The sequence below is a fragment of the Sphingobacterium sp. LRF_L2 genome, from assembly GCF_965644235.1.
Classification (GTDB): Bacteria; Bacteroidota; Bacteroidia; order Sphingobacteriales; family Sphingobacteriaceae; genus Sphingobacterium.
The window spans coordinates 173,015-230,685 of record NZ_CBFFRI010000003.1 but is presented as its reverse complement, the minus strand read 5'-3'; the positions used below and the strand labels follow the sequence as shown (position 1 = coordinate 230,685).

At 41.0% G+C, this 57,671-nt stretch carries 44 protein-coding genes (2 of these 44 running past the window's edge); 14 read left to right on the top strand and 30 right to left on the bottom strand.

Features of this window, described 5'->3' with window-relative positions; genetic code table 11:
* Positions 1 to 2,369, bottom strand: the 5' portion of a protein-coding gene (gene uvrA / locus ACSZOX_RS06960; RefSeq protein ID WP_437919505.1) for an excinuclease ABC subunit UvrA. The gene continues 481 nt to the left of window position 1, outside the view; the window shows 2,369 of its 2,850 coding nt (coding positions 1-2,369); the start codon lies at positions 2,367 to 2,369; the stop codon falls past the left edge of the window.
* Positions 2,370 to 2,524: 155 nt separating this feature from the next.
* Here uvrA and ACSZOX_RS06955 point away from each other — a divergent pair, with 155 nt between their 5' ends.
* Positions 2,525 to 3,571: a DUF2157 domain-containing protein gene (locus tag ACSZOX_RS06955; protein WP_437919135.1), complete on the top strand. Its 1,047-nt coding sequence runs from the start codon at positions 2,525 to 2,527 to the stop codon at positions 3,569 to 3,571.
* On the opposite strand, the gene ACSZOX_RS06950 is transcribed toward ACSZOX_RS06955, so the two are convergent.
* The 3 genes from ACSZOX_RS06950 to ACSZOX_RS06940 form a co-directional block, all read right to left on the bottom strand.
* Positions 3,564 to 3,980, bottom strand: a complete 417-nt coding sequence (locus tag ACSZOX_RS06950) for an OsmC family protein (RefSeq protein ID WP_437919134.1) — start codon at positions 3,978 to 3,980, stop codon at positions 3,564 to 3,566. The genes ACSZOX_RS06955 and ACSZOX_RS06950 overlap by 8 nt on opposite strands.
* 325 nt (positions 3,981 to 4,305) lie before the next feature.
* Positions 4,306 to 5,598: an SGNH/GDSL hydrolase family protein gene (locus ACSZOX_RS06945; RefSeq protein ID WP_437919133.1), complete on the bottom strand. Its 1,293-nt coding sequence runs from the start codon at positions 5,596 to 5,598 to the stop codon at positions 4,306 to 4,308.
* A 5-nt stretch (positions 5,599 to 5,603) separates the two neighbouring features.
* On the bottom strand, positions 5,604 to 6,824 hold the full coding sequence (locus ACSZOX_RS06940; protein WP_437919132.1) for an OmpP1/FadL family transporter: 1,221 nt from the start codon (positions 6,822 to 6,824) through the stop codon (positions 5,604 to 5,606).
* A 180-nt stretch (positions 6,825 to 7,004) separates the two neighbouring features.
* Here ACSZOX_RS06940 and ACSZOX_RS06935 point away from each other — a divergent pair, with 180 nt between their 5' ends.
* The gene (locus tag ACSZOX_RS06935; protein WP_437919131.1) at positions 7,005 to 8,180 is read left to right on the top strand and encodes a trans-sulfuration enzyme family protein; all 1,176 of its coding nucleotides are present in this window, start codon (positions 7,005 to 7,007) and stop codon (positions 8,178 to 8,180) included.
* 95 nt (positions 8,181 to 8,275) lie between these two features.
* On the opposite strand, the gene tpx is transcribed toward ACSZOX_RS06935, so the two are convergent.
* Complete coding sequence (tpx, locus tag ACSZOX_RS06930) at positions 8,276 to 8,773, bottom strand: thiol peroxidase (RefSeq protein ID WP_437919130.1); 498 nt, start codon at positions 8,771 to 8,773, stop codon at positions 8,276 to 8,278.
* A gap of 247 nt (positions 8,774 to 9,020) precedes the next feature.
* Between tpx and ACSZOX_RS06925 the strand changes: the two genes are divergently transcribed.
* Positions 9,021 to 10,907 carry an alpha-L-fucosidase gene (locus tag ACSZOX_RS06925; RefSeq protein ID WP_437919129.1) on the top strand — a complete coding sequence of 629 codons (1,887 nt, stop codon included), beginning with the start codon at positions 9,021 to 9,023 and terminating at the stop codon, positions 10,905 to 10,907.
* Positions 10,908 to 11,142: 235 nt separating this feature from the next.
* Positions 11,143 to 12,624: a hypothetical protein gene (locus ACSZOX_RS06920; RefSeq protein ID WP_437919128.1), complete on the top strand. Its 1,482-nt coding sequence runs from the start codon at positions 11,143 to 11,145 to the stop codon at positions 12,622 to 12,624.
* Positions 12,625 to 12,685: 61 nt separating this feature from the next.
* Here ACSZOX_RS06920 and ACSZOX_RS06915 read toward each other — a convergent pair whose 3' ends face one another.
* The 4 genes from ACSZOX_RS06915 to ACSZOX_RS06900 form a co-directional block, all read right to left on the bottom strand.
* Complete coding sequence (locus ACSZOX_RS06915) at positions 12,686 to 14,155, bottom strand: glycine--tRNA ligase (RefSeq protein WP_437919127.1); 1,470 nt, start codon at positions 14,153 to 14,155, stop codon at positions 12,686 to 12,688.
* 121 nt (positions 14,156 to 14,276) lie between these two features.
* Positions 14,277 to 14,738, bottom strand: a complete 462-nt coding sequence (gene bcp, locus ACSZOX_RS06910; protein WP_437919126.1) for a thioredoxin-dependent thiol peroxidase — start codon at positions 14,736 to 14,738, stop codon at positions 14,277 to 14,279.
* Between the two features lie 78 nt (positions 14,739 to 14,816).
* A complete protein-coding gene (locus tag ACSZOX_RS06905; protein WP_437919125.1) occupies positions 14,817 to 16,559 on the bottom strand; it encodes a M23 family metallopeptidase in 1,743 nt (580 codons plus the stop codon).
* Positions 16,560 to 16,608: 49 nt separating this feature from the next.
* Positions 16,609 to 17,220, bottom strand: a complete 612-nt coding sequence (locus ACSZOX_RS06900; RefSeq protein WP_437919124.1) for a fumarylacetoacetate hydrolase family protein — start codon at positions 17,218 to 17,220, stop codon at positions 16,609 to 16,611.
* A 234-nt stretch (positions 17,221 to 17,454) separates the two neighbouring features.
* On the opposite strand from ACSZOX_RS06900, the gene ACSZOX_RS06895 reads away from it, so the two are divergent.
* From ACSZOX_RS06895 to ACSZOX_RS06870, 6 genes are all read left to right on the top strand, one after another.
* A complete protein-coding gene (locus tag ACSZOX_RS06895; protein WP_437919123.1) occupies positions 17,455 to 18,090 on the top strand; it encodes a hypothetical protein in 636 nt (211 codons plus the stop codon).
* Between the two features lie 158 nt (positions 18,091 to 18,248).
* Positions 18,249 to 18,728 (top strand): gluconate 2-dehydrogenase subunit 3 family protein, encoded by a 480-nt coding sequence (locus ACSZOX_RS06890; protein ID WP_437919122.1) that lies wholly within the window; start codon positions 18,249 to 18,251, stop codon positions 18,726 to 18,728.
* 3 nt (positions 18,729 to 18,731) lie between these two features.
* Positions 18,732 to 20,447, top strand: a complete 1,716-nt coding sequence (locus ACSZOX_RS06885) for a GMC oxidoreductase (protein WP_437919121.1) — start codon at positions 18,732 to 18,734, stop codon at positions 20,445 to 20,447.
* A 312-nt stretch (positions 20,448 to 20,759) separates the two neighbouring features.
* Positions 20,760 to 23,813 carry a SusC/RagA family TonB-linked outer membrane protein gene (locus tag ACSZOX_RS06880; RefSeq protein WP_437919120.1) on the top strand — a complete coding sequence of 1,018 codons (3,054 nt, stop codon included), beginning with the start codon at positions 20,760 to 20,762 and terminating at the stop codon, positions 23,811 to 23,813.
* A gap of 11 nt (positions 23,814 to 23,824) precedes the next feature.
* Positions 23,825 to 25,468, top strand: coding sequence for a RagB/SusD family nutrient uptake outer membrane protein (locus ACSZOX_RS06875; protein WP_437919119.1), 1,644 nt, complete (start codon positions 23,825 to 23,827; stop codon positions 25,466 to 25,468).
* Positions 25,469 to 25,583: 115 nt separating this feature from the next.
* Positions 25,584 to 26,756: a glycoside hydrolase family 76 protein gene (locus ACSZOX_RS06870; protein WP_437919118.1), complete on the top strand. Its 1,173-nt coding sequence runs from the start codon at positions 25,584 to 25,586 to the stop codon at positions 26,754 to 26,756.
* 128 nt (positions 26,757 to 26,884) lie between these two features.
* On the opposite strand, the gene nrdF is transcribed toward ACSZOX_RS06870, so the two are convergent.
* The 4 genes from nrdF to ACSZOX_RS06850 all read right to left on the bottom strand — a co-directional run bounded on the left by nrdF (position 26,885) and on the right by ACSZOX_RS06850 (position 30,766).
* The gene (nrdF, locus tag ACSZOX_RS06865) at positions 26,885 to 27,871 is read right to left on the bottom strand and encodes a class 1b ribonucleoside-diphosphate reductase subunit beta (RefSeq protein ID WP_437919117.1); all 987 of its coding nucleotides are present in this window, start codon (positions 27,869 to 27,871) and stop codon (positions 26,885 to 26,887) included.
* A 165-nt stretch (positions 27,872 to 28,036) separates the two neighbouring features.
* On the bottom strand, positions 28,037 to 30,142 hold the full coding sequence (gene nrdE / locus ACSZOX_RS06860) for a class 1b ribonucleoside-diphosphate reductase subunit alpha (RefSeq protein ID WP_437919116.1): 2,106 nt from the start codon (positions 30,140 to 30,142) through the stop codon (positions 28,037 to 28,039).
* Entirely contained in the window at positions 30,102 to 30,509 is a 408-nt protein-coding gene (gene nrdI / locus ACSZOX_RS06855; protein WP_437919115.1) for a class Ib ribonucleoside-diphosphate reductase assembly flavoprotein NrdI, read from the bottom strand. Before nrdI ends, nrdE begins: the two co-directional genes overlap by 41 nt.
* Positions 30,510 to 30,532: 23 nt before the next feature.
* Positions 30,533 to 30,766, bottom strand: coding sequence for a thioredoxin family protein (locus tag ACSZOX_RS06850; RefSeq protein WP_437919114.1), 234 nt, complete (start codon positions 30,764 to 30,766; stop codon positions 30,533 to 30,535).
* Between the two features lie 485 nt (positions 30,767 to 31,251).
* Between ACSZOX_RS06850 and ACSZOX_RS06845 the strand changes: the two genes are divergently transcribed.
* Complete coding sequence (locus ACSZOX_RS06845) at positions 31,252 to 33,654, top strand: prolyl oligopeptidase family serine peptidase (protein ID WP_437919113.1); 2,403 nt, start codon at positions 31,252 to 31,254, stop codon at positions 33,652 to 33,654.
* 68 nt (positions 33,655 to 33,722) lie between these two features.
* On the opposite strand, the gene ACSZOX_RS06840 is transcribed toward ACSZOX_RS06845, so the two are convergent.
* A complete protein-coding gene (locus ACSZOX_RS06840) occupies positions 33,723 to 34,241 on the bottom strand; it encodes a DUF2911 domain-containing protein (protein ID WP_437919112.1) in 519 nt (172 codons plus the stop codon).
* A 158-nt stretch (positions 34,242 to 34,399) separates the two neighbouring features.
* Between ACSZOX_RS06840 and ACSZOX_RS06835 the strand changes: the two genes are divergently transcribed.
* Positions 34,400 to 35,941, top strand: coding sequence for a S41 family peptidase (locus tag ACSZOX_RS06835; RefSeq protein WP_437919111.1), 1,542 nt, complete (start codon positions 34,400 to 34,402; stop codon positions 35,939 to 35,941).
* Between the two features lie 71 nt (positions 35,942 to 36,012).
* Here ACSZOX_RS06835 and ilvA read toward each other — a convergent pair whose 3' ends face one another.
* The 16 genes from ilvA to ACSZOX_RS06755 form a co-directional block, all read right to left on the bottom strand.
* Positions 36,013 to 37,260 carry a threonine ammonia-lyase IlvA gene (ilvA, locus tag ACSZOX_RS06830; protein ID WP_437919110.1) on the bottom strand — a complete coding sequence of 416 codons (1,248 nt, stop codon included), beginning with the start codon at positions 37,258 to 37,260 and terminating at the stop codon, positions 36,013 to 36,015.
* Between the two features lie 143 nt (positions 37,261 to 37,403).
* A complete protein-coding gene (locus ACSZOX_RS06825) occupies positions 37,404 to 38,561 on the bottom strand; it encodes a 2-isopropylmalate synthase (RefSeq protein WP_437919109.1) in 1,158 nt (385 codons plus the stop codon).
* Positions 38,562 to 38,656: 95 nt separating this feature from the next.
* Positions 38,657 to 39,733: a 3-isopropylmalate dehydrogenase gene (gene leuB, locus ACSZOX_RS06820; protein ID WP_437919108.1), complete on the bottom strand. Its 1,077-nt coding sequence runs from the start codon at positions 39,731 to 39,733 to the stop codon at positions 38,657 to 38,659.
* A 193-nt stretch (positions 39,734 to 39,926) separates the two neighbouring features.
* Entirely contained in the window at positions 39,927 to 41,399 is a 1,473-nt protein-coding gene (locus ACSZOX_RS06815; RefSeq protein WP_437919107.1) for an ATP-binding cassette domain-containing protein, read from the bottom strand.
* Positions 41,399 to 41,983 (bottom strand): 3-isopropylmalate dehydratase small subunit, encoded by a 585-nt coding sequence (leuD, locus tag ACSZOX_RS06810; RefSeq protein WP_437919106.1) that lies wholly within the window; start codon positions 41,981 to 41,983, stop codon positions 41,399 to 41,401. The genes ACSZOX_RS06815 and leuD overlap by 1 nt, the downstream gene beginning before the upstream one ends.
* A 109-nt stretch (positions 41,984 to 42,092) precedes the next feature.
* Positions 42,093 to 42,374 carry an antibiotic biosynthesis monooxygenase family protein gene (locus tag ACSZOX_RS06805; protein WP_437919105.1) on the bottom strand — a complete coding sequence of 94 codons (282 nt, stop codon included), beginning with the start codon at positions 42,372 to 42,374 and terminating at the stop codon, positions 42,093 to 42,095.
* Between the two features lie 31 nt (positions 42,375 to 42,405).
* The gene (gene leuC, locus ACSZOX_RS06800) at positions 42,406 to 43,803 is read right to left on the bottom strand and encodes a 3-isopropylmalate dehydratase large subunit (RefSeq protein WP_437919104.1); all 1,398 of its coding nucleotides are present in this window, start codon (positions 43,801 to 43,803) and stop codon (positions 42,406 to 42,408) included.
* Positions 43,804 to 43,957: 154 nt separating this feature from the next.
* Entirely contained in the window at positions 43,958 to 45,439 is a 1,482-nt protein-coding gene (ilvC, locus tag ACSZOX_RS06795; RefSeq protein ID WP_437919103.1) for a ketol-acid reductoisomerase, read from the bottom strand.
* Positions 45,440 to 45,482: 43 nt separating this feature from the next.
* Positions 45,483 to 45,950: a DinB family protein gene (locus ACSZOX_RS06790; protein ID WP_437919102.1), complete on the bottom strand. Its 468-nt coding sequence runs from the start codon at positions 45,948 to 45,950 to the stop codon at positions 45,483 to 45,485.
* A gap of 5 nt (positions 45,951 to 45,955) precedes the next feature.
* Entirely contained in the window at positions 45,956 to 46,546 is a 591-nt protein-coding gene (ilvN, locus tag ACSZOX_RS06785) for an acetolactate synthase small subunit (RefSeq protein WP_437919101.1), read from the bottom strand.
* Positions 46,547 to 46,552: 6 nt separating this feature from the next.
* On the bottom strand, positions 46,553 to 48,295 hold the full coding sequence (gene ilvB / locus ACSZOX_RS06780; RefSeq protein ID WP_437919100.1) for a biosynthetic-type acetolactate synthase large subunit: 1,743 nt from the start codon (positions 48,293 to 48,295) through the stop codon (positions 46,553 to 46,555).
* 105 nt (positions 48,296 to 48,400) lie between these two features.
* Positions 48,401 to 50,101 carry a dihydroxy-acid dehydratase gene (gene ilvD / locus ACSZOX_RS06775; protein ID WP_437919099.1) on the bottom strand — a complete coding sequence of 567 codons (1,701 nt, stop codon included), beginning with the start codon at positions 50,099 to 50,101 and terminating at the stop codon, positions 48,401 to 48,403.
* Positions 50,085 to 50,975: a branched-chain amino acid transaminase gene (locus ACSZOX_RS06770; protein WP_437919098.1), complete on the bottom strand. Its 891-nt coding sequence runs from the start codon at positions 50,973 to 50,975 to the stop codon at positions 50,085 to 50,087. The genes ilvD and ACSZOX_RS06770 overlap by 17 nt, the downstream gene beginning before the upstream one ends.
* 367 nt (positions 50,976 to 51,342) lie before the next feature.
* The gene (gene atpC / locus ACSZOX_RS06765) at positions 51,343 to 51,591 is read right to left on the bottom strand and encodes an ATP synthase F1 subunit epsilon (protein ID WP_437919097.1); all 249 of its coding nucleotides are present in this window, start codon (positions 51,589 to 51,591) and stop codon (positions 51,343 to 51,345) included.
* 103 nt (positions 51,592 to 51,694) lie between these two features.
* Complete coding sequence (atpD, locus tag ACSZOX_RS06760; protein WP_437919096.1) at positions 51,695 to 53,197, bottom strand: F0F1 ATP synthase subunit beta; 1,503 nt, start codon at positions 53,195 to 53,197, stop codon at positions 51,695 to 51,697.
* A 329-nt stretch (positions 53,198 to 53,526) separates the two neighbouring features.
* Positions 53,527 to 54,123 carry a hypothetical protein gene (locus ACSZOX_RS06755; RefSeq protein ID WP_437919095.1) on the bottom strand — a complete coding sequence of 199 codons (597 nt, stop codon included), beginning with the start codon at positions 54,121 to 54,123 and terminating at the stop codon, positions 53,527 to 53,529.
* A 358-nt stretch (positions 54,124 to 54,481) separates the two neighbouring features.
* Between ACSZOX_RS06755 and ACSZOX_RS06750 the strand changes: the two genes are divergently transcribed.
* On the top strand, positions 54,482 to 57,229 hold the full coding sequence (locus ACSZOX_RS06750; protein ID WP_437919094.1) for an alpha-d-galacturonidase: 2,748 nt from the start codon (positions 54,482 to 54,484) through the stop codon (positions 57,227 to 57,229).
* 39 nt (positions 57,230 to 57,268) lie between these two features.
* Positions 57,269 to 57,671 carry the 5' end (the start) of an MGH1-like glycoside hydrolase domain-containing protein gene (locus ACSZOX_RS06745; RefSeq protein WP_437919093.1) on the top strand. The gene runs 1,130 nt beyond the window's last position, so only the first 403 of its 1,533 coding nucleotides appear in the window; the start codon lies at positions 57,269 to 57,271; its stop codon lies off the right edge, out of view.

Sequence of the window (57,671 nt, the reverse complement as noted above, 5' to 3'; positions counted from 1 at the left end):
CCTCGGTAGCGAACTTCTAAGGTTTCCCGATTGTAGCGCTTGCCTTGACAGGTCTCGCAGGGAACCTGCACATCTGGTAAGAAATTCATTTCGATAATTTTCATTCCCCCGCCTTGGCAAGTCTCACAACGCCCTCCTTTGACATTAAAAGAGAAGCGTCCAGGTTTATATCCTCTGATTTTTGCTTCCGGTAGTTGAACAAAAAGCGTACGGACATCTGAAAAAACACCCGTATAGGTTGATGGGTTTGATCGGGGAGTTCGACCGATAGGACTTTGGTCTATCTCGATTATCTTATCAATGTGTTCCAAACCTTCAATCTTTTTATAGGGCATTGGTGTCGTTTTTGCCCGGAAGAAATGTTTGTTTAATATCGGGTATAATGTACCGGTGATTAAACTAGACTTTCCGGAACCTGAAACTCCTGTTACCAGGATCAATTTGCCTAATGGAAAGTCTACACTGACATTCTTCAAATTATTGCCTGTGGCTCCTTGAAGCGAAAGGGTTTTACCACTGCCACTACGGCGCTCTTGTGGAATAGCTACCTCTTTTTTTCCGTTTAGGTAACTTGCAGTAAGGCTATTGGATTTCATGATCTCTTTCGGCGAACCCTGAGCAACCACTTGTCCACCATGTATACCTGCTTCGGGGCCCATATCAATGACATAATCAGCGTGTAAGATCATGTCTTTGTCGTGCTCCACGACCAAGACGGAGTTTCCGATATCCCGTAAGTTTTTTAAAGAACTGATGAGTCGTTCATTGTCCCGTTGATGTAGACCGATGCTCGGTTCATCAAGGATGTATAGTACATTCACCAATTGGGATCCGATCTGTGTCGCCAGACGTATGCGTTGCGCCTCTCCGCCGGATAGCGTCTTCGAAGAACGATCTAACGTGAGGTAGCTTAAGCCAACATCCAAAAGGAAGCCAATACGGGCGCGTATTTCTTTGAGGATCTCTGCAGCAATAGTGTTTTGTCGTTCGTTTAAACGTGTTTCAATTCCTTCAAACCATTCTTGTAAACTACTAATGTCCATTCCTGCTAATTCCGAAATGTTTTTATGGTCTACTTTAAAATGTAGAGATTCTTCCTTAAGCCTCGCCCCGGCACAGCTTGGACAGGTCACCCGTGTGCGGAAGTCATCTAGCGCAGGCGCATCGTCGGAGCTTTTTCCATTAATTTCCTCCAACATCTTAAAAATGCCAGAGAACTGTACTTTATATTCTCGAGAGCCGTAGCTTCCGTAGGAAACGGTAAGATGCATTGGCTCCTCGCCCCCAAAAAGGAGTGAGTCTATCTGCTCTTCGGTTAATTTCTCGATAGGTGTTGTTAGCGAGAAGTCTAGTTTTTTAGCAACGGCTTTGATGACTTCGAAAGTCCATGATTCGCGTACTGGACCTATAGGTAAGATCGCCCCTTTCTGTATACTTAGCTTCCGGTCGGGAATAACGATATCTTTATCAATTTCGAAGATATAGCCTAAGCCATCGCACTTTGTACAGGCCCCATAGGGAGAATTAAAAGAAAAGGTGTTTGGCTGCGGTTCGTCATAAGAAATGCCCGATTCTGCATCCATTAAATACCGGCTGAAAAAATGCTCTCGCCCTTCTTTGTTCGCTATTTTGATGATTCCCTTTGCGGTTTTCATCGCTTGCATAACAGAAGTGTATAGGCGCTTTTTATCACCCTCTGATGCATATAGGCGGTCTACAACGATTTCTATATCGTGAATTTTATAACGATCTACCTGCATTTTCGGTGCCAAATCCAATATTTCGCTATCAACTCTGACTTTAGTATAGCCTTGTTTTCTGATTTGCTCAAAAAGTTCACGATAATGTCCTTTTCGCCCTTTTACTACGGGAGCTAGGATATAAATGGCTTCGTCTTTAAACTCCTCCATAATACGCTCTACAATCTGCTCTTCCGACATGCGTTGCATTAATTTGCCCGTCACGTAAGAATACGCATCACTCGCTCGCGCATACAACAAACGTAGAAAATCATAAATCTCTGTGATGGTTCCTACCGTAGAGCGTGGATTCTTGTTCGTTGTTTTCTGCTCGATCGAGATAACAGGGCTTAGCCCGGCTATTTTATCTACATCCGGACGTTCCATTCCTCCTAAGAATTGACGGCTATAGGCCGAAAATGTTTCCATATAGCGACGTTGCCCTTCGGCATAGATCGTGTCGAAAGCCAATGAAGATTTGCCGCTTCCACTTAAACCCGTTATAACCACTAGTTCATTGCGGGGAAAGCTGACGTCAATATTTTTGAGGTTGTGCACACGTGCGCCAAAAACCTCAATTTCATGTTGTTCGCCTAAGTCTATATGCTTGTCTTGATTGGAGGAATTCATGCTACTTTGTTCTGAATTTTGCAAGTTACAAAGGTACAGATTTTTAAACGGACTCGTAGGCTAGGTTTCTCCGTAAATAATAAATTTTGATTTTTATTACACAGGATGAACGATTTGGCTGTTAATTTGTATTTTGGATAGATAAACAGGAGACCTTGAAAAAGCTGGACTTAACAAAACAAGAAAAGGAAGTCGTTGAACATGCGCTGCAGCATTGGAAAGATCAACAGCTTTTGGATGGAGCCAAGGCAGATGAGCTGCGTCAGAATATCGATGAAAAGAGTTTTGAGTGGAAAACGTTGGCTCGTTACGCATTTTGGGTGGCGCTGGTTTCACTCGTTTTTTCTGTTTTTTCATTGTTTGCGGATAATGTACTGGTTCGTTTTGTAGAGCGCTTTTATGAAACGCCAAACATCGTTTTTTGTGTGTTTTTCGCGGGATTAGCAGGCTTGTTTTATGCGCTAGGATTCCGAAATAAAAAGCGACATCCAGAAAATACCTTTTCAAATGAAACCATGATGTTGGCAGGTTCCTTTTCAACTGCCGCCTGTATCGGTTTCCTAGGACAGGTGCTTGATCGAAATACCAGTCAGTATACGTTGCTGTTTCTTTTATCGATTATCATCTATGCGGTCTTATCGGTTAAGTTGCAATCTAAACTGATTTGGGTGTTTACATTAGTCGCTCTAGGTATTTGGTTTGCGACGGAAACCGCGTCACATAGCAATTGGGGCTTTAAATTTTGGGGAATGAATTATCCCTTGCGCTTTACGCTCTTTGGGTTATTACTGACCTCTTTTTCTATTTGGGCACAGCCTCGTTTCAAGCCATTGCAACCTTTTCAGTCTACAAGTTATGTCGTCGGGTTACTGTATACGATGATCGCCCTTTGGTGTCTCTCGATATTTGGAAATTATGCAAGTTTCGATGCGTGGACCCAGGTACGTCAATATCATATTCTTTACTGGGGACTTTTAGCGCTGGTATTGTCATTATCCCTCGCGCTATACGGGATGAAAGCGAAAGATTACGTATCGCGGGATATAGGATTCGTCTTCTTTATTCTCAATTTGTACACCCGTTTTGTGGAATATTTGTGGGACAACATCAATCGGACCATCTTCTTCCTTATTCTAGCGGTTTCGTTTTGGTTCGTCGGAAGATGGGCCGAAAAAATTTGGAGTAAAGGACAATCTAATTGAACTTTAAACTATATGTAATGTCTACTCCACCGGCAGAAAGCATATCGTGAACGGAGCAATATTTTTTTACGGCTAGTTCAGCTGCTTTTTGTGCTTTCTCTTCGTCAATTTGCCCATGTAGACTAAATGTGATATGGATATGTGTAAAGATATTGGGGATTTCTTCACGGCGCTGCCCCTCGACCTCGACTTGAATATCCGTTACATGTTGTCGCTGTTTTTTTAAAATACTGTGTAAGTCAAAGACACTGCAAGAACCTAGTGCCATCAATACCAACTCCATCGGGCGTACACCTTTGCCTTCTCCGCCAATGCTCTCGGAGCCATCTATGTTTATTTTTACATTGGAAAGTTCGCTGGAGCCTTCGAAATGTACGGCTTCGTTCTTCCGGTTTAAGTGAATTTTCATATCTGCGTAATTATTTTATTGGTATGCGTGTTCATTACCATAAACACGTTGTTGTTCTACGAATATCCAAATTATCTTCCTTTGTAATTGCCCTTGATGGCCTGAAAGAGCACATGATGTTTAGGGGCATTCAGAAATAGGATATGGGATACTTCCTACTCTCAAAGTTACGCTTTCTTTTCAAGAAAAGGAAGGCGACTGCATATGGCTTGTTGTTCGATGTGGATTTGATGGAAAACACGAAGCGGAATAGAGGTCATGTTTTGATCTATATGGCCTTTATTCCGCTTTGTTCATTCATCCAAATTTCGATACATCGAAGTCCTTAAGGAAGTTTTACCCCACGGTATTGGGATACGTCAACTTTTGGAATTTTACTTCCGTATTGTGCATTGATTGCATTGATGAAGAGGTTTGCAATCAGTGCGTTACCTATTGGTGTTAAGTGTACGCCATCCAAAGAGAAGGCATTTCCCGTTATGTAGGATGCATTGATTTCTATACCGTTGTACATGATGCCGGGATTGGCAACCTGATTAAGGTAGGTATTTGCATCTGCAAGTGCTAGATTATGATCTTTCGCTACTGTTTTAATAATTGTATTAAAGCTGTTTATGCGTTCGGTTACTTCTACAATTTCATCCTTATCCAAAACCAATTTATCGACGAGGGGATTCTGTATAATTAACCCGTAACCAGGAATGCCGCTGCGTGTAGTTCCTAGGGTGTCGGTAGGGAAGTTTAATGGGAAAAGATCCTCACTTGTTGCTTCTCTTGGACCCGATGCCGTTTGGATATAGATTTTAGTGTACTGCCCTCCGGTAGCAGCCGTTACGCCAGCAATCAGTCTTGCATAGGTCACCGTATTAAAGAAGGGAATCGCTGTTACATTCGGAATTGTGGCGACAACACCTTTTTGCTGGTTTTTGGTTAGTTCGGCAATAAAACTGCTATATGCTGTGGCGAATGTCGCTTCGCTTGTCAACACAGTCGTTAGATCGGTTGGGTCGGTGTATGCTCCATTGGTTGCATAACCAAGTACATCATTGTTTCCAAGCCAGAAGCTGAAAAAAGTATGGTTTTTTCGGGTGGCAAAGGAAAAATAAGAAGTAGAGCCGACCTCTGCATCTGGCAATAAGCGCTCGAAATACATGTTTAATGCGCCAAAAAGACCAACACTGGAAAGATCAAGGCGCATGCCGGGTACTCCTAAGTTTTCGATCTCATCGGTATATTTTGTCAATTTGCCAGCCGCTCGGTAAGCGAGGTTAGTTTCTACCGTGTCCAAAACAGGCTGCCCATCGACTAAGCCGATCAACTCCATATAGCCTGATCCGTTGCGCTGGTCTTCAGAGAAAAAGGGGCTACGGAACTCCCCACCGCCAACATGCTTTAATTGTTGAGCAATAAGGTTCGGATAAGCGACCTGTTGGCCCTCTAAATAGAGTCCTCCATCGGCAAACCCCGCGGTTAGAGAATTGCCTACAGCGATATATTTTGAGAAGTCCGCTTGCCCTGCGGAAGCTTCAAAACTCTCGATTTCTGGCTTACAAGATGATACGAATGTAACAGCCGCTGCCGCAATAAAAAAACAGGTGTGTTTGAATATCGTTTTCATAATGATTACCATTTATAAGTTAATGATAGACCTGGTGCATGTATGTTCGTTTTATAAGTTCCTGAAAGCCCTGTCTGAGCACTCGTAACGGTACGTTCTAAAAGCCTTTGGAAAACATAGGCCGCTGTGAGGTCCCACTTTTCGCCAATGTCGTAGGTGAATCCTACCGATCCCATGATGCGGTTGTTATCTGGGGTCTCTGGCGAAACATAAGGCCCCTTGACAGGTGAATATACATAGCCCGTTCCTGCGCGGAGGGTAAGTGCATCCGTCGTCTTATAGTTTACCCCTACCTTGGCAGAAAGGGCATTTTCATATCTTTTTTCCTGTCGCGTATCCTCTAGAGCAGATGTATTATCTTTGTAGTCGAACACGAGCTCCTTATATATATCATAACCGATAAATGTCGCATCGGCAGCAATGTCTACTTTATCGCTAGCAGGGAAGCTTAAGCCAATGTTGAAAGATGCGGGAAGTGGAAGCTCAGCATCAAATGTGGTGTTTGGAAATAAATTGCTAACCGCGGATGGAACTGTAAACTTTGCATCGCCATCCTTGAGCTTAGTGACAACCTTAGAGCGATAGCTTAAGGATAGGGCGAAATTATCTTCTAAATGGTAGTGGACGCCTATATTAAAACCAATCCCAGTTCCAACACCTGATAGTTCTGCTTTTCCTGCCTGTCCATCTGATGACGCGAGCGGAATGGAGCGCGAAAGATCTACGAGTCCCACATTGTATACAAAACCACCACCTATACCAAAATTCTCTGTCAATTTAAAACTCAAAGTCGGCTGTATATAGATTGCGCGCATCTGCAGATGATTTAGTTCGTAACGGCCAGGCCATTGATCGCCCCAGTCAACCGATCCACCAAAGGGAGTATATACGCCTAAGCCTGCTTTCCACCAGCTATCTTTGGGCCCGAAAGTGGCAAAAACAGAAAAGGGAGGCGTAATTTTAAATTTCGTATTGTACACATCCGGGCTGTTCAATTCTCGAAATGCTGAACGATACATCACTGCGCTGGCTCCTACAGAAATGGCATTGTGACTCATTTTGGAAAGCGCTCCTGGACTGTAAAAAATAGAAGATTCATCAACAAATAATGCCGATCCGGCTCCTGACATCCCTACAGCTTTTTGGCTTTGTGTGTTTACTTGAGAACCCTGAGCCCAGATTAAGGAGGGGCTGGCAAGCATCAATCCGAGTAGTAATCTTTTCATACAAATGCTTTTTGGTTAGCGGATTATAACAAATATTATGCTAACATAGTATTTTTTTATTAGCAAAACAAATTTATGGCTGAAATAAATAAATGTTGAGTTAACACGTCTTGAAGCCGTGCTATAGCGCAGCGGGCACAAATTTGCAGTAGTAGACTAAATAAATTAAATTTGCTCATCATGGAAAAAGATCAATCTAAAATCATTCGCGAACAGGCACCTCGATCAGCGACACGAGAACATTCTGTTCCACTATACCTTACTTCAAGTTTTATTTTTGATAGTGCTGAACAAGGAAGGGCTATCTTTGCGGAAGAAGAAGAAGGGATGGTTTATTCGCGTTATGCTAATCCCAATACAACAGAGTTTATTAATAAGGTGTGTATTTTGGAAGAAGCAGAGGCCGGGCTTGCTTTCTCCTCTGGTATGGCTGCAGTATTTGCGTCATTTGCGGGGCTTTTGCGAAACGGCGATCATATTGTTTCCTCCCGTGCAATCTTCGGGTCTACCCATCAGCTTTTTACACAACTTTTTCCACGTTGGGGTGTCACACATACGTATGTGGATGCTGTTGATACAGCGGCTTGGGAAAAAGCGATCCAACCGAATACAAAAGTTGTATTTCTTGAATCGCCTTCCAATCCAGGGCTGGAATTAGCCGATCTTGAATTCCTCGGCAGTTTGAAGCAGAAATACCCAGACGTGATATTTGCTATCGATAATTGTTTTGCTACACCTTATCTTCAGAAGCCGTTAACGTTTGGTTTTGATCTTTCTATACATTCGGCAACGAAATATATGGATGGCCAAGGCCGTGTTCTGGGAGGCGTGATCGTCGGCCGTCAAGAGCTTATCGACCAATTGATGTTCTTTATTCGGCATACCGGTCCGGCGATGTCTCCATTCAATGCTTGGGTGTTATCGAAGAGCTTGGATACATTGGGTTTACGTATGGATAGGCACTGTAGCAATGCACTTGCTTTGGCGGAAACGTTGGAAATACATGAGGAGATTGAAGATGTAAAATATCCATTTTTACCTTCCCATCCGCAGTACGAGCTTGCTAAAAAGCAAATGAAAGCTGGTGGAGGAATTGTAACATTTGAGGTGAAGGGAGGAAAGGAAAGAGCTTATCGGTTTTTAGATGCATTAAATATGATTTTATATACGTCTAATTTAGGTGATGCACGCTCTATCGCTACGCATCCTGGCTCTACGACGCATTCGAAGCTAAGTGAAGATGAGCGTTTGGCCTTAGGGATCAAGCCGGGAAGCATTCGCTTGTCGGTAGGTATTGAAGATAAAGAAGATATTATCGGAGATATCCTGCAGGCGCTAGCTGCAACAAAAGGATAAGCGTCTTGGAAGAAGAATAAGATTTCAAGCATATTCATAAGAAAGGGGAAACATAACGATGTTTCCCCTTTCTTATGAATAAAAAATAGTCACTATTACAGTGCTGCTAAAGCACCTTCGTAATTTGGTTCTTCTGTTGTTTCCGCAACCTGTTCCGTGTAGACTACTGTTCCTTCTTCGTCAACAACAACGACGGAACGGCTTAATAAGCCAGCTAAAGGGCCATCTACAATGCGTAATTGATAAGCATCTGCGAAATTGCTGTCTTTGTATTCGGATAGTGTAATCACATTTTCTATTCCTTCAGCCGCGCAAAAACGTCCTTGTGCGAAAGGAAGATCTTTAGAAATGCATAATACAACTGTGTTTTCTAAACCAGCAGCCTTCTCATTGAATTTTCTTACCGAAGCTGCACAAGTCCCTGTGTCAACACTTGGAAAGATATTAAGAATAACTTTTTTGCCTTTGAAATCGCTTAAGCTTTTGTCTGATAGATCGCCTGCGGTTAATTTAAAATCTGGAGCAGCAGAACCTACCGAAGGTAAATTTCCTTCAGTGTTTATTTCCGTTCCTTTAAATGTAATTTTAGCCATTTTTTACAAGTTTGAATAATGAGCATTAAGGTACAAATATTATTTAAAAGTAGGAGAGAAAGATTCGTGGAATGCATAAGCCTTTTCGTTAAGGCTTTCATTTTGCTTTCGTAAGAACAGAGAAAGTCGTTGCTTTCGTTACGGTAAATCTCTTTGTCCTGTATACTATATATCGGTGATAATTGCTAATTTCACTTCCAATATATGACTGGTATGAAATGTCCATGCTTATAAAGCACAAACACGCATGAAAATAACTAAATCGTTTTTACTTACACTTCTTTTTCCATCTGTACTACTGGCGCAGGATGGGCCGAAGCCCTACGGTGTATTGCCTTCAGAGCGGCAATTGCTTTGGCACGAGATGGAGACCTATTGTTTGATTCATTATACACCTACAACATTTCAGAATAAAGAATGGGGGTATGGCGATGCAGATCCAAGTATCTTTAATCCTAAGCAATTTAATGCAGAACAGATTGCAGCCGCAGCCGCAGCTGGTGGTTTTAAGGGGCTGGTTTCTGTGGCAAAACATCATGATGGATTTTGCTTGTGGCCAACGGCGACTACATCGTATGGCGTTAAAAGTTCTCCGTGGAAGAATGGGAAGGGCGATATGGTCAAGGAATTTATGGAGGCGGCACATCAGCAAGGATTAAAATTTGGTGTATATCTGTCGGCTTGGGATAGAAACGACACCCGTTATGGGACATCTGCCTACCCCGAAGCATATCGGGCGCAGTTAACAGAGCTCATGACGCAGTATGGGGAATTGTTCACCTCATGGCACGATGGCGCTAATGGTGGGGACGGTTATTATGGAGGTAAAAATGAAAAAAGAATTATCGATCGTACAACATACTATGCTTGGCATGAAAAAACCTGGCCTATTGTTCGTAAAAATCAACCTCTAGCGGTTATTTTCTCTGATGTAGGTCCGGATATGCGTTGGGTGGGAAATGAGCATGGATTTGCAGATGAAACCAGTTGGGCGACTTACACGCCGAAGGGTATCGATGGCCGAGTGCCTGTACCCGGTGATTCAGATTACAGCGAATCTCCATCTGGTACACGCAATGGAGATTTCTGGATTCCTGCGGAATGTGATGTGCCGCAACGACCAGGTTGGTTTTACCATCCCGATCAGGATGCAAAAGTTAAAACACCGAACCAATTGTTTGAGATTTACTTGAAGTCCGTAGGGCGAGGGGCCAATATGAACTTAGGCTTAGCACCGATGCCTGAAGGTTACCTTCATGCAAATGATGTCAAATCATTGGAGGCCTTTGGACAGAAATTGGAAAAGACCTTTGCTAAAAATTTGGCGGAGGGAGCAACGATTAAAGCTTCTAACATTCGGGCAAATGCCGATAAATTCGGGCCGAAGTGGATTCTTGATCATGATCGTTATAGCTATTACGCTTCGGATGACGCTATTCATGAACCCATATTGGAGCTTACGTTACCTACAGCACAAACCTTTGATCTGATCCGTTTGCGGGAGAACATAAAGTTGGGGCAACGCTTGGACAGTGTGCTTATAGAGTATATGGAAAAAGGAGAATGGAAGCAGCTTGCTAAAGCAACGAGTATTGGTGCCAACCGTATTGTCAAGCTTGATAAACCTGTTACAGCAAGTCAATTGCGGATTAGCCTCTTTGCGCCAGTGGCACCAACCTTAAGTGATTTTGGTTTATACCGTGAGTTTGACGAGCCTTTTGCTTTTGACGAATCAGGAAAAGAATATGTGAAATTGAGCCCGTCGGACTATAGCATTAAAACAGCTAAAGGTTTGACGAAAAGCAATGATAATAACCCGGCAACATTTGAAAGTTTGACGGCCTTTCAAGAAGGTGTGATTTTCCAAGTAGGAACAACGGTATCTGCGATTGCTTATCTTCCTCGTCAGGATGGAATAAAGGAAGGCACTGCGCTTACTTATGAAGTAGCGACAAGCAGTGATGGTAAAGTTTGGAAGGTGATTAAAGCCGGTGAGTTTTCGAATATATCGGCCAATCCGATAGAGCAAGTAATCCACTTTGACACGCCGGTAAAAACGAAATTCATTCGCTTTACGCCAAAAGAAACTATTGGTAAAACGTTTTCTGTAGCTTCATTTACCTTGTTCAAATAGAGCGCAGTACCTTTTTGTTTCTTTTGCTTCACTCCATACTGCAAATGCGCTGTATTTACATGTGATTGGAAAAACGGAAACTAGAAGATGAGGAAAGGTCTTGGTGTCAGTTTATGGGGTTGGACTGTAACTTATTCGATTACAATCGTTTAATGTCGGATAAGTTTGTGCAGTCGCTTGTTTTTTATGTGGATAAATTCTACTTTCGGATTACCAATTAAAACTTGGAAGAATAATGAAAAATTTATCCAACATCGTTTGGTGTAGCTTTTCTATTTTATTCATCGTAATCCATGCTAGTTCCTGTAAAAAAGATGCCGATTCACAACATGATGGTAAAGAAAGTTACACCGTAGCCTTCAAATTCAAGGAATTTGAACAAGCTACCCTCCCGTTAAAGGGAAACACCGCTGCGAGGTCCGCTTTCCAACTGCGCTCCGCGACAACGACAACAACATCATCCACAGAAGAAGGTTACCTCTACTTTTGGTCCTTCAATCAAGGGACATTGGAGCCTGATATTGCTTTGGGCAATGGTTGGGAGATCACATACAACCAAGGACTGATTCCTACAGATTTTGCAACGGGTTGGAAGTACGATACCTATGCGGAAGGGCAGGCATTATCGATCAAAGGTGTTCAGGAGTTAATCATTAAGATCCCCCTAACACAGGTTTCTACGGTGAGTTCTTTAGGGTTTGACATCAGCTCTTCTGGTACGGGGCCAAAAAGTTTTGCACTTTCCTATTCGCAAGACGGAGTGAATTATACTTCGATTAGTGATGATAATCAATTTTCCAATACGAATACAGCGCAAGCAAAAAACACATTCACCTTTCAATTGGGTGCTTTAGGTATCGACCTCGCGAAAAATTTATATGTTAAGTTGATTCCCAAAGCTGGCGAACGTGGGGAAAGTAGCGCATTTAATGAAGCAACGGGTATCATGCGCCTAGATAACCTGCGCTTGATTGGTATGGCTGCTGAAGTAAGTCAAACCACCTTACAACAGTTACATTATCACATCTTTGATAAGGATTCTAAAAAGTTGGTCTCTTCGGGATTGCAAGATTATAGTGATGGATTGCTGGTCGATTTGAATATATCCTTGCCGCTTGGAGAATATCTGGTCTCTTTTGTAACGAACGATTCTGAAAAATACCTGCTATTACCCAACGATCCCGACGCTTTAGCATACTTCATCGGGAATACTTTTTCAAATTACAACGCGAAAATCTTTGGTGTTCTGGATACTTTTGTTGTTGCGGAAGATATGGAGGTAGATGTAGCGTTGAGGCGCTACTACAGCCAAGTGAAATTCGAGTTGACAGATACCAAGGATTTGTCAACAGTAGCTAAGATTGTGGTTAGAAGAAACCATGAGCCTGAATTTTATGCGCCGTTTAATACAGCTTTATCGAATCCTATCCTTGATCCGTCGGAAATCGTAATTTATCCTGCTTTTACAGCTTCGCTGAAAGAATTTTCTTTTAATCAGTTTATTGGAGATCGAACGCAAGCTCTTCCATTGTCTTATACGATTGATGTATATGATACGTTGAACAATGTAATTCGAAGTTTTCAGGTAGAAACTGCTATAAAAAATAATGTACAGTTGGTTTTTACCGGGCAACTACTCGTTAACACCGCTCCTGATGCAGCATTTTCGATCCGTTTTTATGAAGAATGGGACGATAATATCTCCATTCAATTTTAAAACAAAACAGCCGGGAACATATTGAACCCGGCTGTTTCTATGCCATATCAGCAAAAAAAAATTATGCAAGCTTCTCTAATAAATTGTTGAAACTTACAAGGTCGCCAATGATTCTTGTAAGATCGGCCGCAGAAACGCGTTCTTGTTCCATGCTATCACGGTGACGGATCGTGACCGTATTGTCTTCTAACGTTTGGTAATCTACTGTGATACAAAATGGTGTTCCGATCGCATCTTGGCGACGGTAACGTTTGCCGATTGCATCTTTCTCGTCATATTGAAGATTAAAATCTAGTTTTAACTTCGCCATGATTTCACGTGCTTTTTCAGGAAGCCCGTCTTTTTTCGTCAATGGCAGCACTGCTGCTTTAACTGGCGCAATAGCAGGGTGAAACTTCAATACAACACGAGAATCTTGCTTTTCCGCTGTGGATAGGTCTTCTTCTTCAAGTGAGTTGGCAAGAACGGTCAAGAAGAGACGATCCAATCCAATCGATGTTTCAATAACGTATGGAATGTAATTTTGATTGATCTCTGGGTCGAAATACTGTAACTTCTTCTTCGAGTATTCTTGGTGTTGTTTTAAATCAAAGTCAGTACGGGAATGTATACCTTCAACCTCTTTGAAACCGAATGGGAACTCATACTCAATATCCACTGCGGCATTGGCATAGTGAGCCAACTTGACGTGATCGTGGTATCTGTATTTTGTAGAATCAACGCCTAAAGCAAGATGCCATTTAAGACGAGTTTCTTTCCATTTTGCGTACCACTCTAATTCCGAACCTGGACGAACAAAAAACTGCATTTCCATCTGTTCAAATTCGCGCATGCGGATGATAAATTGACGTGCAATCACCTCGTTCCGGAATGCTTTTCCTATTTGCGCGATACCGAAAGGAATTTTCATGCGACCGGTTTTTTGGACATTAAGGAAGTTAACAAAAATTCCCTGTGCGGTTTCCGGACGAAGATAAACCTGTTCAGCGCCGTCTGCCATAGCCCCCATTTGGGTAGCAAACATAAGATTGAACTGCCGTACATCCGTCCAGTTTTTTGTTCCGGAAATTGGACACACGATGTTATGCTCTTCTATTATGGTTTTCAATCGGGCAAGATCATCTGCGTTTAGAGCAGCATCAAGATCCTGTTGTAAAGCCGCAGCTTTATCCGTTTTTCCATCTTTTTCGTAACGGTCGATTTTATCCTCGATCAATTGATCAGCACGGTAACGCTTTTTTGAATCTTTATTGTCAATCATTGGATCGTTAAAGCCGTCAACATGTCCTGACGCTTTCCATATCGTCGGATGCATGAAAATAGCGGAATCAATACCGACAATATTTTCGTTCAATTGAACCATCGACTTCCACCAATAGCTTTTTAAGTTGTTTTTTAACTCAGAACCCAATTGACCGTAATCATAAACGGCACTAAGTCCATCATAAATTTCACTGGATGGGAACACAAAACCGTATTCCTTGGCATGTGATATAATGTTTTTGAAAAAATCGTCTGTTTGCTTACTCATAAGCGGCAAATATAAAAATTAGATATTAGATTTGATATATGGACATGCTATCTTCCTTAGCTGCTCACATAGTGGAGCTAAGGAAAGAGAAATAGCCGTCTTGTATTATTTTTGAAAACGGTTATGCAAACAGATCTTTGATTTGTTGCGATGCATTTTTATTGTCTACCTTCTTTATAATATGGATAATAGTACCTTGTTCATCAATAATGAAGGTCGTTCGTGCTGTACCCATATATTTCTTTCCGTACATGTTTTTCTCGACCCAAACGCCATAGTCATTAACAATTTTTTGATCTTCATCGGCTAATAAATGAAAAGGAAGATCAAACTTGCTGATAAACTTTTGGTGCGACTGCTCGCTATCGATGCTTACGCCCAGAACTTCAAAGCCATCTTGAACTAAAGATTGATAGTTGTCCCTAAAGTTACAGGCTTCGGTGGTACAACCCGGTGTATTATCCTTGGGATAAAAGTAAAGAATAACTCTTTTGCCTAGAAAATCGGAGAGCTTAATAGCATCCCCGGACTGGTTTTTTGCAACGATCTCCGGCGCCTTGTCGCCTACTGCTAGTTCTGCCATATTATTTTTTGTTAATGCTTTCGTTCAAAACCATAGGACATTTGCGTGCGCTTTGGTTTTAACCGTAAATGTAATGAATTATCGGATGAATGTGGCCTCGTAAATTTTTTCATTGTCCTTCCAATCTTTTACGATAAGCTTAAACTGATGTTCTCCTTTGGCTAAAGAAGAGTCGAAGCGATGCCAAACATGTCGATTTTTAGAGTCGTACTCCATGAGTACCCATTCTCCATCAATGTAGGCGTTAAACGATTGAATGCCCGAGAAGTTATCACTAATAGTGAAATCTATTTTCGGTTGAGCGGCTACATTTTTTCTGTTGCTTAGATTTCTTGGGGTAATGGTTGGCGCTATCGTGTCGACAACAACATAAAAGCTGCCGAAGTTACGCGTATTTACCGTAACCCAGCCATCTTCAAATTTACCTCCTTCAGCCCCGTTTTCAGCAGAGGCAATAAGTGCCTTTGATTGAAGGGACGGTGGTAGATTGGTTGGCTTGATGCTTAGCGAGTAACTGGAAAATAGCGGTGTCATGCTGTTATGCACACGATGGGTTAAGGAGTAAGCCGAACTCGGTTGAGGTGCGGTTCCGTATTCGAAATCCACATCGTCATATAGCACTCCTGTTGGAATTTTTATGCGTACATCATTCGTATTATATTGATTTTCTTTGTTGTAGGAAAATCGCTGAATGCCCTGCCGTTGTAAATGCGTTGGTTCGGCAGTGGTCGAATTTTTCACCTGAAAATTTAATTCACTGCAATTACCTTGAACGTCTTTAACAACATATTTTACGTCATACAGTTTATCTTCGGAAAGGGATAACACACCTCCGTTTTCAAGCACTTTAAACATCTCGATGGGGTTACCGGGATCTTTAAAGCTCTTTTGGTATTTGGCCTTTGTGCGTTTCCAATAGGCGTAATCAATATAAGAATGTATGGCCCGTGATGTATTGAAATCCATTTCCTCAAACAAGACTGTCGAAACAGCTTTTCCATCTATAAATAGCTCAATAGAATAGACCCCATTTTGAAACCCACCGGCACGATGTCGATCAACAGTATTAATCCCAAATCCAAATCGGCCCTGTACTGCTACAGGTGCTGCGGATGAAAGATTGTAAGTGCCACTCTTGACAAGACGGACGCCCAACGGTTTACGAGCTGTATGCTCATTGAAGATAGTGTCCGTAAGATCGTAAAGCATCAAGCCATTGATTGTTGGGTTGAAATTGTCTGTGAAACGTAGCCCAAAGAGTTGAGGATTTAAGGGATGTTGGCTTTTCGTATCCCGTATTTCGAAATGTAGATGCGGTCCGGCGGATCCCCCGGTGTTTCCTGTATAACCAATAAGCTGTCCTTTCGTCAGCAGAATCTGATTCGGATCGACGGTTACATCAACGTCAAAACGTTGTTGCTTGTACTGCTCCGCGCGGATTACACGGGTTAACGCATCATTGAAACTATCCATGTGCAGATAGACCGTCGTGTAGCCATTTGGATGATCAATGTAAACGGAGTTTCCACCACCGCCGATCTGTACGCGTACACGAGAAACATATCCTTCTGCGGCGGCGTGTAAGGGTAAACCTGTTCGCTGTTGGGTGCGGTAATCATCTCCAGCATGAAAATGCGTGGATCGTAACTCCCCAAACGTTCCAGAAGCATCCATTGCAATATTGAGTGGATTTCTAAAATAACCTTGTGGATACACCCTAGAGGTAATAATGCTATTGTTTTGCGCGTGCAGGTTACTAAGTCCTAAGACCAAGAAACTGAATAAAATAGGATATTTCTTCTTAAACTTCATTTTTCGCATATAACAAACGATTTTTTAGCGTAGTGTATAGTCACCTATAAATAAATCACTACTTGATTTGGCAGGTAAACATAGGGCGGTTGCCGATAAAGCCCTCAAACTTATCTCCAATTTGGATGGCGCCGACGCCGACAGGAGTCCCTGTGTAGATTAGATCGCCTTTACGTAATGTAATGTATTTGGAAATGAACGTAATCAGTGTTTCAAAATCAAATATCATATCTTTGGTGTTACCGGATTGTACGCGAATCGCATTCTTTAGCAATGAAAAATCGATGCTGTCTACCCCCTCGAATTCCTCTTTGGGAATAAGCGGGCTGATCACGGCAGAATGATCGAAAGATTTCGCTAATTCCCAAGGAAGACCTTGTTCTTTGTGTGCAGCCTGAATGTCTCTTGCCGTAAAATCGATACCTAAACCAATTGCATCGTAGTACTTGTGTGCAAATTTGGGTGAGACATGTTTCCCTTCATTACAGATACGGATGACAACCTCTACTTCATAATGTACATCATTCGAGAACTCCGGATAGTAAAAGTCTTTATTGTCTTTCAATAAAGCCGTATCGGGCTTCATAAAAATAACAGGAACCGACGGTACGGGGTTATTGAGCTCTTTCGCATGATCGATATAGTTTCTACCTACAGCAATTATTTTCATTCTCTTTTGATAATGTTGTTTAACAAACTTAACAAAGTTTGGAGGATTTAACAAGAAACAAGCCCTCCTTTACTAGAGCTTAAACTATACCTTTACAGGGGTTTTATAGGGGGTTAGTAGGGGGTTAGTAGGGGTATTACCCCTACTAACCCCCTATTAACCCTAAATAAAGGCTATTTTAATGTTGAACTTGTTCTTAATTTTGTGTAACTTGCTGTATATAAACTTAAATGTATGGCAATTCAAAAAGATGGTGCAAACGGCAATATTGTCGGGAAGTTTGGCGCGGCGTATGCTTATATGTTGAACGGACAGAACATAATTCGCGGGAAACGTAGACCGAATCGAAGAGAGCCTACTCCTGGCCAGTTGTTAAATCAGGAGAAAATGAAAGTTGCTTCGGCTTTCATACGTCAACTCAATCCTATGGTTACTTATGGCTATAAGGATATTGCCCCCAAAGGAAACGTTGTAGGGCCATTTCAAACTGCTCAACGTCATGTTTTTACGGAATGTTTGGAGCTTTCGGAAGACAACAAGCCCTATGTAAATCCTGAAAAATTTCTTGTATTTCGAGGCGAATTGGTAGCACCCCAAGACTGTACGGTCGATCGTGAGGGAACAACATTGCATCTTTCTTGGAATGCGACATCTATTTCAAGTTTATCTTTGATCCATTTAAATGTTTTTGTTTCCAATTTTGATGGACTTGCAGAATTGAAAACGGCTATAGCCCCAGCTTATCAGGGCAGTATTGTGTTGGAATTGCCGATTTTGCGTGACGAAAATAAAATACATCACGTTTATGTAGGCTTCGTAGATACGTATAAAAATTTGTTGTCCGATTCGGTATACGTAGGTGGGGTATAGACAAATTCCAATGCACACATTTTCTGCAGCACTTATCCTAGGGAGGAAGTTCATCGATTTTTAGGAAGTATGAAGCGTGATATTTTTGATATAATCGTTTTAGCAACGTTTTTATCTGATAATTATTTTTAAATTAGACTCGAAATTAAACCATACACATGAATAGAAGATTGGCCATCAAACAATTGTTTGTCCTTGCAGGGGGCATGATGATTGCGACATCTTGTTCTACAGGAGGCGATACAGCCTCTATTGCGTTGCATACGATTAAACTGACAGCCTCTGACGAGAAATTGTTGTCAGAATTGGTTGAAGCCATTCTCCCTAAGACGGATAGTCCCGGAGGAAAGGAGTTGAATTTACACCTCTTTGTTATGAAGATGGTAGACGACTGCCAAAGTCCGGAAGATCAGAAAGCATTTTTAGATGGATTGAAGGAGGTGTCGAAGCTATCGGGTAAACCAGCAACTGAGCTTGTGGCTTATCTCAACAGCAGACCAGCAGATGATCTTTTTGTAAAAATCTTAAAACAACGGACGATACAGGGCTATCTGAACTCTGAGTATGTGATGAAAAATAAATTAAAATATGAATTAATTCCCGGTCGATATGATGGGGCGGTAAAAGTGAATGCATAAGCTATGGCTAATTTAAATATTGATTCGGAGAAAGATAGAACATACGATGCTATCGTTATAGGTTCAGGTATCAGTGGCGGATGGTCTGCAAAAGAGCTGAGTGAGCGAGGGTTAAAAACATTGGTGCTGGAAAGAGGTCGTGATGTGCAACACGTCAAGGATTATCCGACGACAAACATGTATCCTTGGGAATTTGAACATCGAGGTGAGATGCCTTACAGTGTGCAGCAGGAAAACCCAATTGTTAGTCGTTGTTACGCTTTCCATGAAGATGCAGCTCATTTCTTCGTAAAGGACAAAGAACATCCTTATGTGCAAGAGAAGCCGTTCGACTGGATCCGAGGCTACCAAGTCGGAGGCAAATCCCTGTTGTGGGCTCGCCAGACACAACGTTGGTCCGATTTTGATTTTACTGGGCCTGAGCGAGATGGTTTCGCCGTCGATTGGCCTATCCGTTATGCCGATCTGAAACAATGGTACGATTATGTGGAGCGTTTTGCCGGTATTTCGGGTGATAAAGATGGTCTTCCAGAATTGCCTGATGGTGAATTTTTACCGGGTTATCCATTGAATGTGGTCGAAAAATATTTCAAGCAGAAGATGGAGACGAGGTATCCAGCAAGGAAGGTGATCTCCGCCCGTTGTGCCCATATTTCTAAACCTCAGCCTATACACATCCAACAGGGAAGAACGCAATGTCAGAATCGTACGCTTTGTCAACGAGGCTGTCCTTTTGGTGGGTATTTCAGTTCCAATGCGTCAACCTTGCCTTGGGCTGCCAAGACTGGTAATATGACGCTTCGTCCTGATTCTGTCGTTCATTCCATTTTATTTGATGAATCGAAAGGACGAGCAGTAGGTGTGAAGGTGATTGATCGAAATACCAAAGAGGAGATTGACTTTTATGCGAAACTAATTTTTGTTAACGCTGCGGCAATCAATACGAATCTAATTTTACTGAATTCTCAATCGAACAGATTTCCGAACGGTTTGGGGAATGATAGTGATACCCTGGGTAAATATGTTGCGTTTCATAATTACAGTGCACGTATCTATGCGGAATATGAGGGTTTGTTGGACTTTAAAACCGAAGGCCGTAATCCTGCAGGAGGGGGCTACATCCCACGCTTTCGTAATCTGCATAAACAGGAAACGGACTTTTTAAGAGGTTATGCCGCGGGCTTTGGTGCATCGCGATCCACCCATTCAGATCGGACAGGTTTTGGCGAAGATTTAAAGAATTCGTTGTTAAATCCGAAGATAGGCAATTGGAGTGTTGGTTCTCATATGATGGGAGAGACTATTCCTAAAGCTTCTAATTATGTTGCGCTAGATGCAGCAAAGAAAGATGATTGGGGAGTTCCTCTCTTAAAAATCGCTATAGATTATGACGAGAACGATGATAAAATGAAAAAGGATTATCTTGATACGTTAGAAGAAATGTTCCAAGAGGCGGGCTTTGTAAATATTCGTCGAGACGATCGTTGGCAAGCACCTGGATTGGATATACACGAAATGGGTGGCGTGAGAATGGGACATGATCCGAAGACCTCTATGCTGAACAAATGGAATCAGTTGCATGCTGTGCCCAATGTGTTTGTCACGGATGGAGCTAGTATGACTTCAACGTCCACACAGAACCCTTCACTGACCTATATGGCTTTTTCTGCTCGTTCTGTTGATTACGCCGTTAAAGAGATGAAAAAAGGAAACATCTAAAAATTTTTAGTCCTATTCTAGGATGCTAAAAAAGTGCAAGAAATATTTCTTGCACTTTTTTTTTTCGTCAAACGCCTGTTATGACTTATTGTTTATGCTGCTAACGATTTAGCAAAGTTGCTAAAAGGGTAAAACTTTAAAACCAATCGTTGTATAATTTGTTTTTAAGATAAGTGTTATTCTTAAAAAAATAAACTGCTACTGATGTAAAACCGTGTTTTTAATTTTTTCTATCCGCATGTATGCGATCTGATTAATCAATTAATAAATCGTTTTATCTAGCTAAACTAAACTTTACAAACTTTTAAATTTATGTGGAAATCTGACAAACTTACCCAAAAGTGGGGCAAACTGTGGGTTCTTCCCTTTGCATTGCTCGCAACAAGTGGTTCTGTTCAGGCGCATTTTATCGTTGGAGAAAACAACGTTAGAACCTTTGTTGCGCAACAAAATGTTACAGGGACCGTTAAGGATGCGCGGACAGGTGCACCTGTCGTAGGTGCAACCATCACCGTGAAAGGCACAACAACAGCTACGCAGACTGGTGAAAATGGCGAATTTTCGATTGCTGCAAACACTGGACAGTTATTGGTGGCAAACTTTATCGGTTATAAAGCCGGTGAACTTCCCGTTGTTACTGGTCCGGTTGATTTTTTATTGCAGGCTGACGAATCTGCTCTCGAGGAGGTTGTTGTTGTGGGCTATGGTACCCAAACGCGACGCGAAATCACTTCTGCTGTAGCTTCGGTGAAAGAGAAGGATTTTAACAAAGGCGGCGTCCGTAATCCGATGGAACTGGTACAAGGAAAGGTAGCGGGATTGAACATCACGAGCACGCAAGGTAGTAATCCAAACGGCGGAACTAATATTCAGTTGCGGGGTATGGCATCGCTAAAAGGAACAAATTCTCCGTTGGTTGTTATTGATGGAATCCCCGGAGGAAGCTTAGACCTGATTAAGCAAGGTGATATTGAATCGATCGATGTGTTGAAGGATGGTTCTGCGGCGGCTATTTACGGTACACGGGGTAATGGTGGGGTGATCTTAGTGACGACAAAGAAAGGCCGGTCTGGAACGCCTCAATTTGAATATTACACCTATGGTCAACGTGAATTCGTAGACAAAAAGCCAGCTATGTTAGACGCGACACAATTTCGTGAGTTGGTCGTGAAGGGAATGGATAAACCCGATTATGACTTAGGCGCAACGACCGATTTGTTTGATGAATTGGTAAACAAAGATAACTTTTCACATTTCCACAACTTCGTCGCTAGTGGTGGTGGCGAAAAGTCTACGTATCGGGCTGCTATAAATTATGAAAAAGCCGAAGGTATTGCGAAGGCGAGTGATCGGGATCAGTTTGGTGGACGTTTTAATTTTACGCAAACGGGCTTAGGCGATCGTTTGACGGTTTCAACGAATATTGCGACGAGTATTTCTAAAGCGAACTTACTTGGGGGAGGGATCAACAACGACTTGAGTTCCGCTGATTATGGTAAAACGACTGGAGGTGACTTTGAACAAGCTATTCAGCGGAACCCTACAGCTCCGTTGTATAACGAGGATGGCTCATTCTATCAGACCCAAGAATATAATAACTACAATCCTTTAAGCCGGTTGGCACACCGTATTTTTGAACGTGACCAACAGAATTTCTCGGGTGATACGAAGGTGAAACTGCAGCTGATAGATCAGTTGAGTGTATCGGCCTTTGGATCATATGTAAGAAGGACGGCAAATGATCGTTTGTATCGATCTACCTTAGATTGGGATCAGCGTATACAGTCCGATTATCAAGGAATGGGCTATGCTGCAAAGAGAAATGTATTGGAATGGACTAAAACGTTTGAATCGACAATTGATTATTTACAGACATTTAATGAAAAGCATAAGGTAACTGGACTATTGGGATATAGTTATCAGTATTCGACACTAGAGCGTTTCAATATGGCGAACAACGGCTTTACTTCGGATGGCTTTTTGGATTGGGATATGGGAAGTGGTATAGCGCTACGTGAGGATAATTTGCCTAGACCAACGATGGGCTCATTTAAAGAAGATAATACGTTGATTGCTTTTTTTGGTCGTGTAAACTACAATTTTGATGATCGCTATTTTGTAACAGCAATCTTGAGAAGGGAAGGTTCGTCACGTTTCGGTGCAAACAATAAATGGGGGAATTTTCCTGCAATCTCCGCTGGCTGGAATATTACCAATGAAGCTTTCTTTACCAATAAGGACGTGATTAATGACTTGAAACTGCGCGTAGGATACGGTGTGACAGGTAATCAGGATATTCCAAATTATCAATCCTTAATACGACTGGGAACTGGGGGCGTATATCCGCAAAATGGTATTTATTACGAAACGTATGGAATTGCTTCCAATCCGAACCCCGACTTAAGGTGGGAAGAGAAAGCCGAAACAAATATTGGTTTGGATTTCGCTTTGTTAAATAACAAATTGACTGGAGCTTTGGATTTGTATCACCGAAGAACAAGCAATTTAATTTATGAATATCGGGCACAACAACCATCTTATGCGCAATCGAAGATTTGGTATAATGTAGGGGAAGTCGTAAATAAAGGGATTGAGCTTCAATTGACCTATCAGGCATTACAACGTGAAAATTTTTCTTGGGATATTAATTTCGCTGGAAATTACCAAAATAATAAGCTTACCAAGCTATCCAGTGACTTGTTCCAAAGCAATTGGTTAGAATTTGGGGGATTACCCTCTCCTGGTAATCTTGGAAACGCGATCCGTTTAGAGGAAGGGGGCGAAATTGGTTCCTTTTATGGCAAGCGTTTCGCTGGTTTAGACGACGAGGGTAAATGGCTCTTTTATAAAGCCGACGGAACGACGGGAGCTGCTTCTGAAATGAATAACGATGATCTTGCATATATCGGTAATGGTATTCCCAAATTTCAAGCTTCATTAGGAAATCGGTTCACGTACAAAAACTTCGACTTGACTATTTTCCTTCGTGGAAAGTTTAAGTATGATATCCTTAATACGGCTGATATGTTCTTCGGGAATAAAAAATGGCTGCCAAACAATGTTTTTGAATCGGCTTTTGGTAAACATGCGGCCCTCGATGATGATCCGCAATACTCTGATTACTACTTGGAAAATGGATCTTTTGTGAAGATCGACAATGTCACGTTGGGGTATACCATCAAAACGAAGACTCCTTTGGTGAGAAATCTGTATGTGTATCTCACAGGAAGAAATATCGCGACAATGACATCTTATACTGGTCTAGACCCAGAATTACAAGACACGGGATTTGAAGGCGGGATAGATTCGAGAGGGTTTTATCCTCGGACGCAATCGTGGTTATTAGGTTTAAATATTGGTTTTTAAAGAGGTTGAATATGATTTTTTTAACGAAAAAAAGCGGTTTATATAGAGTTTTAGGACTCCTGCTTGGAGGGTTTGCTTTATCTTTCTCGGGCTGTACAAATTTAGATGAATCCATGTATAGCACGTTAGAAAAGGAAAATTTTTATAAGAATAAGTTGGAGGTCATGCAAGCTGCACTTCGTCCTTTTACACACATGCAAGCTTGGTTGGCGCCAACGGGACAGAGTGGCTACTATTACCATTCGGAACTTACGGCGGATCAACTGGCTTGGCCGCAGAAGGGCCGGCATGGATACGATAGTGGGGATCATTTTAGATTGCATTACCATACCTGGACGACCACAGAGAATCGCTTAATCACAGCATGGGAATTGTTATGGACAGGATTAGGCTTTGTAAATGCGGCATTAGATGATATTACCACATTGGATATTAATCAGGTAGGAATGACGCAGGAGGAGCTGGATGAGGTTGTCGCACAGCTTAAAGTATTGCGGGCTTTTCATTACATTAAAATTATGGATTTGTGGGGGAATGTGCCTATTGCAACAACTATTCCCACAGCACCTGAAAACCCAGAGACAAAAACACGTGCCGAAGTGTTTACATTCGTAGAGCAGGAATTAGAAGATAATGTGGATAAGTTACCATTAACGAGTGCAGAAACCATTGGGCAGGTTTCGGCAGCAGCGGGATATGCTATGTTAGCGGAGCTTTATTTAAATGCCGAAAAATGGTCTGGCTCTGCACGGTGGGATGAATGTATTGCTGCTTGTGATAAGATTATTTCCGGTGAGGCTGGCGGAATTGGTGGTACTCCTGCTCTTGCTGCAGATATCAACGAACTTTTTGCCAATGATAACAGTGCGAATCCTGAGTCTTTATTTCAATTTCAGTTCAGTCGAAAAGCCGGTTTTACATTCGATTGGGGCGGTTTTTTTATGAGTTATGACTATATGAAAGAAGTGCTAAATGTGGGATACGGGGGATGGAATGCTTTCGTCGTGGTACCTTCCGCTTTTGATGCTTATCCTGAAAATGATCTGCGTAAGAAAGATTGGTTTCTATTTGGCCCACAATATAAATACAATACACAGACGCCAGTGGTAGGGACCGAGGAATATGCTGGTAAGCCCCTGGTCTTTGTAAATGCTATCCGCCGGGAAAGTGAAGGAGATCTAACGTCGGTTGGCTCGATGGCTAAAGGGGAGGAGAACTCTGGCGCGCGTTTTAATAAATATAAATCGGGAATTCTTACCGATGATAACTACCTGGAGAATGATTATATCATTTACCGGTTGACGGAAATATACTTTAATAAGGCGGAAGCAATTATGCGTAAAAATGGGGGAATAGCAAATACCGAGGCTGTAGACCTGATTAATTCCTCTAGACAGCGTGCTTTTTCCGCCGCGGATTGGACATCGGAACAGTATACAACCGCTACGTTGACGTTGGATGAGTTGTTGGCCGAACGGGGACGGGAGTTTATTTTTGAAGGGAAAAGGCGTGCCGATTTGATCCGATTTGGGAAATTTACCAGTGCTTCTTGGTGGGATCATGAGCCTACGAATAATGAGAATAGGGAGTTATTTCCTATTCCGCAAGTACAGCTTTCTATTAATCCAAACTTGAAGCAAAACCCTGGCTATTAATTACGTATCTTTAATGCTATACAACAAGACTTGCTCGTCTCATCTGAGGGCGAGCAAGTTGTTTTACTTTCATGTATTCCAATAAAATCTAACGCTCTTAAATAATAATCTACGTATGAAAACCTATCTGACCTATCTGTTGTTCTTTTGCTGCGGTCAGCAGCTTGTGTGCGCGCAAGAGCGATCATCTTTACAAAAAGCGCAATCTACACTTGAAGCTATCTACAGCTATTATACGATTCCTCAAGAACCGTTGCTTCGTGAACATTTTCCTTTCGATGAATTGTATAAAGCGGATTATTTGGGTACCGACGCGAATCAGAATAAACCCAATCCTTACGCTTATCTTTGGCCATATTCTGGCAGTTTATCGGCACATGTTGCGCTATTGGAAGGGAGGGACAACGATGGTGCCGTTCGACGGAAAATAGAACAGACCGTGATCAAAGGGTTGGATATGTACTATGACGACAAACGTATACCTGCTGCTTATGCGTCTTATGTCAATACTGCGCCCATTTCTGATCGTTTCTATGATGATAATATTTGGATAGGGATTGATTTTACAGATCTGTATCTTTTGACCCGAAAAAAGGAATATTTAAAGAAGGCAAAAGATCTATGGGCATTTATTGCAAGTGGAACGGACAATAAATTGGGCGGTGGTGTGTACTGGTGCGAACAACGAAAAGAATCGAAAAATACTTGTTCGAATGCACCATCTATCGTGTATCTGTTGAAGCTGTATGCGGCGACAAAGGATAAGATGTACCTGGAGGATGGAAAGAAACTGTATGCATGGACGAGAAGCCGTTTACGCGATAGCGTCGATGGGCTCTATCTTGATAACATTAATTTGAATGGACGTGTCGACCGGGCTAAGTTTCCATACAATACCGGGCAGATGATGGAGGCTGCCGCGCTGTTGTATCGTGAGACGGGTGATCATTTTTATTTGGAAGAAGCACAGCAAATGGCTACTGCTGCTTATGCATTCTTTTTTGAAGCTGATGATATCCGTCAATTTCGCAGGTTAAAAAATGGAAACAATTGGTTTATTGCTATTATGATGCGCGGTTTTTTGGCATTGTATGAACAGGACAAGGAAGTGAAGTATATGCGGGCTTTTGAGGAAAATCTGCGTATAGGTTGGGATGAGATGCGTGATAGCCATGGGTTGTTTGGGAATGATTGGACGGGTAAACAGAAAAAGGATAAAATGTGGCTATTGGACCAATTTGCTATGGCGGAAATGTATGCGCGCTTATCCGCAATCGAAAAATTGTAAGAGACTCAGCCTGCTAGGGATCGGCTTCTGTAATCCTGTTTTTGGTTGGCTATAGGAACATATTGGCGTTTTACAAAAAAAGCGCGCTTTATTGAGAAGCGCGCTTTTTTATGAAAAATTTAAGGATATTAAATTTCAATACTTACTTCCATTTTGAAGTCATCATCTTTCAAATGAACAATCTCCATTGCTTTTTCGTAATTCGTCGATTTTTTAGAGAAGAAGTCATGTTGAGTCGTTTCTGTATTCAGTCCATTCAATACGATAGGATTGACTTGCTTCACTTCGAAGATAGGATCAAAGCCTAGATTCATTAATGCTTTGTTTCCGTTATAACGAACATATTCCTTTACCTCTGCTGTAAGGCCAACAACCGTATACAGTTCTTCGGTGTATTTTAATTCGTTTTCGTAAAGATCATTTAACAGATTTAGAAAACGAGCTTTAACTTCGTCTTTATTTGGGATACGAGCAAAGACCTCTTGCGCAATCAGTCCGACGAATACGCCGTGGATTGATTCATCAGCAACGATTTTTTTGATGATATCTGCTGAAGCGACCATTTGCCCTTGTCCACATAACCATAGGGGAAGGAAAAATCCAGAATAGAAAAGGAATGACTCCAATAGTACAGACCCTGCTAATGCCATAAATAATTCTTCGTCCGAGATGTTCTCCTTATCAATGGCACGGTAATATTTATCGATCGTTGTGGCTTTGTATTGTAAGAATTTATTTTGTTTTACCCAACCAAAGACATCATTGATTTCATTCGTGGTCGACACTGTCGTGAAGATCGTAGAGTATGATTTCGCATGAATAGCCTCCATCATACACATGTAGGATAATACAGCCTTATTTTGAAGAGAATCAATATGATCGATAATCTTCGGCATGCCAGTGTGGCTTTGAAGGGTGTCTAACAAGGTTAGGCCGCCTAAGGCTTTTTTGTAACACTCTTTCATATCCCAACTTAGGCCTTTCCAGCTGTCAATATCTTTTGAAGGGATGTATTCTGTATCAATCCAAAATTGTTTGATATTCTGTTCCCAAAACATCAATACGTAATCGTTGTCTGGCGTATTCCAGTTTACCGCGGTAAATTGTTTGCTCATGTTATACTTTTTTGGAGAAGAATAAGCCTTTTGTTTTCGTAGAAGCGGAAGGAGAAACCCATGATATTTTATCTAAGTTTCTCCTTCGCTTTATAACACTTGTCTTAAACAAGGGCTTTAACTAATTCTTTCTGTTAATATTTTATAATAAGGACTGTTTTAAATCTATGCTGAACAAGAAATACATTCTTCAACAGTAGACTTACGGGTTCTCGTATAATACAATGATTTTAGACCGAGCTTGTGCGCATAGATGTAATATTTTGCCAAATCTCTGGTCGAATCTTTTGAATTCGTGTGCAAAATGGTCGAAACCCCTTGATCGATATGTCGTTGAATAACCGATATTAGCTTCAATACTTTAAACTGATCCATGTCGTAGGCCGATTTGAAGTAGAAATAATTATCGTTTGTCAAGTAAGGCATTGGATAATACGTAGTACTATCACCATACTCGCGGACTTCGATAATGTCAACAACAGGCATAACTGATGCAGTAGCATTCATGATGTACGATGTCGATTGATTTGGTGCTATGGCTAGACGATAAGCATGATAGATACCGTGCTCTTTCACCTGTGCCTTTAGGTTTTCCCAATCCTGACTTGTCGGAATATGAATACCTTCAAATAATTCTTTCACTTTATCTGTTGTAGGCTGATATTCGCGGCTCGTATAGCGATCAAAGTATGTACCGTCTGCATAAGCTGATTTCTCAAAACCTGTAAAGGTAGCGCTTCTTTCTTTGGCAATTTCCATAGAGGCTTCTAATGAATAGTAGTTCATCATCATGAAGAAGGTGTTAGCGAAGTCAAGTGCTTCGGTAGACTCATACATGATAAAGCTTTTCGCTAAGAATCCGTGTAAATTCATCGCGCCCAAACCAACGGAATGTAATTCTCTGTTTGCTTTTGCAATGGAAGGCACCATATCAATGTTGGTCACGTCGGTTACAACAGTGAGTGCACGCATCGCTATTTTTACAGTCTCTTTAATACGTTTGTTGTCCATAACTGTAGCAATATTTAATGAACCAAGGTTGCAAGAAATACCGTAACGGATTGTATCCTCTTGTCCATAGATATTGATATCAGATACTTCCGATATTTGCATAATCTCTGTACACAGGTTGGAGAATTTTACACGACCTAATCCGTTCAACGCATGTGCTCTGTTGGTGTTTTCTTTAAAGAAAATATAAGGATAACCCGATTCTTTTTGAGTCTGCGCTATTTTTACAAGCAGGTGGCGTGCGTTGATTTTTTTCTTCTTCACATTTGGATTGGTGATGAGTTCATCGTACATCAAATCCATATCCAACTCATCCAAGTACTTGCCATATTCTTGCATCACCGTATGTGGATAGATGAGGTAGCAAACTTCATCTTTTTCAGCTAGTTCCATGAATTTGTCTGGAACGATAATGCCAATGGAAAGTGATTTGATACGTACCTTTTCGTCAACGTTAATTTTCTTACAATCAAGAAACTCTTCGATATCAGAATGGAATATGTTAAGGTATACAGCACCAGCACCTGGGCGTTGTCCCAATTGATTTGCATAGGAGAAGGTATCTTCCATGATTTTCATAATCGGTAGAACTCCACCAGCACGTCCTTCAACACCTTTGATAGCCTCGCCACGGGCGCGGATTTTTGAAATATTGAACGATACACCGCCACCAATGGATGATAATTTCATCGCGGAGTCGACAGCGTAACCAATACCATTTAAATTATCTCCAATTTCATCCAAGAAACAAGAAACAAGTTCTCCTGAGCGTTTTTTTCCTGCATTCAAGAATGTCGGGGTAGCGGGTTGATATTCTTGATTGATCATGATTTCGGCATACTCGATAGCTTTCTGTACACCTTCTTGACGCGCTAGAAATAAAGAAACAGCAACGACACGGTCTTCATAACGTTCTAAAAACTTCTCGCCCGAGTCATCACGCAAAGCGTAACTCTGGAAAAATTTAAAGGCAGCCATGAACGATTGAAACCGGAATTTTTTAGCAGATACGAAGTTATATACTTCTTGCATTTGCTCAAATGTAAACCATTCGTAAAAATCGATGTAATAATTATTCTCTATCAGATAATCGATTTTTTCTTTGAGTGTGTAAAAGAATACCGTATTCTTATTTACGTACTCCAAAAAGTATGCGCGGACAGCCTCTTTATCTTTATGAAGGCTATATTCCTCGTCATGCTTAATCATGATTTCATTATTAAGCAATATCCAATTTTTTGCTACCTCGTTTGCTATCATTGTATTGGTGTTTAATTATTTCTATAAATTGATTGATATCTTCCATGGTGCCCGAAAGCTCGAACTTCATAGCCAATGGGATATCGTAATCTTCGGAAACTTTGTCTGCAGCTAGACCGAAATTCTTTCCCCAGTTTCGATTACCACTCGACGTGACGGAATTAATTTTTTCCGCATAGGTATCCATAAACAACTTCGTATTATCAGGAACACAACCTAACTTTGTCGTATAGGTAATTAGATGTCCTGCAACAGAGACATTTAAACCGTCCTCAATTTTATGCGCTTGCCAACCTGTGATTTGCACCACTTTGTTGATGAAGCGTTGGACGTTTCCGGTTTTTGAATCGTAATATAGATGAACCATATCTCGTTTTGTAAGGGTATGAATTAAAGGGCGATAGTCGCAAGCTCTTCTGGTTTGAAACCAATGATGCGTTGCTGTATCTCTTCGTCTTCTAATACAAGAACAGTAGGTACGGTTCTGATTTTAAACTTAGCTGCTAAGTCTGGTTGATCGAAAGGATTGATTGTTTCGTATCTTATTCCTTTGTTGTCTAAGTAAGCAGACACTTGTGCGCATGGTGCACAGTCATTTTTTTCGAATTTAATGATTCTAGCCATGTTGTTTGTTACATTTAAATGATCGGAAATCTTTGAGACCTCCTGGAAGTTAAAAACACGAAACTTGGAAGCAGGTCTGCATCTCAAGCACAACAAATATCCTACATTTTATTTCGGAGAGTGAATGATACTTTTCCACATCGATGTGAAAAGGAACGAATAAACCGCCTCCCTTGCTTGTTTTTTGTTGTAAAAGGCTGACAGACAGGTCGAGGTAAGAATGTTGAAAACTTTAAAAGACCATTTGTAGCTTAAAATCTACATTTTTAAAATATAAATTTTTGCCCTTTTTTATAGACAAAACTGACGAGACTTTGACGCATTTTTCATACTTTCTGTAGCAGAGCAACTTGAACACAATTACGCTTTTTTGCCCAATATAGTTTTCCAATTTGAAAGATAATAATTGGGACGGATTGTCTGCTTTTACGTTCTTTTGCAAAGAGAATTCAAATTACTTAAGTTTAACAAACAATTTATTAGATATGCGAATATTGTTTAGTTTTTTATTGACCTGTCTACTTTTTGCAACATATGGACAGGAAAGTATCACGTTTCAAAAACCTTCGCCAGAAATCTTGGCGTTAGCATCCTACCAGAGGCCTCCGTCCGTTGCTATGAGTCCGGACGGTAATTGGGTTGTGTTTTCTTATAGAACCACATATAAGTCTTTGGAAGATCTGAATCAAGATGAAGTTCGTTTAGCGGGTATTCGAATGAATCCTACAACAAATAGTGCGAGTACGACTGTCTATTTGAATAATTTGAAAGTGAAACGGCGAGATGGGCAAGAAGAAATCCAAGTGAAAGATTTGCCGCCACATGCTAAGATTGCACATTTGAGTTTTTCTCCTGATTCCAAAAAGTTGACATTTACACATACTTCTGCGAATGGAGTAGGACTTTGGGTGGTCGATTTGCAATCGGCGACAGCACGGGCTATTACAAAGGATGACCTAAATGCCAGTATGGGGAGTCCCTATGAATGGTATAAGAATAGCGCGTATTTACTGATCAACAAACTGCCTGGCACGCGAGCAAAAATCATAGATACCACTAAGGATATTCCATTGGGGCCTACTGTTTCAACGAGCGAGGGGCAAGTTTCTCAATTGCGGACTTATCAGGATTTATTAAAGAACCCGCAAGATGAGTCGAACTTTGAAACGTTAACACAGGCAGAACTGTATCGTGTAGATTTAGAAGGAGAGCAATCGAAAATATTAGACAAAGCAATTTATAGCCAGCGTTCATTTTCCCCGGATGGAAATTATTTGTTGATTACGACAATTAAAAAACCATTTTCTTATGTGGTTCCTTTCCACTATTTTCCGCAGCAAACGACAGTTTATGATCTAACAGGAAAGCTGGTGAAGGTGGTTAACGAAACGCCGCTGATCGAAGTTATGCCGAAAGGATTTTCCTCCACACGTACAGGAAAACGAAGCATGAGTTGGCGAGGAGACAAACCCGCAACATTAGTCTATGTGGAAGCTTTAGATGGTGGGGACGCCTCCAGGAAGGTAGATTGGCGTGATGAAATCTTTACTTGGGACGCACCGTTTGCTGCGGATGCAAAGTCGCTTTATAAAGTTGCAGATCGTTATGCCGGTGCTGTTTGGGGAGATGCATATCATGCATTAATCTATACACAGTGGTATGATACCAGAAATGAAAAGATCTTTTTATTGAATCCTTCTGTAAATAGTGCCAAACTGCTTTCCGAGCGTAATTCACAAGACGTGTACAGCCATCCAGGCAATGTATATACCACGAGAAACGAATTTGGATCGCTTGTAATGGCGATACACAATAATAAAAGCTTCTGGATTGGTGATGGTTATACCAAAGATGGGCAATTCCCGTTTATTGATGCATTGGATATGAATAAGCTTGCAAAGACACGTGTGTATACGTCGGATGTGAAGGGTAAAAAAGAAGATATAGTTCGTGTTTTGGATATTAAAAAAGGAGAGATTTTAGTTTCTATACAATCTCCAGCAGCATACCCGAATTACTTCATAAAGAATATAAAGTCGAAGAAGACCATTGCTGTTACTGCTTTTGATAACCCCTTTAAGTCGTTAGAAGGTGTTTATAAAGAAGTTATTCACTACAAGAGAAAAGATGGCGTTAAGTTGTCAGGTACACTTTATCTACCAGCAGGCTATGATAAAACAAAGAAGGAGAAACTTCCTTTATTGATTTGGGCATACCCCACAGAATATAAAGATAAGAATACCGCAGGGCAGACTACCGCTAGTCCGTATGAGTTTACCTATCCTTCTTATGGTTCTTTTGTTTATTGGGTAACTAAAGGATATGCTGTACTGGACGATGCTGCTTTTCCTATTATTGGAGAAGGGGATACGGAACCAAATGACACCTTTATAGAACAACTGCTGGCTAATGGAGAAGCGGCGATTAATGCTGTAGATAGCTTAGGATATATTGATCGTACGAAAGTAGGGGTTGGTGGCCATTCGTATGGGGCATTTATGACAGCTAATCTCTTGACACATTCTAAGCTGTTTGCTGTAGGAATTGCTCGATCCGGAGCTTATAACCGCACATTGACACCTTTTGGTTTCCAGCGTGAACAAAGGAATTACTGGGATGTGCCCGATGTCTACAATAAAATGTCACCATTTATGAATGCGGATAAAATGAAGACCCCTATGTTATTGATTCATGGTGCTGCAGATAATAACCCAGGCACATTCACCTTACAGACGGAACGGTATTTTCAGGCTTTGAAAAATTTAGGAGCGCCAGTACGCATGGTTCTTTTGCCTTTCGAGGCACACGGCTATGCTTCTGAGGAGAACATTCTGCATACCCTTTGGGAGCAAGATCAGTTTTTGGAGAAATACCTCAAGGACAAATAAGCGGAAGAATAGTTGGTTAATAAAAAGGGGCTTTAGTTATTTTAAAGCCCCTTTTTATTGATTGGAAGTTACTTGCTTGCACTGATCTGAAACGGAACGGTATACGTACCCCAGTTCAATGACACAAGGCCCTCTGGTGTTACAAGGATCGTGAACTGTTCTTGGCTCGATGTACTTTGTTTATTTTCTACCTCTACACGTAGCGCGTCTTGCGATTGATCATATTTAGTACCCCATTGGTTCCATACTTTGTTGAAAATGACGGTGCTTTTCTGTTCGCCTGGTATGCTGTATAGGCTATATTTTCCAGCGGTTAGTGCTTTACCTTGTACGGTTACGTTTTTGTTGACTTCGATCGTGGTTGCTTCATTGGCTCCCGTGCGCCACACTTTCCCTACTGGAGCAATGTCAACGCCGATCTCACGACCTTTCAGCGATGGCTTGCTGTAATGGATGTCGATAGTGACTCCATCTGCTGTTGTTACGGTTACGCTGTCAGGAAGGCTTTTTCGTTTACTTTTATCTGTTTGTCCGAAACTAACGGAGCAAATCAAAGTCAATACGGTGATAATTGTTATTGCTTTCATGTTTTTTTGTAGATTTTTTATGTTTAACAAAGATAGAAGAGGATTGTTTCTTTGCCTTGTTAATTGGGTTTAAATTGTGTTAAATTTTAGACTGAAAATCCAGATTGTACGATTTACTCGTATATTGCGACAAACAATAGTTAGCTTTTAGAAATACGATGAAAAAATATGTACTGTTGCTGGGCTTGGGGCTTCTTTTTGCGTGTAAAAAAGATGTAGAATCACCAACGCCAGATCCAGATCCAGATCCTGTCGAATCAACGGATGAGGAATTGATTCGCGATAGTATTTACTACTATTATAACCTATATTCCTATTGGACGACGAATGTTCCGGATTATGATGTCTTGCGAACTTTTACGGAAAGTTATGACTCCTATCAAGGTGTTCTAGATGCTTTGACGGTGTTAACGCCGACGTATAATTTTAAGGCATATACTTATTTGGATATTGATCCTGGTACACATTACGACCGATATTCTTTTATTCAAGATAATAGTAGTAGTACGCAGCTGGCGAGTAGTACAGGATTGAGAATGGATACAAATGAAGGGTACGGGATGTATTTTTCATTTATCGTTACCGATATTGTGAACTTGAAAGCGAGTTTAATTATTTACTTTGTGGAAGGAGGATCTCCCGCTCAAGTGTCTGGTATTACTCGGGGTTCTCTTGTTACAGCAATAAACGACGATACAAACGTACAATTATCGGTTGTAAAAAATAGTGACGCTAGTTACTCGATAAGTGATAGGTCGGCTTACAACACTTTGGTTAATAAGCTAAATGATGCTATTGAAGCAAATTCTTTGTCTTTGAAGGTAAAGGGTTTAGATAATATAGAGAAAGTACATACTTTGGGTTATAAGACGTATAATATTAATCCGATTCTTGCTAATAAGGTGTTTAAATATTCTTCGAAGAATATTGGTTATTTGGCATTCTCGTCTTTTGAGGAAACAGATCAAGGTACTACAAATCGATCGAATTTTGAGACAATTTTTAAATCGTTCGAAAACGCAGAAGGAGGTGCTATCACGGATTTGATTTTAGATATGCGGTATAATACAGGAGGCTATGTGAGTACTGCTGAATACCTAGCCAATAAGATCATTGGAGCACAGCATGCAGGAGAATTGATGTTTACCTACGATGTAAATACATATTTACAGCAATACAAAACTGGAGCAGACGCGAGTTTTGCCGACACATATTTCGCGAGTGATAACAGTACATTAGATTTAAATAACGTCTATGTTTTGGTCAGTGAACAAACAGCTTCCGCAGCGGAATTATTGATTAACGTGTTAAAACCCTATGTAAATGTCGTTTTAATAGGCGAAACAGACCGGACCTATGGAAAACCTGTTGGTTTCTTTGAGCAGTCGATCATGTCGAAAGTATCGTTGTGGGCAACGTCGTTTAAAACAATCAACAAAAATGGTGATACGGATTATTGGGATGGGATGACGGTTCCAAATATCGCTTATGATGATTATGAAAGAGACTTTGGGGATGCTGAGGAGCTTATGACAGCGAAAGCATTAACCATGGCTGGGGTAACAACCAGTTCTTCAACAAATAAATCATCCGTTAGTAGAAGTACTTTAACTTCATCGTCATCATCTAAAAAGACGCTCGGAATTAAAATCAATAAGCCTGAAGAAAAGAATATGTTGAAGAGAAAGAATGAACAGTAAATGTTTTTATTCCTTATAACGAGAAAGGACAGCTTTTTAGGCTGTCCTTTCTTTTTAATGATCCTTCCGTGTTAAACGAGGTATTCGAATAAGGTTTGATCTTTGTTTATCTCTATAAAGTCAAACTTATAGGCTTTCATGCGTTCGATGAACGTTGTGTAATCTTTCGGGTCATTTAATTCCACACCTATCAGGGCAGGCCCGCGTTCACGTTCTGTCTTCTTGATGTATTCAAACCGAGTAATGTCGTCCTTTGGTCCGAGAACTTCTGTAACCAATAGACGTAATGCTCCTGGTCGTTGTGGAAAACGAACGATAAAGTAGTGTTTGAAGCCTTCATAGAGAAGTGACATTTCTTTGATTTCGCTCATACGATCGATATCATTGTTGCCACCAGAAACGATACATACGACACGTTTACCTTTTATCTCTTCTTTATGGAATTCTAAGGCAGCAATAGACAAAGCACCAGCAGGCTCTGCAACAATAGCATCTTTATTATACAGTTGTAGGATCGTGGTACAGATTTTTCCTTCCGGTATAGGTTTCACACTGTCCAACAGCTTGCTGCTAATTGCGTACGTCAACGATCCGATTTTCTTAACGGCTGCCCCATCGACAAATTTATTGATGTGTTCTAATTCAATAGGGCCTTCGTTTTCTAGAGCGGCCAACATGGATGGTGCACCAGCGGGCTCAACCCCATATAGTTTGACTTGGGGGGCAAATTTTTTCAAATGATAACTAACACCCGATGACAGACCACCACCACCGATTGGAATAAATACAGCATCTAAATCGGGAAGATCTTCTAATATTTCTACGGCTACGGTACCTTGTCCCTCGATGACCTTTTCATCATCAAATGGCGGGATAAAGGTCATATTATGCTCTTTGGTGTATTCCAAGGCAGCTTTTTGACAGTCGTCGAAGGTATCACCTGTTAAGACGATTTCAATATTGCCATTTCCCCACATTTCTGTTTGTGTGATTTTCTGACGTGGGGTAGGGCCTGGCATAAAGATAACTCCTTTAATATTTAGCTTTTTGCAGGATAGCGCTACGCCTTGCGCATGATTACCGGCACTAGCGCATGTTACTCCTTTCTCACGTTCTTCTTCGGAGAGGCTAACAATCTTGTTGTAAGCACCGCGAAGCTTATAAGAACGGACGACCTGTAAATCTTCACGTTTCAAATAAACTTCAGCACCGTACTTTTCGGATAGATGTAAGTTATACTGTAATGGTGTACGATTGACAACTTCTTTTATGCGCTCGGCAGCCTGTTGAGAGTCTATAGTTAAGGTTGATAGATCCATTTCAATGTAAAAAATAAAAAGTAAGGGTGAAACCTATCGGACGATAGTGGTAAAAGTTGTTGCTATATGCAAGGCAACGCTTTCGTCAATTGGTTTCAAAAAAGAATAAGAACTACGAAAGTAGCTCTTATTCTTCTTAAACGTTATGACCGCATTAACGCATTTAAGTCATCGTCGCAAAGATCCTTTTTCGCATCGGCTAATACCAAGAATTTTTCGTAGGTAATAGCCAACTGATCTTTGTCAAGTTGATAGCCTAAGCGTTCTAAGTGATGCTTTAAAGCATGACGTCCAGAACGTGCGGTTAATATAATACCTGCTTCGTCTAAACCGACATCTTCAGGACGTATAATTTCGTAATTTTCACGGTGTTTTAAGAATCCATCCTGGTGGATGCCGGAGCTATGTGCGAAAGCATTTTTTCCAACAATGGCTTTATTCGGTTGCACAGGCATCCGCATCATTGAACTCACTTTTTGCGAAATCGCCGTGAACATCTTACTGTTGATATTCGATGTTATTCCAGGAAACTGTTGCTGATGTACTTTAAGAATCATCGCAACTTCTTCTAACGAAGTATTTCCCGCACGTTCACCTATTCCATTGATCGTACATTCTACCTGACGGGCACCGTTTTGTACAGCAGAAATAGAATTTGCGGTGGCTAGACCTAAGTCGTTATGACAGTGCGCCGAAATAATGGCCTGATCGATATTACGAACATGTTCTGTCAGGTATTTAATTTTCGCACCATATTGGTCAGGTAAACAGTAGCCATTCGTATCCGGAATGTTAACAACTGTAGCTCCTGCTGCAATGACAGCTTCTACCATTTGCGCTAAGTAAGGTAGGTCCGCACGGCCGGCATCTTCGGCATAGAATTCTACGTCTTCAACATAGGATTTCGCATGCTTTACTGCAGCAACGGCACGTTCAAGAATTTCTTCACGCGTCGAATTGAATTTGTATTTGATGTGCATATCGGATGAACCGATACCAGTATGTATACGGGGACGTTTTGCATATTTTAGTGCATCGGCAGCAACATCGATGTCATTTTTGTTAGCCCGGGTTAAAGCACAGATAATAACATTATCAACCGCTTTTGACAACTCGACGACCGATTGGAAATCTCCGGGGCTTGACACAGGAAATCCCGCTTCAATGATGTCTACACCGAGGAGTTCCAAATCTCTTGCGATGTCAATTTTCTCTGGTGTGGTTAATTGACATCCAGGTACTTGTTCGCCATCGCGTAGTGTTGTGTCAAAAATGTATAAGTGATTCGGATCGTGTAACATAATATTCAATTAAAAAGTTAAAATTAAAAGCTCAATAAAGTTCTTCGACGATGGATTATTGATCTTTCTCTTTCATCATGTTTATACTCAGTCAATTACTTCTTAATAAACTCCAATACCTTAGCACCCATTTCGTTGGTTCCTAAAATTTTAGCTGTAGGTGTTTCTGAATTGGCAATGTCGCCTGTTCTCCAACCAGCTTTTAGGGTGTCTGCAACAGCTTGAGTGACAGTTTTAGCTTCTTCTTGTAAACCAAATGCAATGTCCAACATCAATGCTGCAGATAGGATAGACGCTAAAGGGTTCGCTTTATTCTGGCCAGCGATATCATGAGCTGAACCATGGATTGGCTCAAAGAAACCCGTTCCATCACCTACGGATGCAGAAGCGAGCATTCCCATAGAACCAGCGATTTGAGATGCTTCATCTGTCAAGATGTCGCCAAAAAGATTGGCCGTTAATACGACATCAAACTTCTTCGGATTCTTAACAAGTTGCATCGCCGCATTGTCTATAAACATATGTTCGGTTTCTACATCTGGATATTCTTTTGCAATTTCCTGTACAACTTCCCGCCACAATCTGGATGTTTCTAATACATTGGCTTTGTCGACAGAACACAGTTTTTTATTGCGCGTACGTGCGGCATCGTAAGCCTTGCGTGCGATACGTTCCACTTCATAGCGATGGTAGTTCATCAAATCCGAAGCGAAGGTGTTATCTTCATTTCGTTTTTTCTCTCCAAAATAAACATCGCCCGTTAACTCACGAAAGAATAGAATGTCTGTTCCACGGAGAACTTCAGGTTTTAGACTAGATGCATCTAACAATTCATCGAATAACAAAATCGGTCTTAAGTTTGCATAAAGTCCCAGTTCTTTACGAATCTTCAACAAACCTTGTTCAGGTCTTACTTTTGCAGACGGATCATTGTCATATTTAGCATGTCCAATGGCACCGAATAGAATGGCGTCAGATGCTTTTGCTTTTTCTAATGTTTCATCTGGTAATGGGTTTCCTGTAGCTTCTATAGCTGTATGGCCCATAATAGCTTCATCAAAGCTGAATTCATGGCCGTATTGTGCTGCTATAACTTCTAAAACCTGTTTACCCCAAGTTGTTACTTCTTGTCCGATGCCGTCACCAGGGATAATTAAAATGTTTTTTTTCATCCGTATAAATTATTTATTCATTTGTAATGAAGCGCCCTGCGATTGCGTGAATCATGATGGCTTCATCTTGTTCAAATTAAACAGTCAAGCGTAAAATGCGAATACGATATTTACTTTGCTATTTATTATTCAGTAGCTTATATACTAAGCTTTTGTGTTTTCATTATTTATTGCACTAAACCTAGTGTGTTTTTTATTTCTCCAATTTAGAGAGCTTGCTTTCCGTATTAATTACCGCTCCCTTTTCTAATACTAAGCGGTGATCCAGGCAAGACGGTAGCTGCGATTCGTAGTGCCCGACATAGATAAGCGTTTTACCATATGCGCTTAATTCGTCAACCACAGCGTTAAAATGTGCCGTTTGTACTTGATCAAGGCCTTGGCAGGGTTCATCCAAAATTAACAGCGGAGGATTTTTGATAATCGTGCGGGCCAGTAAAGCGAGCCGCTGTTTTCCTAATGGTAGAGTGTGTAAAAGCTTATCTTTATCCTCCAATAGGTCAAAGAAATCCAGTAATTGTTCAATCTGTTTCTTCTCTTCGTACTTAACGTTCAAGAACCAACCGATACTATCATAAAATCCAGAAGCGATAGCATGCCATACTGAAGCACTTTTATCAAAGTACCAATGTAACTCGGGCGATATGATTCCTACCTTTTCTTTGATGTCCCAAATACTCTCTCCACTGCCACGTTTGTGGCCAAAGAGCCAGATATCATTTGCATATGCCTGTGGATGATCTCCGTTTAATAAACTAAGAAGCGTCGACTTGCCCGAGCCGTTATGCCCTTGTAAGAGCCATTTTTCACCGACTTTCACTGTCCAATTTACATTTTTCAAAACAAATTTGTCGTCGTAACGAACAGATACGTTTTGTAATTGGATCATAATTTCGTGATCGACCTTAGGAGCTTTTTGTAAAAAGTAGGGGAAAGGTTTCTGCTGCCGCTTTTCATCTTGGGATAAAGCCGCTAAACCGTCCACAACCTTTAACTTACCCTCTTCAATTTGCGCAAACCGATTAATAGAACTCGGAATCGCTTTATCATTCGTAATGAGTATCAAGGAACAGCCTGCAGCAGCCATTTGATCTAGAATGGCATTGAGGTTAACACGGGACTGTTTATCCAATCCTGTATATGGTTCATCTAGAATAAGCACTTGAGGTTTTAACCATAATGCTTGTACAAGCTGTAATTTTTTGTGCTCTCCACTCGATAGTTCGATCAACTGCGTTTCTTTACAGTTCTCAAAGCCTAAGGCTTCAAGAATGGGAGTTGCAGCTGAAAAATCAAGATTATTTTTGTTTCCAAAATGGATCAGATCCCCATACACTGTAAGGGTATCGTGATTTTGATGTTTATTGTAGCGCTGTTGGTAATAGAAGTTCCGATCACCCTCTAGATTAGCAAATTGATACCAGTTCGATACATAATAAACAAGAGGAGGAAAGGAAATTGTGGGGTTAAAATTAAACTGTAAATCCCCAGCGGATTTTTTTTCCTGATTTGCGATAGCTTTAGCCAAAGAGGACTTTCCAGAACCACTTTTCCCTCCGATCAGCCAATGCTCGCCAGGAAATATAGACCAATTTAAATCTTGCAGTATAGGTTTTGCTGTATACTGTAGATTTAAATTGGTAATATGGACGACAGGGTTTGTCATTATCTTTTTTGTTCGAATTCTTCTATTAAATTCTTGTGACTAAGGATAAAGTCGATGTCATCATAGCCGTTAATTAAACAAGATTTTTTGTACGGGTTGATTTCAAATGTATAAAGCTCCCCCGTCTCGTTGATCTGTACGGTCTGTGCTTCTAAGTCTACCGTTAATGCGCTTTCTGGATCAGCAAAAACAGCTGCGAATATTTTTTGTAGAAATTCTTCAGGTACCTGAATAGGAAGTACGCCATTGTTTAACGCATTACCTTTAAAGATATCAGCAAAGAAAGAGCTGATAACCACATCAAAGCCATAATCTTGAATGGCCCAAGCAGCATGTTCTCGGCTAGAACCACAACCAAAGTTTTTGCCGGCAACGAGTATTTTTCCTGCATAGATCGGATTGTTCATTACAAAATCAGCTTTAGGCTGGTTCTCGCTGTCGAAACGCCAATCGCGGAATAGATTATCGCCAAAGCCATCACGAGTCGTTGCTTTTAAGAAACGCGCCGGAATAATCTGATCGGTATCTATATTTTCTATCGGTAATGGAACTACCGATGATGTTAAAGTTTCAAATTTTTTCATATTTCAAAGTAAAAAGTCAAAATTAAAAAGCCTAAATCGGATCGGCCGACGACTGTCTTAATTTCTTCTTTTTTTATAGTTCAAAGTGAAAGTAAAAATTACTAAGTTCCTATACGTAATGTTCTACCTGAGGAAACGGATCGTAAAAATGATGAAGTAAGGCCTTCCAGTCTTGATATTCATCCGATTTTCTAAAGCCTTCTGTATGATCTTCCAAAGTTTCCCATCGAACGAAGAGGATGTACTTGTCATTTTGTTCGATACATCTTTTCATTTCGTGAGAAATGTAACCGTTCATTCTTTGGATTATTTTTTCGGCTTTTAAAAATGCATGTTCAAATTCTTGAGACAGTCCAGCTTTTATGTTCAGCATAGCCACTTCTACTATCATTTAAATTCTTCCTGTTTGAATTTTTAAATTATCAAATCAATTCTCTGACGTCCACGATTTTACCAGTAACTGCCGCTGCTGCTGCTGTAAGTGGGCTTGCAAGCATAGTGCGTGCATTTGGCCCCTGGCGGCCTTCGAAGTTCCTGTTTGAGGTCGATATACAATATTTTCCTGCAGGGATTTTATCTTCGTTCATACCTAAGCAAGCAGAACATCCCGGTTCACGCAATTGAAACCCAGCTTGCTCGAATATTTTGTCGATACCTTCTTCTTTTGCTTGCGCTTCTACCTGTTTTGATCCAGGTACAATCCAGACTTCCACATGTTCTGATTTCTGTTTCCCTTGTACAAAAGCCGCTACTTCACGAAGATCCTCTATACGAGAGTTTGTACAACTTCCGATAAAAACATAGTCAACAGGTTTTCCTAAAACTTGCTCGCCATCGTGGAACCCCATATAGTCGATAGCTTTTTGGAAAGACGGTTGCTCACTGGTCGGCTGCGAGGTTGTTGTTGGTATATTTTCAGTGATGCCGATTCCCATTCCTGGATTTGTTCCATAGGTAATCATAGGTTGTATATCGGCAGCATCATATTCCAATACAGCATCGAAAGTTGCATCATCGTCAGAATATAAGGTTTTCCAGTAGCTCAATGCTTTGTCCCAAGCTTCGCCTTTCGGTGCAAATTCGCGCCCATGTACATAATCAAACGTAGTTTGATCTGGAGCGATAAGTCCACCTCGAGCGCCCATCTCGATACTCATATTACAGATTGTCATACGACCTTCCATACTAAGCGACCGTATTGCAGAGCCTGCATATTCTACAAAATATCCTGTACCTCCAGCTGCAGATATTTTAGAAATGATATATAAGATAATATCTTTTGCGCCTACTCCTTTTGCCAGTTCACCATTTACTTCTATTTTCATGGTCTTTGGCTTCTGCTGTAAAAGACATTGCGTAGCGAATACCTGTTCCACTTGGGAAGTACCAATACCAAAAGCGATAGCTCCAAAGGCGCCGTGTGTAGACGTGTGACTATCTCCACAAACCATGGTTTTTCCCGGTTGTGTGATGCCTAATTCCGGACCGATAACGTGAACGATTCCCTGGTAGGGATGTCCCAAACCGTAAAGTTCTACGCCAAATTCTTTGGTGTTTTTGGTCAGCATATCCACTTGGTAGCGAGATAGCTCCTCTTTGATTGGAAGGTGTTGATTTAAGGTCGGCACGTTATGGTCGGCAGTAGCAACCGTTTGTGTGGGGCGAAATACAGGAAGATCTCTTTTGCGCAAACCATCAAAGGCCTGAGGCGAGGTTACTTCATGAATTAAGTGTGTATCGATATACAAAATGTCGGGGAAGCCCTCTTCTTGCTTCACCACATGTGCATCCCAAATCTTCTCTACTAATGTTTTTCCCATTTTCTCTTTCTCTATTTTTGCTGGAAGGTATTCAGAAATGCAAGGGCAGGTACCCCTCTTTTCTCCTGATAAATGCTTCCAATTTTAACTGTATAAGGGGTAAGTTTATACGATTAAATTTACCCCTTTTTTAAGCCGTCTAATTTACGAAATATTAAACAGTTTTGATGGTTTTCATAGCAGTCATCGCTTTGCGTAATTTTACGCCTACGATTTCTACAGCATGATTACGTAAGATTTCGTTCACTTGTACCAGTTGAACGTTGTCAACCGCGCCATCTTTTCCTTCGTTGAAGTTTTTACCAACTAAGTCTGTGTCTACTTTCGTCATAAAATCAGCTAACAAAGGTTTACAAGCTTGATCGAAAAGGTAACAACCATATTCCGCTGTGTCAGAGATAACACGGTTCATTTCGAAAAGCTTCTTACGAGCGATAGTGTTTGCGATCAATGGTGTCTCGTGTAGCGACTCATAGTATGCTGATTCTGGTTTGATACCTGCTTCTACCATAGTCTCGAATGCCAATTCCACACCTGCTCTAACGAAAGCAACCATTAAAAGATAGTTGTCAAAATATTCTTGTTCACCAATCTTAACATCAGCAGCAGCCGTTTTTTCGAAAGCGGTTTCTCCTGTTTCTGCACGCCATTTAAGTAAGTTTGCGTCGCCGTTTGCCCAATCTTCCATCATAGTCTTGCTGAATTCACCTGACATGATATCATCTTGGTGCTTTTGGAACAAAGGACGCATAATGTCTTTTAACTCCTCTGAAATTTGGAAAGCTTTGATTTTTGCTACATTAGACAGGCGGTCTAACATACCACTTACACCACCGTGTTTAAGAGCCTCAGTGATAACTTCAACGCCGTATTGAACCAATTTAGAAGCGTAGCCAGCGTCTATACCTTTTTCCACCATTTTGTCGAAAGACAAAATCGATCCAGTCTGTAATAAACCACATAAGATAGTTTGCTCACCCATCAAATCCGATTTTACTTCGGCAACGAAAGATGATTTTAAAACACCTGCACGGTGGCCACCAGTACCTACACAGTAGGCTTTAGCATATGCCCATCCTTTTCCTTCCGGATCATTTTCAGGGTGTACAGCGATTAAGGTAGGAACACCAAATCCTCTAAGGTATTCTGCGCGAACTTCTGAACCTGGACATTTAGGAGCTACCATCAAAACAGTGATGTCTTTGCGGATCTGCATTCCCTCTTCAACAATGTTAAAACCATGTGAATAAGAAAGAGCTGCACCTTGCTTCATCAATGGCATTACAGCGTTAACTACAGAAGTATGTTGTTTATCTGGCGTAAGGTTGATCACCAAATCAGCCGTTGGAATCAATTCCTCGTATGTGCCTACAGTGAAATTATTGTCTGTCGCATTTTTCCAAGAATCTCTTTTTTGTTCAATAGCTTCTTTACGTAAAGCGTAGGAGATATCAAGACCGCTATCTCTTAAGTTTAAACCTTGGTTTAAGCCTTGTGCACCAGCACCTACAATCACGATTTTTTTACCTTTTAGTGCATCTACACCATCTGCGAATTCTGAAGTTTCCATAAATTCTGCATGTCCCAACTGGTTAAGTTGTTCTCTAAGAGGTAATGTGTTGAAATAATTTGCCATTGTTTTTATTATTTATTTTTTATCTTTTTTATTGGGTTGATTACTATTTTTTTAATGCTCTACGTTGTGCTTGTGCATATCCGAAGTGGAGATTGTCATGGCCCACTGTCGTTATTATGACGTCTTCAATGCTGTTTAGACTGGACTTATATGTCGATGTTTCAAACGGTGTAATTTTCGAAAATACGCCATCATTATATGCCTTTTGGATCGTTTCGATGCTAGCAAGTGCGATTTCTTTTAACTCAGCAATCTCTTCCGCTTGTACGAAGTAAGTAGGTTTTGAACCTTTTTTGTACGCGTCTACATATTTAAACGCAGTTGCATCGGCATGAATCTCAGTCCGTACATAACATAAAGTCTGTGTACTGACCACGATATGTCCGAAATTCCAGATGATATTGTTGTTAAATCCTTCCGGAATATGGTTTAGTTCCTCTGTTGTAAGTCCATCGATAAGTTCGATGAAAGCTCTGCGTGCGTCGATGATAAAATTGAATACCTTTTCCATACAGATTACATGGTGAATACTTTGTCTGCCTGATCCAAGAATTCATTCTCTACAACTTCTGGAGCAGGTTCTTCACGTTCGAATTGCTTTAATTTCGAATGGAATCCAGCGCTATCTTTGATGATGGCAATACGTGCTCCGCGAACAAACTCAATTAATCTGTATTTGGTTAGCTCTGCGGTAAGCTTGTCTATCTCTTCACGGTGTCCCGCGGTTTCGAAGACTGTGTAGTCGTTTCTTATCACCACAGCAGAAGCGCCATACTCGCGCAACAAACGTTCTACAGGAGCTTTTTCTGCAATAATGTCGGTAGGGACTTTGTATAAGGCCTGTTCTTGCCAAATCAATTCCTCATCCGTATTGTAATAGGCCTTAAGAACCTCAACTTGTTTTTCGATCTGTCTACAAAGTTTGCGAACGACCTCCTCCGATTCGGTGATCAAGATGGTAAACCGGTGAATATTTTCTACCTCTGAAGGAGAGGTGTTTAGACTTTCAATGTTGATTTTCCTTCTGGAAAAAATACCGGAGATACGGCCTATCATACCGATAGAGTTTTCCGTATATAAGGTTATCGTATATTCTTGCTTTTCCATTATAAATTACTTTAATCTTATTTCAGAGACCGATGTACCTTGTGCTACCATAGGAAATACGTTGTTTTCTTTGCCAACCATAACTTCTAATAGGTAGGCTCCATCGTGTTCTAACATGGTTTTCATTGCATCATATAGATCTTTCCGCTGGGAAATCTTATTTCCGTCAATATAGTAGCCTTTTGCCACAGCGACAAAATCAGGACTGGTAATGTTAACAAAAGAGTAGCGTTTATCGTGGAACAATTGCTGCCATTGTCTAACCATGCCTAAGAACTCATTGTTCAGAATGAGGATTTTCACTTTGGCACCAAATTGCATGATAGTTCCCAGCTCTTGAATGGTCATTTGTATTCCCCCGTCGCCAATGATCGCTACGACATCTCTGTGCGGTGCACCATACCAAGCACCTATTGCTGCAGGAAGGCCAAAGCCCATAGTTCCTAAACCTCCAGAAGTGACATTCGATTTGGAACTGTTAAATTGCGCGTAACGGCAGGCCACCATTTGGTGTTGACCGACATCCGTAACGATGATTGCGTCGCCACCGCTAAGTTCGTTTAACACACGAATAACTTCGCCCATGGTCATCACCTCAGATGTAGGATTTAACTCGTTATGGATAACCTCTTTTATTTCTTCTTTTTCGAGTTCCCGGAATTGAGCCAACCACGCGGAGTGATCATTTTGCTGTAAAAGTTCGGTGAGTAGAGGAAGAGTCTCTTTACAGTCTCCCCATACAGGAACTGTTGCCTTTACATTTTTATCGATTTCTGCAGGGTCGATATCCAGATGAATGACTTTTGCCTGTTTTGCGTATTTGTCTAAGCGTCCAGTCACACGATCGTCAAAGCGCATACCAATAGCGATTAATACATCACATTCATTGGTCATAACGTTTGGCGCATAGTTACCATGCATACCAAGCATGCCGACGTGCTGTGGGTGACTTGTCTCCAATGCACTTAAGCCCATTACTGTCGTCGCTGCAGGAAAACCTCCTTTTTCAATAAAATCTTTAAGATCTTGTTCTGCTTGACCTAAGATAACACCTTGACCAAAGATGACAAAAGGCTTTTTAGCTTGGTTGATCAATTCCGCCGCTTGTTCGATATATTCTTTACGAACGATAGGTTTTGGTCTATAACTACGAACATGATCACATTTGGTATAGCCTTCATAGGCGAACAGTTGCAACTGTGCACTCTTTGTAATATCAATCAATACAGGACCAGGTCTACCCGTCTGAGCGATGTAAAATGCCTTTGCTAATACACTAGGAATTTCTGTTGCATCCGTGATTTGATAGTTCCATTTTGTTACGGGGGTCGTTATATTGATGATATCTGTCTCTTGAAAAGCGTCAGTTCCCAATAAAGAAGCAAATACCTGACCTGTAATACAGACAATCGGGTTGCTGTCTATCATCGCATCTGCTAAACCAGTGACAAGATTTGTTGCACCTGGACCGCTGGTTGCGAAAGCGACACCTACACGTCCCGAAGTACGTGCGTAACCCTGAGCCGCGTGGATTCCTCCTTGTTCATGGCGGACCAATATATGCGTCAACTTTTCATTATAGTCATACAATGCATCGTAGATAGGCATGATTGCCCCTCCCGGATAACCAAATATGGTGTCCACTCCTTCATGGATTAGCGCTTCCAAAACAGCTTGTGAACCACTCAACTGTGTGGTTGCAATTGTTTCTGGTTGAGGCTTTGTTTCCGTTTTTTCCAGTGTACTCATTTTTTAGTATTTAGATATTAGTGTTGAGTATTTAGATATTTTGTGGGCTCTCCCTGTGACAGGTGAGCCCCTGATAATCTTATTTGTGTTTTATAACGTTTCGTTTTAAAGGTCGGTTACACAGCCTTCTGAAGCATCGGCAACCGTTTTTGCATATTTGTACAACACACCTTTTGTTACTTTGAGCGCCGGTTTAACCCAATTCGCCCTGCGGCTAGCGATGGTATCTTCGTCCACCTTTAAAATAATGGTATTGTTTACAGCGTCGATTTCGATCACATCGTTATCTTCAACAAGACCGATAAGACCACCCGCATACGCCTCAGGTGTAATGTGTCCGACGACAAAACCATGTGTTCCTCCTGAGAAACGTCCATCAGTAATTAATGCCACCGAGTTTCCAAGCCCTGCACCAATGATTAGAGATGTAGGTTTCAACATTTCTGGCATACCAGGTGCGCCAATAGGTCCAGAGTTCTTAATGACGACAACATCGCCAGGTTTAATACGGCCCGAAGACACGCCTTCAACTAGTTCATGTTCTCCATCAAATACACGGGCAGGGCCAGTGAATTTCTCGCCTTCTTTGCCTGAAATCTTCGCTACAGAACCTTTCTCTGCTAAATTTCCGTATAAGATCTGCAAGTGACCTGTTGCTTTTATCGGGTTGTCCAACCGTTGCACAATAGGCTGATTGTAGTCAATAATAGACTTCACATCTGCCAAGTTCTCTGCCATTGTTTTTCCGGTTACGGTCAAACAATCGCCATGCAATAAACCTTCATCTAACAAATATCGTAGTACAGCGGGTGTGCCTCCGTATTGTTGAAGATCTTGCATCAAGTACTTCCCAGAAGGTTTAAAATCTGCTAATACAGGCGTAACGTCCGACATGCGTTGGAAATCGTCCTGTGTAATATCTACCCCTACAGATTTACCGATAGCGATGAAGTGTAACACGGCATTGGTACTTCCTCCCAGGACGATGATTGCGCGCAATGCATTTTCAAATGCTTTACGGGTCATGATATCGGAAGGTTTAATATCTTTTTCAAGTAATATGCGTATATATTCACCTGCTTCAAGACACTCGGCTTTTTTTGCATCGGATACCGCGGGGTTGGAAGAAGAATAAGGAAGACTCATCCCTAAGGCTTCGATAGCGGAAGCCATCGTATTAGCCGTATACATCCCACCACAAGCACCTGCGCCTGGGCAAGTATGTTTGATGATGCCCTCATAGTCTTCATCGGAAAGATTTCCACAAAGACGCTGACCTAATGCCTCAAAAGCAGAAACGATATTAAGTTCTTGCCCTTTATAATGGCCCGGTGCTATTGTACCACCATATACCATGATCGATGGGCGATTCAAACGACCCATAGCCATGATTGCGCCTGGCATATTCTTATCGCAACCAGGAATAGCAATCAAACCATCATAGTACTGTCCGCCACAAATTGTTTCTATACTATCAGCGATAACATCACGGGATACCAAGGAATAACGCATACCGTCTGTTCCGTTACTCATCCCATCACTGACGCCAATGGTTCCAAAGGTTAATCCTACTAAATCATTGTTCCAAACACCTTTCTTGACCACTTGAGCAAGATCGTTCAAGTGCATATTACAGGTGTTCCCATCATAGCCCATGCTTGCAATACCAACTTGGCCTTTATGCATGTCGGCATCTGTTAGTCCAATACCATATAGCATCGCTTTGGCAGCAGGTTGTGTTTCATCTTGTGTAAAGATGCGGCTATACTTGTTTAATACATTTTGTGCGTCAGATGATGACTTCATAATTCTCTTCTTCTAAAACTAACTTTTTATATTTTCTTTGAATAGATGCTCCTATGGTATGTTCCCAGTCCTCTTTGTATTTTAAACCGTCTATCTCTTTAATGCCAATAATTTCGGCAGCGGTACCGCTAAGGAATGCGCTGTCGGCTTGTAATACCTCTTCGATCGTTAGTCTTTTTTCAATGATATCGATGTGAAGTTCCTTACATAATTCGATGACTGTTTGACGTGTAATACCTGGAAACACGTTGTCCAATGGAGGTGTATATAATTTAAAATCTTTTTCTATAAATAAATTTTCGCTTGCTGCTTGGGCAATGTACCCTTCATGATCGAACAATAAGGCCTCATCAAATCCATTCTTTATGGCATCACTCGAAGCAAGAATCGCATTGATATATTGGCCCGAAATTTTCGCTTCCGTACGGAACGATTTGGGGTTGGGGCGTTGGATGCTTGATGTACAAAGACGCAATAGGTTCTGCCCGAGATAAGGGCCCCATTCCCAGGCTGCAATCATAATATTTGCGCTTTTTGCAGAGGTAAGGTGCATATTGGAACCCGAAAAAACCAAAGGTCTTATATAAGCCGCACGGAGGTTGTTCATCTCCAAGAGCTCGTATGTACTTTCGATTAATTTGGGGCTACTCCAATCGTAAGGAAGGTCTATTGCCTGACAAGATCGCTGTAAGCGTGTGAAATGTTCTTCTGCTTTAAAGATCCGTGTTCCATGATGCGTACTATAGGCGCGTAAACCTTCAAAGGCACCATACCCATAATGGAGGGACTGACCGAAAAGATCTGCGCCGGCTTCTGTTGCCTTCACGAAATCCCCGTTCAAATAAATGTACGTATCCTGATTATAATATTGCATATAAACTGTTGATTTTGTCTGTGATGAAATGTACTTCTCCCCAAAGAAAATATACAGACTAATTTCACTTTTGTTAAGTTAGTTCTATTAAAAATTCTTTACAATAGCAAAACAAATTATTTTCATAAAGTTTTAAATTTTGAAAAATATTATTTAATGTCTTTATATTTTTAGTTTTTATTTATTTATAAAATTTAATTTTGTTGCTGATAGACTAAAATGAATTTCGGTATGTTTATTAAAAATAGACCAATACAAGAAAAGGATGGAAATTCTTCCTAAAATCTATGTTTTCTTCCCAAAAGTTTAAAAAAAAGCCCTTAAAACTGGAAGTCTTAAGGGCTTTTTTATCGGTGTATTTTCTTAGTTATTCTTCAACTATTCCTTCAGCTAATACAGTGATTTTGTTGTCCTTTGCTTCCACCACACCGCCTTTAATGACCAGGACAATTTGGCCGTTGTTAGCTTGAATAATGACTTTTCCATCCTCTAAAGTTGATACAATAGGGGCGTGGTCTTTCAAAATTTGAAAGGAACCCGCGCTACCTGGTACTGTTACTGCTGTAACATCACCTTCGTATGCTAGCTTATCTGGAGTAATGATTGTTAATTTCATCCTAATATAAGAGTATTTAGTAGTTTGTATTTAAGCCTTTTACTTCGTATTGCCAGCGTTATTCGAATGTATCTAATTAACGCTGGCAATGCAAACTACTAATTTAAACGGCTTCAGCCAATAGTTTTTTACCTTTTTCGATAGCTTCTTCGATGGATCCCACCAAGTTGAATGCTGCTTCAGGATATTCATCAACTTCACCATCTATGATCATGTTAAATCCTTTGATAGTATCCTTGATGTCTACTAAAACACCTTTTAAGCCTGTGAACTGCTCAGCAACGTGGAATGGTTGAGAAAGGAAACGTTGTACACGACGAGCGCGTTGAACGGTTAATTTATCTTCTTCAGATAATTCATCCATACCCAAGATTGCGATGATATCTTGTAGTTCCTTATAACGTTGTAAAATTTCTTTCACACGTTGTGCTGTATTATAATGTTCGTCACCTAATACGGTTGGCGATAAGATTCTGGAAGTAGAGTCTAATGGATCTACTGCTGGATAAATACCAAGCTCTGCAATCTTACGAGATAATACAGTTGTTGCATCTAAGTGAGCAAAGGTTGTTGCTGGTGCAGGGTCAGTTAAGTCATCGGCAGGAACGTATACAGCTTGTACAGAAGTGATAGAGCCATTCTTTGTCGATGTGATACGCTCTTGCATCAATCCCATTTCTGTTGCCAAAGTCGGTTGGTAACCTACTGCAGAAGGCATACGGCCAAGAAGAGCTGATACTTCAGATCCTGCTTGTGTAAAACGGAAGATGTTATCGATAAAGAAAAGTACGTCACGACCTTGTCCTTGACCATCTCCATCACGGAAATATTCCGCAATAGTAAGACCTGACAAAGCTACACGAGCACGTGCCCCAGGAGGCTCATTCATCTGTCCGAATACGAATGTACATTTTGAATCCTTAAGCAATTCGTTGTCAACTTTATCAAGAGGCCATTCACCTTTCTCCATCCCTTCCATGAAATGCTCACCATATTTGATAATTCCGGATTCCAACATCTCACGTAATAAGTCATTACCTTCACGTGTACGCTCACCTACACCCGCAAATACAGATAAACCACCGTGTCCCTTTGCAATATTGTTGATAAGTTCTTGGATCAATACGGTTTTTCCTACACCGGCACCACCGAATAAACCAATTTTACCACCTTTTGCGTAAGGCTCTAATAAATCGATTACTTTAATACCTGTGAATAATACCTCTGATTCAGTAGATAGTTCATCAAATCTCGGCGGAACATTGTGAATAGGACGTCCATTTTCTTTATCCAAGTTCTGGATACCGTCAATAGGATCACCAACCACGTTGAATACACGGCCTTTGATTTCCTCTCCAACAGGCATCTTAATCGGAGCACCTGTGTCAACTACTTTCATTCCGCGAACCAAACCTTCTGTTGCGTCCATGGCGATTGTGCGAACACGATCCTCGCCTAGGTGTTGTTGAACTTCTAACACAACACGTTGACCATTGTCTTTTTCAATATACAAGGCATCGTAGATCTTAGGAAGTTTGTCATTGTCGGCGAAGTTGACATCAACTACGGGGCCGATAATCTGCGCTATTTTACCAATATTGGGCATATTATAGGGACTAAATAATTATTAATCAATTTAAAACAGATGGATTTAACATCTAGATTTTGGAATGCAAAAATAAGTGATATCAAATTAAAAGCAAAACGCTTATTGATAATAATTTATTTTTTTATAACTCTTTGTTTAAATAATGGAAAATTTCTCCTCTTGAAATATCATTTTCAGCAAGGTGGGCTTGTTCTACGAGAGAATAGGTAGGTGCATGAATTTTGGGGGATGTATCGCCGTTGTTTGTGCCGTTGTAACAAGTTCTTGCATAAATTAAACGAAGAAGGCCTGCATATGCAGGCCTTCTTCGTCGTAAAAATACGTTGTTAAGAATTTCGTTTCATTTGCTCATCTAAAAGTTGCCTTTTTAGAATTTGCTCTTTCTCCATGGATTTTTTGCGGAGCGTCTGTAATTCATCTTGCAGTTCTTCCGTTGTTTTCTTATGTTCATTGGTGTCGACTTTTGCTTTTCTAAAGGAAGCGAGTGTCGCCAAAAATGCTATGGCTAACACGACAATAACCGACCATACAACAGCATGGTATGTGCCTTTTGCAAAGTCTATTCCTAAGAATGCTATGCTGTCTGTTTTCTGCTTCTCCGCCTGTAGTTGGCTGTCCAACGTTGTGACCGAATCTTTCAGGTTTTTAACCGTTGTGACCGAAGAGGAGGAACTATTCTTCAATTCTGCGATTTCCTTTTGATAGCGCGAAATAGAATCCAATACATTCGTTCTTACGATATCTAGATTCGTTTTTCGGATAATCTTAAAGTCGGCATTTTGCGATTTGGATAGATTACTCAGATTGATAAATTGTTCGTTCAACGTGCCTTTTTGGATTGCATAAGGAAGCATAGGTTTCGTTTGTCCAAATGCCGTGAATGAAAAAAGAATAATCGTGAATTGCAGAATTTGTTTTAACATAAATTTGACTGAATTAATATGGTCCATTATTTATAATAACACCATAATGATAAAATTATTGTTTGACCAATGATGGTTAAAGTTGGAAAATAAATAAGGGAAATGCAAGAAAAAGTAAAGTTATTACTTGAAACCTTGTGTTTATAACAACCTTTTGGTCTTCTGATAAACCTTCCCATGCTAATATTTTGTAGTAATTAGATAATTATACAGAGGAAAGCCAGCGTTTAAAGTTGTTTTTTTGAGAAACCGTTGATTTACGTGCGGGTATAAGGGTTGGTCTCACCATTCGTGGGCGCTTATTGTGAAGGATCTTATCAAAATTGATCCCTTATACAGGTACTGATAGCTGTAAAATATGAAGCTTTTTTTGAAACAATCTATAGTATTTCTTTTTATTATCGTGGGCTCCACGTGTTCATTTGCAGCATCTATTCGTTTAATCCAGTTTTCTGCTGGGGTGACAAATGCAGAACGATTTCAATATGCACTGGGGCATTTGGATGTATTGTCCGATGGCTCTTTCGTGAAAGAAGAAGGAAAAGAAACAATAAATAAATTTTCAGATCATGATATTATCGTCGGTCTGCATAGTGGCAATAATTGGGAAAAATGGATTCCCCAGGAACTGATTCGTAAGCTGAATAAGTCGGAATCTTTTCTTGTGTATAGGAAAGGGCCGCGCTCCCCCTTATTTGTGATTGGAAAGGACGAAACAGGTCTTCTATATGCCTGTAAGGAAGTAGTGACACATAATTTGCAGAAAAGCAAAACCATAGCGCTTTTTGATGCACCGGAAATGGTGCTTCGTGGGACATGTATCGGTATGCAGAAAACAGCGTATTTGCCCGGTCGTGATGTGTATGAATACCCCTATACCACGGATCTTTTTCCTTGGTTTTACGATAAGAAACTTTGGACGCGTTACCTCGATATGCTTGTCGAGAATCGTTATAATACGCTTTATCTCTGGAATGGACATCCCTTCTCTTCGCTTGTTAAATTAAAAGATTATCCCTATGCGTTGGAAGTGGATGAGGAGACTTTTGTAAAGAATGAGGAGATCTACCGATTCTTGACTGAAGAGGCGAATAAGAGGGGGATCTGGGTAATTCAGATGTTTTATAATATCATCTTGCCGAAGCCTTTTGCCGATAAGCACGGCTTAAAGACACAGGAACGAAACCGCGTGATTACGCCGTTAATTTCGGATTATACACGTCAGTCTATCGCTGCCTTTGTTGAGAAATACCCCAATGTAGGCTTGTTGATTACGCTGGGTGAGGCGATGGAAGGTGTTGGTCAGGATGATATCAATTGGTTTACGCAGACGATTTTACCAGGGGTAAAGGATGGATTAGCGCGTATTCATAGCGACGTTGAACCTCCTGTCATCCTGCGCGCACATGATACCGATGCACCTGCCGTGATGAAAGCAGCTTTGCCACATTATAAAAACCTTTATACTATGGCCAAGTATAATGGAGAGGCTTTGACTACTTATACGCCACGTGGAAAGTGGGCTGAACTTCATCAGAACTTGGGAAAGATAGGTACTGTGCATATACAGAATGTGCATATATTAGCCAATTTAGAGCCTTTTCGTTATGCCTCTCCTGATTTTATCCAAAAATCGGTGAAAGCCATGCACGATGTTCATTTATCGAATGGGTTGCATATCTATCCACAGGCATCCTATTGGGATTGGCCCTATGCTGCAGATAAAGTGGACGGTGGTCTTTTACAATTGGATCGCGATTGGATGTGGTATAAAGCATGGGCACGCTACGCCTGGAAGGTCGCATATACAAAATCGGAAGAGGAAGTGTATTGGTCGAATAGCCTTGCAGCGTACTATGGCCTAGAGAAGAAGGAAAGTATAGCGTTGCTTCGCGCTTTAGAAGAAGTGGGCGAAATATCTCCCAAGATATTGCGTCGTTTCGGAATAACGGATGGAAATCGACAGACTTCCTCCTTGGGGATGTTGATGACGCAGTTGATCAATCCCTACCGGTATGGACTTTTTACCTTGTTATATGAATCAGAAGCGCCAGAAGGTGAGATGATTGTGGATTATGCGGAAAAAGAGGCAAAAGGCGAAAACCACGTTGGCGAAACACCATTACAAGTGGCCAATGAAATCGTGGCTCATGGAGACCGTGCCGTAGAGCTTATTGCTTCTATAGGACAAGGAACCAAGAACAAAGCAGAATTAAAGCGTGTTTTGCAAGATATTTACATGCATCAAGCATTGGCGGAGCATTACAGTACGAAAGTGAAAGCAGCTTTGCAGGTACTGACTTATAAGTATACCCGGGATATCGCGGATTTACGGGCAGCTATTCCAAATCTCGAAGCGAGTGTGAAAGCGTATCAGGTGCTAGCGGACCTAACCAAGGATACCTATCGTTATGCTAATAGTATGCAAACAAAACAGCGGAAAATTCCAATGCGTGGCGTCGACGCAACATTTAAACATTGGACAGAATTGTTACCTGTTTATGAAGCGGAACTTACTAACTTTAAGAAGGCGATAGACTCTTTATCCATGCTGTCGAAACCTGTGGAAAAAGAGAATAAAAAAATGCAATCTGCAGCAGTACGTCTTTCAGCAGATGCCACGTTTGTTGTATTAAAAAAAGGAGCAAAGCTGTATAAGGATCAGGAATTGGTGGTTACCCATCTACCGGAAACTTTGGAAGGTTTGCAGGCTGTTCAAGTCAATTCCGAAAGACAGAAGATCGAAGGTACGTCACTACAGTTTAACAGTAACCAACCTGTTAAGGTGCTTGTGGGTTATTTTAACAGTGAAGATAAAGTGTTTGCGCCTAAACCAGTGTTGGAGATTGATGCCTCGGCCAATGATTATGGACAGGCTGATGCGAAGGTTAGGAATGCTCTGCGAATACAGTATATGCCGATGCTAGATATTCATACCTATTCGTTTGCTGCTGGCGACCAAACGTTGAAGCTCCCGAAAGGAGAGGCAGTGATTCTGGGCTTTGTCAGTGATCAGGAATTGTCAAATCCTTATAATGCAGATGTGGATAATCAAGGCGACGATCTGGACGATTTGTTTGGGTATTATGGAGAGACAAAGCTCTAAAAGGCGTACTATTTTGATGATAAGATAACGATGATACGGATGAAAAAATTAGTAGTAGGAATCCTGTTCTTATTGCCCTGTTTCACTTGGGCGCAGGTAGATCTGAAGGCGAAGCTTCAGACTTATGTGGAGCAGTTTAATGCAGATGATGACGAAGCTGTTGTCAACCTGATTCCGAATAAGGAATCGGCAATATGGCTGAAAGATAATATTCCCTTGTTGGACTGCCCGGATTCTGCAATTGAAGAAATCTATTATTTTCGCTGGTGGTCATTTAGGAAGCATATCAAAAAAACCGAAGAGGGAACGATTGTTACAGAGTTTATTACAGCTGTAAAACACGCCGGAAAATACAACTCCATTAGCTGTGCTTTGGGGCATCACCTTTATGAAGGCCGCTGGCTCAGAAATAATGAATTTTTGAAGGAATATGTGGATTTTT

Coding starts and splice junctions, on each gene's coding strand:
- ilvB (WP_437919100.1), bottom strand. CDS start 48,295: ATGAGTACACTGGAAAAAACGGAAACAAAGCCTCAACCAGAAACAATT.
- ACSZOX_RS06895 (WP_437919123.1), top strand. CDS start 17,455: ATGGCAATTCAAAAAGATGGTGCAAACGGCAATATTGTCGGGAAGTTT.
- ACSZOX_RS06835 (WP_437919111.1), top strand. CDS start 34,400: ATGAAAAAATATGTACTGTTGCTGGGCTTGGGGCTTCTTTTTGCGTGT.
- ACSZOX_RS06935 (WP_437919131.1), top strand. CDS start 7,005: ATGGAAAAAGATCAATCTAAAATCATTCGCGAACAGGCACCTCGATCA.
- ilvD (WP_437919099.1), bottom strand. CDS start 50,101: ATGAAGTCATCATCTGACGCACAAAATGTATTAAACAAGTATAGCCGC.
- ACSZOX_RS06880 (WP_437919120.1), top strand. CDS start 20,760: ATGTGGAAATCTGACAAACTTACCCAAAAGTGGGGCAAACTGTGGGTT.
- ilvA (WP_437919110.1), bottom strand. CDS start 37,260: ATGGATCTATCAACCTTAACTATAGACTCTCAACAGGCTGCCGAGCGC.
- ACSZOX_RS06905 (WP_437919125.1), bottom strand. CDS start 16,559: ATGCGAAAAATGAAGTTTAAGAAGAAATATCCTATTTTATTCAGTTTC.
- tpx (WP_437919130.1), bottom strand. CDS start 8,773: ATGGCTAAAATTACATTTAAAGGAACGGAAATAAACACTGAAGGAAAT.
- nrdI (WP_437919115.1), bottom strand. CDS start 30,509: ATGGTTCATCTATATTACGATTCAAAAACCGGAAACGTCCAACGCTTC.
- ACSZOX_RS06805 (WP_437919105.1), bottom strand. CDS start 42,374: ATGATAGTAGAAGTGGCTATGCTGAACATAAAAGCTGGACTGTCTCAA.
- ACSZOX_RS06885 (WP_437919121.1), top strand. CDS start 18,732: ATGGCTAATTTAAATATTGATTCGGAGAAAGATAGAACATACGATGCT.
- ACSZOX_RS06890 (WP_437919122.1), top strand. CDS start 18,249: ATGAATAGAAGATTGGCCATCAAACAATTGTTTGTCCTTGCAGGGGGC.
- ACSZOX_RS06940 (WP_437919132.1), bottom strand. CDS start 6,824: ATGAAAAGATTACTACTCGGATTGATGCTTGCCAGCCCCTCCTTAATC.
- ACSZOX_RS06825 (WP_437919109.1), bottom strand. CDS start 38,561: ATGTTACACGATCCGAATCACTTATACATTTTTGACACAACACTACGC.
- nrdF (WP_437919117.1), bottom strand. CDS start 27,871: ATGAGCAAACAATTTACCGCGGTAAACTGGAATACGCCAGACAACGAT.
- ACSZOX_RS06790 (WP_437919102.1), bottom strand. CDS start 45,950: ATGGAAAAGGTATTCAATTTTATCATCGACGCACGCAGAGCTTTCATC.
- ACSZOX_RS06900 (WP_437919124.1), bottom strand. CDS start 17,220: ATGAAAATAATTGCTGTAGGTAGAAACTATATCGATCATGCGAAAGAG.
- leuD (WP_437919106.1), bottom strand. CDS start 41,983: ATGAAAAAATTTGAAACTTTAACATCATCGGTAGTTCCATTACCGATA.
- atpD (WP_437919096.1), bottom strand. CDS start 53,197: ATGCCCAATATTGGTAAAATAGCGCAGATTATCGGCCCCGTAGTTGAT.
- bcp (WP_437919126.1), bottom strand. CDS start 14,738: ATGGCAGAACTAGCAGTAGGCGACAAGGCGCCGGAGATCGTTGCAAAA.
- ACSZOX_RS06915 (WP_437919127.1), bottom strand. CDS start 14,155: ATGAGTAAGCAAACAGACGATTTTTTCAAAAACATTATATCACATGCC.
- ACSZOX_RS06770 (WP_437919098.1), bottom strand. CDS start 50,975: ATGCAATATTATAATCAGGATACGTACATTTATTTGAACGGGGATTTC.
- ACSZOX_RS06815 (WP_437919107.1), bottom strand. CDS start 41,399: ATGACAAACCCTGTCGTCCATATTACCAATTTAAATCTACAGTATACA.
- ACSZOX_RS06870 (WP_437919118.1), top strand. CDS start 25,584: ATGAAAACCTATCTGACCTATCTGTTGTTCTTTTGCTGCGGTCAGCAG.
- ACSZOX_RS06945 (WP_437919133.1), bottom strand. CDS start 5,598: ATGAAAACGATATTCAAACACACCTGTTTTTTTATTGCGGCAGCGGCT.
- ACSZOX_RS06845 (WP_437919113.1), top strand. CDS start 31,252: ATGCGAATATTGTTTAGTTTTTTATTGACCTGTCTACTTTTTGCAACA.
- leuC (WP_437919104.1), bottom strand. CDS start 43,803: ATGGGAAAAACATTAGTAGAGAAGATTTGGGATGCACATGTGGTGAAG.
- nrdE (WP_437919116.1), bottom strand. CDS start 30,142: ATGATAGCAAACGAGGTAGCAAAAAATTGGATATTGCTTAATAATGAA.
- ACSZOX_RS06750 (WP_437919094.1), top strand. CDS start 54,482: ATGAAGCTTTTTTTGAAACAATCTATAGTATTTCTTTTTATTATCGTG.
- atpC (WP_437919097.1), bottom strand. CDS start 51,591: ATGAAATTAACAATCATTACTCCAGATAAGCTAGCATACGAAGGTGAT.
- ilvC (WP_437919103.1), bottom strand. CDS start 45,439: ATGGCAAATTATTTCAACACATTACCTCTTAGAGAACAACTTAACCAG.
- ACSZOX_RS06875 (WP_437919119.1), top strand. CDS start 23,825: ATGATTTTTTTAACGAAAAAAAGCGGTTTATATAGAGTTTTAGGACTC.
- ACSZOX_RS06950 (WP_437919134.1), bottom strand. CDS start 3,980: ATGAAAATTCACTTAAACCGGAAGAACGAAGCCGTACATTTCGAAGGC.
- ACSZOX_RS06755 (WP_437919095.1), bottom strand. CDS start 54,123: ATGTTAAAACAAATTCTGCAATTCACGATTATTCTTTTTTCATTCACG.
- ACSZOX_RS06850 (WP_437919114.1), bottom strand. CDS start 30,766: ATGGCTAGAATCATTAAATTCGAAAAAAATGACTGTGCACCATGCGCA.
- leuB (WP_437919108.1), bottom strand. CDS start 39,733: ATGAAAAAAAACATTTTAATTATCCCTGGTGACGGCATCGGACAAGAA.
- ACSZOX_RS06920 (WP_437919128.1), top strand. CDS start 11,143: ATGAAAAATTTATCCAACATCGTTTGGTGTAGCTTTTCTATTTTATTC.
- ACSZOX_RS06840 (WP_437919112.1), bottom strand. CDS start 34,241: ATGAAAGCAATAACAATTATCACCGTATTGACTTTGATTTGCTCCGTT.
- ACSZOX_RS06925 (WP_437919129.1), top strand. CDS start 9,021: ATGAAAATAACTAAATCGTTTTTACTTACACTTCTTTTTCCATCTGTA.
- ilvN (WP_437919101.1), bottom strand. CDS start 46,546: ATGGAAAAGCAAGAATATACGATAACCTTATATACGGAAAACTCTATC.